The sequence below is a fragment of the Frondihabitans sp. GW821-FHT04F02 genome (assembly GCF_059420045.1).
This window is the reverse complement of record NZ_JBWKSZ010000003.1, coordinates 282,196-339,349: the sequence shown is the minus strand read 5'-3', so window position 1 is coordinate 339,349 and position 57,154 is coordinate 282,196. Positions and strand designations below refer to the sequence as shown.

At 70.6% G+C, this 57,154-nt stretch carries 51 protein-coding genes and 1 tRNA gene (2 of these 52 running past the window's edge); 29 read left to right on the top strand and 23 right to left on the bottom strand.

From position 1 onward, the window contains the following. A protein-coding gene (gene hrpA, locus AC07TY_RS10220; protein ID WP_494785249.1) for an ATP-dependent RNA helicase HrpA crosses the window boundary here: on the bottom strand, positions 1-1,562 show its beginning. The gene continues 2,251 nt to the left of window position 1, outside the view; 1,562 of the gene's 3,813 nt are visible here — the first part of the coding sequence; its start codon is at positions 1,560-1,562; the stop codon falls past the left edge of the window. Positions 1,563-1,646: 84 nt separating this feature from the next. Here hrpA and AC07TY_RS10215 point away from each other — a divergent pair, with 84 nt between their 5' ends. The 6 genes from AC07TY_RS10215 to AC07TY_RS10190 all read left to right on the top strand — a co-directional run bounded on the left by AC07TY_RS10215 (position 1,647) and on the right by AC07TY_RS10190 (position 9,564). Further along, on the top strand, positions 1,647-2,330 hold the full coding sequence (locus AC07TY_RS10215; RefSeq protein WP_494785248.1) for a hypothetical protein: 684 nt from the start codon (positions 1,647-1,649) through the stop codon (positions 2,328-2,330). A gap of 178 nt (positions 2,331-2,508) precedes the next feature. Then, positions 2,509-4,095 (top strand): long-chain-fatty-acid--CoA ligase, encoded by a 1,587-nt coding sequence (locus AC07TY_RS10210; RefSeq protein WP_494785247.1) that lies wholly within the window; start codon positions 2,509-2,511, stop codon positions 4,093-4,095. Next, positions 4,092-5,630, top strand: a complete 1,539-nt coding sequence (locus tag AC07TY_RS10205; protein ID WP_494785246.1) for an MmgE/PrpD family protein — start codon at positions 4,092-4,094, stop codon at positions 5,628-5,630. Before AC07TY_RS10210 ends, AC07TY_RS10205 begins: the two co-directional genes overlap by 4 nt. Then, positions 5,630-6,532 (top strand): methylisocitrate lyase, encoded by a 903-nt coding sequence (prpB, locus tag AC07TY_RS10200; protein WP_494785245.1) that lies wholly within the window; start codon positions 5,630-5,632, stop codon positions 6,530-6,532. Before AC07TY_RS10205 ends, prpB begins: the two co-directional genes overlap by 1 nt. 2 nt (positions 6,533-6,534) lie before the next feature. Then, entirely contained in the window at positions 6,535-7,674 is a 1,140-nt protein-coding gene (locus AC07TY_RS10195) for a bifunctional 2-methylcitrate synthase/citrate synthase (RefSeq protein WP_494785244.1), read from the top strand. A 27-nt stretch (positions 7,675-7,701) separates the two neighbouring features. Further along, a complete protein-coding gene (locus AC07TY_RS10190) occupies positions 7,702-9,564 on the top strand; it encodes a thioredoxin domain-containing protein (RefSeq protein WP_494785243.1) in 1,863 nt (620 codons plus the stop codon). Here AC07TY_RS10190 and AC07TY_RS10185 read toward each other — a convergent pair. Beyond that, positions 9,527-11,191, bottom strand: a complete 1,665-nt coding sequence (locus AC07TY_RS10185; RefSeq protein ID WP_494785242.1) for a dolichyl-phosphate-mannose--protein mannosyltransferase — start codon at positions 11,189-11,191, stop codon at positions 9,527-9,529. The two genes, AC07TY_RS10190 and AC07TY_RS10185, sit on opposite strands and share 38 nt — an antisense overlap. 39 nt (positions 11,192-11,230) lie before the next feature. On the opposite strand from AC07TY_RS10185, the gene rsmI reads away from it, so the two are divergent. Beyond that, positions 11,231-12,046, top strand: coding sequence for a 16S rRNA (cytidine(1402)-2'-O)-methyltransferase (gene rsmI, locus AC07TY_RS10180; RefSeq protein ID WP_488625636.1), 816 nt, complete (start codon positions 11,231-11,233; stop codon positions 12,044-12,046). A 126-nt stretch (positions 12,047-12,172) separates the two neighbouring features. Here the strand turns inward: rsmI and AC07TY_RS10175 are convergent, their stop codons facing one another. Further along, positions 12,173-13,084, bottom strand: a complete 912-nt coding sequence (locus tag AC07TY_RS10175; protein ID WP_494785241.1) for a hypothetical protein — start codon at positions 13,082-13,084, stop codon at positions 12,173-12,175. Positions 13,085-13,282: 198 nt separating this feature from the next. Here AC07TY_RS10175 and metG point away from each other — a divergent pair, with 198 nt between their 5' ends. Genes metG through AC07TY_RS10155 form a run of 4 tightly spaced genes read left to right on the top strand, consistent with a single transcriptional unit; the run spans position 13,283 to position 17,229 of the window. Further along, positions 13,283-14,854, top strand: coding sequence for a methionine--tRNA ligase (gene metG, locus AC07TY_RS10170; protein WP_494785240.1), 1,572 nt, complete (start codon positions 13,283-13,285; stop codon positions 14,852-14,854). Further along, on the top strand, positions 14,851-15,780 hold the full coding sequence (locus AC07TY_RS10165; RefSeq protein ID WP_488625639.1) for a TatD family hydrolase: 930 nt from the start codon (positions 14,851-14,853) through the stop codon (positions 15,778-15,780). Before metG ends, AC07TY_RS10165 begins: the two co-directional genes overlap by 4 nt. 1 nt (position 15,781) lies before the next feature. Next, positions 15,782-16,633 (top strand): 16S rRNA (adenine(1518)-N(6)/adenine(1519)-N(6))-dimethyltransferase RsmA, encoded by an 852-nt coding sequence (rsmA, locus tag AC07TY_RS10160; protein WP_494785239.1) that lies wholly within the window; start codon positions 15,782-15,784, stop codon positions 16,631-16,633. 2 nt (positions 16,634-16,635) lie between these two features. After that, complete coding sequence (locus tag AC07TY_RS10155; RefSeq protein ID WP_123506314.1) at positions 16,636-17,229, top strand: hypothetical protein; 594 nt, start codon at positions 16,636-16,638, stop codon at positions 17,227-17,229. Between the two features lie 73 nt (positions 17,230-17,302). On the opposite strand, the gene AC07TY_RS10150 is transcribed toward AC07TY_RS10155, so the two are convergent. The 5 genes from AC07TY_RS10150 to AC07TY_RS10130 form a co-directional block, all read right to left on the bottom strand. Then, the gene (locus AC07TY_RS10150; RefSeq protein WP_494785238.1) at positions 17,303-20,545 is read right to left on the bottom strand and encodes a LamG-like jellyroll fold domain-containing protein; all 3,243 of its coding nucleotides are present in this window, start codon (positions 20,543-20,545) and stop codon (positions 17,303-17,305) included. A 178-nt stretch (positions 20,546-20,723) separates the two neighbouring features. After that, positions 20,724-23,030 (bottom strand): LamG domain-containing protein, encoded by a 2,307-nt coding sequence (locus AC07TY_RS10145; protein WP_494785237.1) that lies wholly within the window; start codon positions 23,028-23,030, stop codon positions 20,724-20,726. 246 nt (positions 23,031-23,276) lie between these two features. Then, entirely contained in the window at positions 23,277-24,611 is a 1,335-nt protein-coding gene (locus AC07TY_RS10140) for an LLM class flavin-dependent oxidoreductase (protein ID WP_494785236.1), read from the bottom strand. Positions 24,612-24,674: 63 nt separating this feature from the next. Then, positions 24,675-24,959: a hypothetical protein gene (locus AC07TY_RS10135; RefSeq protein ID WP_494785235.1), complete on the bottom strand. Its 285-nt coding sequence runs from the start codon at positions 24,957-24,959 to the stop codon at positions 24,675-24,677. Positions 24,960-25,029: 70 nt separating this feature from the next. Next, positions 25,030-25,836, bottom strand: a complete 807-nt coding sequence (locus AC07TY_RS10130) for a cutinase family protein (RefSeq protein ID WP_494785233.1) — start codon at positions 25,834-25,836, stop codon at positions 25,030-25,032. A gap of 108 nt (positions 25,837-25,944) precedes the next feature. On the opposite strand from AC07TY_RS10130, the gene AC07TY_RS10125 reads away from it, so the two are divergent. The 3 genes from AC07TY_RS10125 to AC07TY_RS10115 are packed head-to-tail and all read left to right on the top strand — an operon-like array spanning position 25,945 to position 28,922. Continuing rightward, positions 25,945-26,913, top strand: coding sequence for an ATP-grasp domain-containing protein (locus AC07TY_RS10125; protein WP_494785232.1), 969 nt, complete (start codon positions 25,945-25,947; stop codon positions 26,911-26,913). Then, positions 26,910-27,968 (top strand): LLM class flavin-dependent oxidoreductase, encoded by a 1,059-nt coding sequence (locus tag AC07TY_RS10120; protein WP_494785230.1) that lies wholly within the window; start codon positions 26,910-26,912, stop codon positions 27,966-27,968. Before AC07TY_RS10125 ends, AC07TY_RS10120 begins: the two co-directional genes overlap by 4 nt. Before the next feature lie 9 nt (positions 27,969-27,977). Then, a complete protein-coding gene (locus tag AC07TY_RS10115) occupies positions 27,978-28,922 on the top strand; it encodes a 4-(cytidine 5'-diphospho)-2-C-methyl-D-erythritol kinase (RefSeq protein ID WP_123506308.1) in 945 nt (314 codons plus the stop codon). A 62-nt stretch (positions 28,923-28,984) separates the two neighbouring features. Here the strand turns inward: AC07TY_RS10115 and AC07TY_RS10110 are convergent, their stop codons facing one another. Next, positions 28,985-30,562, bottom strand: coding sequence for a glycosyltransferase family 39 protein (locus AC07TY_RS10110; protein ID WP_494785229.1), 1,578 nt, complete (start codon positions 30,560-30,562; stop codon positions 28,985-28,987). A gap of 91 nt (positions 30,563-30,653) precedes the next feature. Between AC07TY_RS10110 and AC07TY_RS10105 the strand changes: the two genes are divergently transcribed. Beyond that, positions 30,654-31,856, top strand: coding sequence for a ThiF family adenylyltransferase (locus tag AC07TY_RS10105; RefSeq protein WP_494785435.1), 1,203 nt, complete (start codon positions 30,654-30,656; stop codon positions 31,854-31,856). Positions 31,857-31,915: 59 nt separating this feature from the next. Here AC07TY_RS10105 and AC07TY_RS10100 read toward each other — a convergent pair whose 3' ends face one another. From AC07TY_RS10100 to AC07TY_RS10085, 4 genes are all read right to left on the bottom strand, one after another. After that, positions 31,916-32,176, bottom strand: a complete 261-nt coding sequence (locus tag AC07TY_RS10100; protein ID WP_494785228.1) for a MoaD/ThiS family protein — start codon at positions 32,174-32,176, stop codon at positions 31,916-31,918. A gap of 8 nt (positions 32,177-32,184) precedes the next feature. Next, positions 32,185-33,261 (bottom strand): GTP 3',8-cyclase MoaA, encoded by a 1,077-nt coding sequence (gene moaA / locus AC07TY_RS10095; protein WP_494785227.1) that lies wholly within the window; start codon positions 33,259-33,261, stop codon positions 32,185-32,187. 319 nt (positions 33,262-33,580) lie between these two features. Continuing rightward, positions 33,581-33,985, bottom strand: coding sequence for a TOBE domain-containing protein (locus tag AC07TY_RS10090; RefSeq protein ID WP_123506303.1), 405 nt, complete (start codon positions 33,983-33,985; stop codon positions 33,581-33,583). A 9-nt stretch (positions 33,986-33,994) separates the two neighbouring features. Then, positions 33,995-35,407, bottom strand: a complete 1,413-nt coding sequence (locus tag AC07TY_RS10085) for a glycosyltransferase 87 family protein (protein WP_494785226.1) — start codon at positions 35,405-35,407, stop codon at positions 33,995-33,997. Between the two features lie 95 nt (positions 35,408-35,502). On the opposite strand from AC07TY_RS10085, the gene AC07TY_RS10080 reads away from it, so the two are divergent. After that, the gene (locus tag AC07TY_RS10080; protein ID WP_494785225.1) at positions 35,503-36,864 is read left to right on the top strand and encodes a molybdopterin-dependent oxidoreductase; all 1,362 of its coding nucleotides are present in this window, start codon (positions 35,503-35,505) and stop codon (positions 36,862-36,864) included. Continuing rightward, positions 36,861-37,370 carry a hypothetical protein gene (locus AC07TY_RS10075; RefSeq protein WP_494785224.1) on the top strand — a complete coding sequence of 170 codons (510 nt, stop codon included), beginning with the start codon at positions 36,861-36,863 and terminating at the stop codon, positions 37,368-37,370. The genes AC07TY_RS10080 and AC07TY_RS10075 overlap by 4 nt, the downstream gene beginning before the upstream one ends. Before the next feature lie 238 nt (positions 37,371-37,608). Here the strand turns inward: AC07TY_RS10075 and AC07TY_RS10070 are convergent, their stop codons facing one another. Genes AC07TY_RS10070 through AC07TY_RS10060 form a run of 3 tightly spaced genes read right to left on the bottom strand, consistent with a single transcriptional unit; the run spans position 37,609 to position 39,688 of the window. Beyond that, on the bottom strand, positions 37,609-38,286 hold the full coding sequence (locus tag AC07TY_RS10070; protein WP_488625651.1) for a methyltransferase domain-containing protein: 678 nt from the start codon (positions 38,284-38,286) through the stop codon (positions 37,609-37,611). Further along, positions 38,283-38,975, bottom strand: coding sequence for a TIGR04282 family arsenosugar biosynthesis glycosyltransferase (locus AC07TY_RS10065; protein WP_494785223.1), 693 nt, complete (start codon positions 38,973-38,975; stop codon positions 38,283-38,285). The genes AC07TY_RS10070 and AC07TY_RS10065 overlap by 4 nt, the downstream gene beginning before the upstream one ends. After that, on the bottom strand, positions 38,972-39,688 hold the full coding sequence (locus AC07TY_RS10060; RefSeq protein ID WP_494785222.1) for a glycosyltransferase family 2 protein: 717 nt from the start codon (positions 39,686-39,688) through the stop codon (positions 38,972-38,974). Before AC07TY_RS10060 ends, AC07TY_RS10065 begins: the two co-directional genes overlap by 4 nt. 194 nt (positions 39,689-39,882) lie before the next feature. Between AC07TY_RS10060 and AC07TY_RS10055 the strand changes: the two genes are divergently transcribed. Beyond that, on the top strand, positions 39,883-40,623 hold the full coding sequence (locus AC07TY_RS10055) for a response regulator transcription factor (protein WP_488625654.1): 741 nt from the start codon (positions 39,883-39,885) through the stop codon (positions 40,621-40,623). Then, positions 40,620-41,753, top strand: a complete 1,134-nt coding sequence (locus AC07TY_RS10050) for a sensor histidine kinase (RefSeq protein WP_494785221.1) — start codon at positions 40,620-40,622, stop codon at positions 41,751-41,753. The genes AC07TY_RS10055 and AC07TY_RS10050 overlap by 4 nt, the downstream gene beginning before the upstream one ends. Before the next feature lie 74 nt (positions 41,754-41,827). On the opposite strand, the gene AC07TY_RS10045 is transcribed toward AC07TY_RS10050, so the two are convergent. Continuing rightward, a complete protein-coding gene (locus tag AC07TY_RS10045) occupies positions 41,828-42,868 on the bottom strand; it encodes an NAD-dependent epimerase/dehydratase family protein (protein ID WP_494785220.1) in 1,041 nt (346 codons plus the stop codon). Further along, a complete protein-coding gene (locus tag AC07TY_RS10040) occupies positions 42,868-43,752 on the bottom strand; it encodes an MTAP family purine nucleoside phosphorylase (protein WP_494785219.1) in 885 nt (294 codons plus the stop codon). Before AC07TY_RS10040 ends, AC07TY_RS10045 begins: the two co-directional genes overlap by 1 nt. A gap of 51 nt (positions 43,753-43,803) precedes the next feature. Between AC07TY_RS10040 and AC07TY_RS10035 the strand changes: the two genes are divergently transcribed. The 5 genes from AC07TY_RS10035 (at position 43,804) to AC07TY_RS10015 (ending at position 48,553) form a co-directional block, all read left to right on the top strand. Further along, the gene (locus AC07TY_RS10035; protein ID WP_494785218.1) at positions 43,804-45,111 is read left to right on the top strand and encodes a molybdopterin molybdotransferase MoeA; all 1,308 of its coding nucleotides are present in this window, start codon (positions 43,804-43,806) and stop codon (positions 45,109-45,111) included. Then, positions 45,104-45,604: a cyclic pyranopterin monophosphate synthase MoaC gene (gene moaC / locus AC07TY_RS10030; RefSeq protein WP_123506292.1), complete on the top strand. Its 501-nt coding sequence runs from the start codon at positions 45,104-45,106 to the stop codon at positions 45,602-45,604. The genes AC07TY_RS10035 and moaC overlap by 8 nt, the downstream gene beginning before the upstream one ends. Next, positions 45,601-46,125, top strand: a complete 525-nt coding sequence (locus tag AC07TY_RS10025; RefSeq protein WP_494785217.1) for a MogA/MoaB family molybdenum cofactor biosynthesis protein — start codon at positions 45,601-45,603, stop codon at positions 46,123-46,125. Before moaC ends, AC07TY_RS10025 begins: the two co-directional genes overlap by 4 nt. Beyond that, on the top strand, positions 46,118-46,549 hold the full coding sequence (locus AC07TY_RS10020; RefSeq protein ID WP_494785216.1) for a molybdenum cofactor biosynthesis protein MoaE: 432 nt from the start codon (positions 46,118-46,120) through the stop codon (positions 46,547-46,549). Before AC07TY_RS10025 ends, AC07TY_RS10020 begins: the two co-directional genes overlap by 8 nt. 186 nt (positions 46,550-46,735) lie before the next feature. Continuing rightward, on the top strand, positions 46,736-48,553 hold the full coding sequence (locus AC07TY_RS10015; RefSeq protein ID WP_494785215.1) for an ABC-F family ATP-binding cassette domain-containing protein: 1,818 nt from the start codon (positions 46,736-46,738) through the stop codon (positions 48,551-48,553). Positions 48,554-48,599: 46 nt separating this feature from the next. On the opposite strand, the gene AC07TY_RS10010 is transcribed toward AC07TY_RS10015, so the two are convergent. Next, positions 48,600-49,112, bottom strand: coding sequence for a MarR family winged helix-turn-helix transcriptional regulator (locus tag AC07TY_RS10010; RefSeq protein ID WP_123506288.1), 513 nt, complete (start codon positions 49,110-49,112; stop codon positions 48,600-48,602). 177 nt (positions 49,113-49,289) lie between these two features. On the opposite strand from AC07TY_RS10010, the gene AC07TY_RS10005 reads away from it, so the two are divergent. Further along, a tRNA-Gln gene (locus tag AC07TY_RS10005) sits at positions 49,290-49,361 on the top strand. A gap of 12 nt (positions 49,362-49,373) precedes the next feature. Here AC07TY_RS10005 and AC07TY_RS10000 read toward each other — a convergent pair. Further along, complete coding sequence (locus AC07TY_RS10000) at positions 49,374-49,547, bottom strand: hypothetical protein (protein ID WP_494785214.1); 174 nt, start codon at positions 49,545-49,547, stop codon at positions 49,374-49,376. A gap of 32 nt (positions 49,548-49,579) precedes the next feature. Further along, positions 49,580-50,467 (bottom strand): SDR family oxidoreductase, encoded by an 888-nt coding sequence (locus tag AC07TY_RS09995; protein ID WP_494785213.1) that lies wholly within the window; start codon positions 50,465-50,467, stop codon positions 49,580-49,582. 199 nt (positions 50,468-50,666) lie between these two features. Here AC07TY_RS09995 and glmU point away from each other — a divergent pair, with 199 nt between their 5' ends. Genes glmU through AC07TY_RS09980 form a run of 3 tightly spaced genes read left to right on the top strand, consistent with a single transcriptional unit; the run spans position 50,667 to position 53,889 of the window. Further along, a complete protein-coding gene (gene glmU / locus AC07TY_RS09990) occupies positions 50,667-52,145 on the top strand; it encodes a bifunctional UDP-N-acetylglucosamine diphosphorylase/glucosamine-1-phosphate N-acetyltransferase GlmU (protein ID WP_494785212.1) in 1,479 nt (492 codons plus the stop codon). A gap of 1 nt (position 52,146) precedes the next feature. Further along, entirely contained in the window at positions 52,147-53,124 is a 978-nt protein-coding gene (locus tag AC07TY_RS09985; protein WP_123506286.1) for a ribose-phosphate diphosphokinase, read from the top strand. Between the two features lie 3 nt (positions 53,125-53,127). Beyond that, positions 53,128-53,889, top strand: a complete 762-nt coding sequence (locus tag AC07TY_RS09980; RefSeq protein ID WP_494785211.1) for an HAD family hydrolase — start codon at positions 53,128-53,130, stop codon at positions 53,887-53,889. Positions 53,890-53,965: 76 nt separating this feature from the next. Here the strand turns inward: AC07TY_RS09980 and AC07TY_RS09975 are convergent, their stop codons facing one another. Next, positions 53,966-55,372 carry an NtaA/DmoA family FMN-dependent monooxygenase gene (locus AC07TY_RS09975; RefSeq protein ID WP_123506284.1) on the bottom strand — a complete coding sequence of 469 codons (1,407 nt, stop codon included), beginning with the start codon at positions 55,370-55,372 and terminating at the stop codon, positions 53,966-53,968. Between the two features lie 67 nt (positions 55,373-55,439). Next, on the bottom strand, positions 55,440-56,036 hold the full coding sequence (locus tag AC07TY_RS09970; protein ID WP_494785210.1) for a TetR/AcrR family transcriptional regulator: 597 nt from the start codon (positions 56,034-56,036) through the stop codon (positions 55,440-55,442). Positions 56,037-56,213: 177 nt separating this feature from the next. Between AC07TY_RS09970 and AC07TY_RS09965 the strand changes: the two genes are divergently transcribed. After that, a protein-coding gene (locus tag AC07TY_RS09965; RefSeq protein ID WP_123506282.1) for an ABC transporter substrate-binding protein crosses the window boundary here: on the top strand, positions 56,214-57,154 show its 5' portion. The gene runs 187 nt beyond the window's last position; the window shows 941 of its 1,128 coding nt (coding positions 1-941); its start codon is at positions 56,214-56,216; its stop codon lies beyond the right edge, outside the window.

Here is a 57,154-nt window from a genome sequence, read left to right as displayed (position 1 = left end):
AGGTTCAGGAAGGTCAGGAAGTCGCCGCTCGGGTCGGCGAACCGCGCATGCTGCTGATCGGCCTGCGCGCGGCGCTCGAGGGGGCGCTCTCGCGGGTCCTGGATGCTGAGCGCGGCGACGATGGCCATGACCTCGCGGGTCGTCGCGTGCTGCTTCGACTCGAGCACCATGCGGGCGAGCCGCGGGTCGATCGGCAGCCGCGTGATCTGGCGGCCGATGCGGGTGATGTCGCCCTTTTCGTTCACCGCGCTCAGCTCGCGGAGCAGGTCGAGGCCGTCTTTGATGCCGCGCGAGTCGGGCGGCTGCAAGAACGGGAAGCCGGCGATGTCGCCCAGTCCGAGCGAGATCATCTGGAGGATCACGGCCGCCAGATTCGTGCGCAGGATCTCGGGCTCGGTGAATTCAGGACGCTTGGCGAAGTCGTCCTCGCTGTAGAGGCGGATCGCGATGCCGTCGCTGGTGCGGCCGGAGCGGCCCGAGCGCTGGTTGGCGCTCGCCTGCGAGATGGCCTCGATCGGCAAGCGCTGCACCTTGGCCCGCGTCGAGTAGCGGCTGATGCGCGCCGTGCCGGCGTCGATGACGTAGCGGATGCCGGGGACCGTGAGGCTGGTCTCGGCGACGTTGGTGGCCAGGACGATCCTTCTGCGGGTGCCCGGCGTGCGGCTCGTCTCGAACACCCGGTGCTGGTCGGCGGCGCTCAGGCGGCCGTAGAGGGGAAGCACCTCGGTGTGCGGGAGGTTGCGGCCGCGGATCGACTCCTCGGCGTCGCGGATCTCGTTCTCGCCCGATAAGAAGACGAGCACGTCGCCGGACGACTCGCGCGCCAGCTCGTCGAGGGCGTCGTTGATGCCTTGGAGCACGTCTCGATCGCCGCCAGGCGGTCGAGGCGTCATGGGCACAGCGTCCCGGTCGTCGAGAAGGCCATCGGCGACGAAGTCGTCGTCCTCGCCTTGGTCGTTCGCACCCGCGTCGTCGGCGACCAGCGGGCGGTAGCGGACCTCGACCGGGAACGTGCGGCCCGAGACCTCGATGATCGGGGCGCCGTCGAAGTGCTTCGAGAACGACTCGGGGTCGATCGTCGCGCTCGTGATGATGAGCTTGAGCTCCGGGCGCCGCGGCAGGAGCTGCTTGAGGTAGCCGATCAGGAAGTCGATGGTGAGGCTGCGCTCGTGCGCCTCGTCGATGATGATCGTGTCGTACTTCGTCAGGTCGCGGTCGAAGTGGATCTCGTTGAGCAGGATGCCGTCGGTCATCAGCTTGACGCGCGTGTCGTCGCTCACATGGTCGGTGAATCGCACCTGGTAGCCGACGAGGCCGCCCATCTCGACGCCGAGCTCGTCGGCGATCCGCTCGGCGACCGTGCGGGCGGCGATGCGGCGGGGCTGGGTGTGGCCGATCATCTCGCGCCCGAGCTCGAGGCAGATCTTCGGAAGCTGCGTCGTCTTGCCCGAGCCGGTGGCACCCGCCACGATGACGACCTGGTTGTCGCGGATGGCCGCGGCGATGTCGTCGCGGCGCTGCGAGACGGGCAGCTCCGGGGGGAAGGTGATGGCGGGGATCATGAGCCTCTCATCCTACGTCGGCTGCTGGCATCCCGGAGGCGACGGGGACTTCCGGGAATGTGAAATGCATGGCATTCTCGATGGATGAGCACCAAGCTGCGCGACACCGACGTCGACCACATCACCGCGGGTCTCGGGGGAGGCGCGATCGCCCTGTCGGCCCTCCTCCAGCTGACTCCGACGCTCGGTCCGCCAGCGGTCGTGCTGCACCTGCTCGCCGCCCTCCTGCTGGCCGGCGGCCTCGTGGCCCTCGCTCTCGGCATCCCTGCCGTCGGTGGCCACGCGCGTCGGCCCGGCGTGCTGGGATCGTCGATCGCCGTGCGGTACCTCGTCGTGGTCTCTGCCGGCTTCGCCCTGCTGCTGTATCTGGTCTCGGCACTGCCGTACTCGTGGGGCATCGTGTTTCCGGGGCCGGGCTACACGACGTACCTGCCGCTGGTGCTGCTGGTAGTCGCGGCGGTGCTCCTGGTGCGGGACGCCCGTTCGACGCGGTACCCGGTCGTCGGCATCGGCGTCCTGGCTGCGCTCGGGCTCCTGCACGTCGTCCTCGACGTCGTGATCGTGGCATTCGCAGGCGTGCTGTCCGCGCTCGCGGTCGACGGCCTGCAGGTCGTCGCGACGCCGCTGTACCTCTTCAGCCGCGTGAGCACCCTCGCCACGGTCGCCGTCGGCGTCTGGTTCGCGTGGCCGTGGCTGGCGCCCCACGTCGACGCGGCCACCGCCGCTGCCCGCCGTGCGCGCCAGAGCCACGTCGACTCCACCCCCTGAGGTCCCGGTCCGAGCGAATAACGCGGTGCTGACCGACAGAGCGGTCGGCGGTGCGGGCGGGCGAGCGGGTGGGCGGCGGGCGAGGCTGAAGTACACCTGTGGTCTGCGACGGGGCTCGGACGTATGATTCCCTCACCGCTCGAACCCGAGTCGTCAACGAAGACGAAGAGGACCACCGATGAGTACTCAGCACCATGATCAGGCCGCCGCTCCCATCACCCGCGCCAGCGCATCCGTCGCCGCCATCCTGAAGGAGTCCGCCGACCGGTATGCCGACGCGGTGGCCGTCACGGTCGGTCCGCAGAAGACGACGTACGCCGAGCTGTGGGCCCAGACGAGGGCCTATGCCGGAGCGCTCCGGGCCAAGGGAGTCGGGGAAGGCGACAAGGTGGCCATGCTGGTGCCCAACGTCGCCGACTTCCCGCGGGTCTACTACGCGGTCCTGTCGCTCGGAGCGGTCGCCGTTCCCATCCACGCGCTCCTGAAGCAGCACGAGATCGAGTACGTCCTGCGCGACAGCGGCTCGACGATGCTCGTGTGCGCGGCGCCGCTGCTCGGCGAGGGCGGGCCGGGCGCCGGCCTGGCCGGAGTGGACGTCGTGACGGTCCTGGCGCCCGCCGACCTGCAGACCGGGTTCGACCGGCTGGAGGCGCTCGCGGAGGCGGCCGAGCCGATCGACACCTACGTGCCGCGCGACCCGTTCGACACCGCGACGATCCTCTACACGAGCGGCACGACGGGCAAGCCGAAGGGCGCCGAGGGGTCGCACTTCGCTCTTCTGGAGCAGACGAGCACGCTGCTGCTGAGCACGTTCAAGATCACGACGGGCGACCGCCTGCTGGGGGCGCTCCCGCTGTTCCACACGTTCGGGCAGACGTGCACGATGAACGTGGCATTCCGCGCGGGAGCGACGGTCGTGATGGTCCCGAAGTTCGACGGCGACACGGCGCTGAAGGTCATGGTCGACGAGGGCTGCGACATCTTCATGGGCGTCCCGACGATGTACATGGCGCTGCTCGACGCCGCGACGCGCACCGAGGCTCGGCCGAAGCTCAAATACGCGATCTCCGGCGGCGCAGCGTTGCCGGTGGCGATCATCGACCGGTTCCGTGACGTCTACGGTGCCGACATCCTCGAGGGCTACGGCCTGACCGAGACGTCGCCGGTGGCGACCTTCAACCACGTCGGGGTGCCGCCCCGGCCGGGAACGATCGGCACGGCGATCTGGGGCGTCGACGTCGAGATCGCCGACTCGGCGGTCGAGGACTCCATCGTTCTCATGCCGAACGGCTCGATCGGCGAGATCGTCATCCGCGGCCACAACATCATGAACGGATACCTGAACCGTCCGGACGACACCGCGAAGGCGATCGTCGACGGCTGGTTCCGCACCGGCGATCTGGGTACGAAGGACGACGACGGCTACCTCACGATCGTCGACCGCACCAAGGACATGATCATCCGCAACGGCTACAACGTGTACCCGCGTCAGGTGGAGGAGGTGCTGGCGGCGCACCCCGACGTCACCATGGCGGCGGTGTTCGGCGTGCCGCACGAGACCCACGGCCAGGAGATCGAGGCCGCTGTGGTGCTGCGGCCGGGAAGCACCGCGACGCCCGAGGAGCTCGTCGCCTTCGTCTCGGACGAGATCGCGGCCTACAAGTACCCGCGCATCGTCCACGTCCTCGACGCCCTGCCGCTCGGCCCGAGCGGCAAGGTCCTCAAGCGCGAGCTGGTCACGCGGTTCGCCCCGCAGCACGCATGACGGAAACCGTCGAGGTCCGGGTCCACGCGAGCGGCGACGGTCTGCCCCGCGAGGAGGAGCTCGCCTGGCACCTCGCCCGGGTGGCGGCCGACCCGGTGCCGGTCGACGACGACGTCACCGAGATGGTGATCAACCGGATCATCGACAACGCCGCCGTCGCGACCGCATCCCTGCGGCGCGCCCCGGTCGCCGCCGCTCGCTCGCAGGCCGAGGCGCACCCGATCGACGGACGCCGTGACGACCGGCACCGCGGCTCGACCGTGTTCGGCACGGCGCAGCACCTCCGATTCACCCCGGAGTGGGCGGCGTGGGCCAACGGAGTCGCCGTGCGCGAGCTCGACTTCCACGACACGTTCCTGGCGGCGGAGTACTCGCACCCGGGCGACAACATCCCGCCGATCCTCGCGGTGGCCCAGCACGCCGGCCGCTCGGGCGCCGAGCTGATCCGCGGCATCGCCACGGGCTACGAGATCCAGGTCGACCTGGCGCGGGCGATCAGCCTGCATCGGCACACGATCGACCACGTCGCCCACCTGGGTCCGAGCGCCGCGGCGGGCATCGGCACGCTGCTCTCGCTCGATCCCGAGGTGATCTACCAGGCGATCGGGCAGGCGCTCCACACGACCACCGCCACCCGGCAGTCGCGCAAGGGCCTGATCTCGACGTGGAAGGCGTACGCGCCCGCGTTCGCCGGCAAGCAGGCCGTCGAGGCGATCGACCGGGCGATGCGCGGCCAGACCAGCCCGTCGCCGATCTACGAGGGTGAAGACGGAGTCATCGCCACGCTGCTCGACGGCCCGGAGGCGTCGTACTCCGTTCCGCTGCCGCGGCCCGGCGAGCCGAAGCGGGCGATCCTCGACACGTTCACGAAGGAGCACTCGGCCGAGTACCAGGCGCAGGCCTGGATCGACCTCGCCCGGCGGCTCGGCCGCAAACGCCCCGAGCTCCGCGATCCGGACGCCGTCGAGAGCATCGTCCTGCACACGAGCCACCACACGCACCGGGTGATCGGCTCGGGAGCGAACGACCCGCAGAAGTACGACCCGACCGCCAGCCGCGAGACGCTCGACCACTCGATCCCGTACATCGTGGCCGTCGCGCTCCAAGACGGCGAGTGGCACCACGAGCGCAGCTACCTCCCGGAGCGCGCCGGCCGCCCTGACACGGTGAGGCTCTGGCGCTCCATCTCGACCGTCGAGGATCCCGAGTGGACCCGCCGCTACCACTCCCTCGATCCGGCCGAGCAGGCGTTCGGCGGGCGAATCGAGATCCGGCTCAGGAACTCCGAGACCGTCGTCGACGAGATCGCCGTCGCGGACGCCCACCCGCTCGGGGCCCGCCCCTTCGGGAGGGCGGACTACGTCGCGAAGTTCCGGTCCCTGGCCGACGGGGTGCTCGAGCCGGCGACGGTCGACGCGTTCCTCGACCTGGCCCAGCGGCTCCCCGAGCTGACCGCCGACGACCTGTCCGGGCTCAGCGTCACGCCCCCGCCCGCGCATCTGGCGCAGGTCGCCCCGACCGAAGGGCTGCTCTAGTGCTGTACTCCACCGTCGTCGCGGCCGACAAACGGCTCGGCCTCAGGCGCGCTCTCGACGGTCCGGGCCTCCTCCGGCTGCCGGGTGCCTTCAATCCGCTCAGCGCCCGCCTGATCCAGCGTCACGGGTTCGACGGGGTCTACGTCTCGGGAGCCGTGATCAGCGCCGACCTGGGCCTGCCCGACATCGGCCTCACCACCCTGACCGAGGTCGCGACCCGGGCCGGGCAGATCGCCCGCATGACCGACCTGCCCGCTCTGGTCGATGCCGACACCGGCTTCGGCGAGCCGATGAACGTCGCCCGGTCGGTGCAGACGCTCGAGGACGCCGGGGTCGCCGGCCTCCATATCGAGGACCAGGTCAATCCGAAGCGCTGCGGACACCTCGACGGCAAGAGCGTCGTCGATACCGAGACCGCGGTGAAGCGGATCCGTGCGGCGGTCGATGCGCGGCGCGACCCGAACCTCCTCATCATGGCCCGGACCGACGTCCGGTCGGTCGACGGGATGGCGGCGGCGGTCGACCGTGCGAAGGCGCTGGTCGACGCGGGCGCCGACGCGGTCTTCCCGGAGGCGCTGGACGGCCTCGCCGAGTTCGAGGCGATGGCCGACGCGCTCGACGTGCCGATCCTCGCCAACATGACCGAGTTCGGCAAGGGCCGCCTGCACACCGCCGACGAGCTCGAGGGTGCCGGCGTCAAGATCGTCATCTACCCGGTGACCCTGCTGCGCCTGGCGATGGGCGAGGCCGACCGCGGACTCGCCGAGATCGCGGCGGCGGGCACGCAGGAGTCGCTCCTGCACCGCATGCAGCACCGAGCCGACCTCTACGACCTGATCGACTACGAGGGCTACTCGCAGTTCGACGATCAGGTCTTCACGTTCACCGTCACGAAGGAGTGATCATGTCCGACACCGAGATCCACAAGGGACTCAACGGAGTCGTCGTCGACGAGACCACCGTCTCGAAGGTCGACGCCGCCTCGAACTCCCTGCTGTATCGCGGCTACCCCGTCCAGCAGCTGGCGGGGCACGTCCCGTTCGAGGACGTCGTGCAGCTGCTCTGGCGCGGAGAGCTTCCCTCTGACGGCGAGAGGGCCGAGTTCCTGCGCTCGGAGCGAGGCGCCAGGGCGCTCGACCCGCACGTGCGCGCGGCGATCGATTCGCTGCCCCGGTCGGCGCACCCGATGGACGTGCTGCGCACCGCCATCAGCGCGATCGGCGCCCACGACTCGGAGCCGGCGTCGCCCACTCCCGACCAGACGTACGAGCGGGCGCTGCGGGTTCTGGCGCAGACTCCGGCGGTCATCGCGTACGACCAGCGCCGGCGTCGGGGCCAGGAGCCGCTGAAGTCGCGCGACGACCTCGGCTACTCGGCGAACTTCCTCTGGCTGGTGTTCGGCGAGGAGCCCGACCCGGCCGACGTGCATGCGTTCGACGTGTCGATGACGCTCTACGCCGAGCACTCGTTCAACGCGTCGACCTTTACGGCGCGGGTGATCGCGTCCACCCTGTCCGACCTGCACAGCGCTCTCGTCGGGGCCGTAGGAGCCTTGCGAGGGCCGCTGCACGGCGGCGCGAACGAGATGGCGCTGGCGCTGCTCGACGAGATCCACGATGCCGACCGGGTCGACGCCTGGCTCGACGAGGCCCTCGCGCAGAAGCGAACGCTGATGGGGTTCGGGCACCGCGTCTACAAGAACGGCGACAGCCGCGTTCCGACGATGGAGGAGGCGCTCGGGCGCCTGCTCGAGGCGCGGCCCGGGTCGGAGAGCGACCGGCTCGGCGAGCTGTACGAGGCGCTGCAGCGCGGCGTGCTCGAGCGGAAGAACCTCAAGCCGAACGTCGACTACCCGTCGGGGCTCGCGTACCACCTGCTCGGCTTCGACACCCCGGTGTTCACGCCGCTGTTCGTGGCAGCGCGCATCGCCGGCTGGACGGCCCACGTCGTCGAGCAGCGGTCGGCCAACGCGCTGATCCGGCCGCTGAGCGAGTACGTCGGCGAGCCGTACCGCGAGGTGGAGGTGTCGACAGTCGACGCCTGAGCGCGCCGACGCGCGTAGCGTGAGCGCGTGCCGAACCGCCTCGCGAACGCCATCAGCCCCTACCTCCGCAGCCACGCCGACAACCCCGTCGACTGGCGCGAGTGGGGTGCCGACGCGTTCGACGAGGCAGCGCGGCGCGATGTTCCGGTGCTGGTCTCGATCGGGTTCTCGACCTGCCACTGGTGCCACGTCATGGCGCGCGAGACCTTCTCCGACGAGGTCGTCGCCGCGTTCGTGAACGAGCGCTTCGTCGCCGTCAAGGTCGACCGCGAGGAGCACCCCGACGTCGACGCGGCCTACCTCGCGGCCGCCGGCGCTTTCACCGAGAGCCTCGGCTGGCCGCTCACGGTCTTCGTGACGCCGACCGGCCGCGCCTTCTACGCGGGCACCTACTACCCGCCTGTCCCGGTGCAGGGGCACCCGTCGTTCCGGCAGGTACTCGACGCCGTGCTCGACGCCTGGACCGACCGCCGCGACGAGGTCGACCGGAATGCGGCCGACATCGCCGCCGCGCTCCGAGCCGCTTCAGCGCCCCAGGGTGCAGGAACTCCGCCCGCCCCCGCCGACCTCGACCGGGTCGTGGCGCAGCTGGCCGCCGTCGAGGACCCCGTCAGCGGGGGGTTCGGGCGTGCTCCGAAGTTCCCCATCGCCCCGGTGCAGCTGCTGCTGCTCGATCTCGCCGCCGCAGGCAGCGCCGAGGCAGGCGCCCTCGTGTCGCGGACCCTCGGGGCGATGGCGGCGTCGCCGCTCCGAGACGCCGTCGAGGGCGGCTTCTTCCGGTACGCGGTGCGGCACGACTGGCACGAGCCCCACTACGAGCGGATGCTCTACGACAACGCGCTGCTGCTCGACGCTTACTCGCGGCTCGGTGACGTGGCAACGGCGGCGGGAGTCGCCCAGTTCCTGCGCGCCGTGCTCCAGCGGGAGGAGGGCGGCTTCGGCTCGGCCCAGGACAGCGAGAGCCCGCTGGGGGAGGGCGGCTACTACGCGCTGTCGGCCGCTGAGCGAGCGAAGGAGGTGGCCCCGAAGGTCGACGAGAAGGTGCTCGCCGGCTGGAACGGTCTCGCGATCGGCGCGCTCGCCGAGGCGGGGGCTCTGCACGGGCGGACGGACTGGGTCGAGCTGGCGAGGCGAGCCGCCGACCGCGTGCTGCGGACGCACCGGCGGGCCGACGGGACGCTCCGCCGGGTCGCGACCGAGCGGGGTTCATCTGACGCCGTGGCGACCCTGGAGGACTACGGGATGCTCGCCGACGGGCTGCTGCGGCTCGCGCTGGCCACGGGGGAGGAATCGTACGCGGTAGTGGGGCGCGGCCTCGTCGAGGCGTGCCTGGTCGACGACGACCGGGTGTTCGCGGCTCCCGGGGAGGGCGACCCCGTGCTGGCCGCCCAGGGGCTCGGGCTGCGGGCCGATCCGTCGGAGGGCGCCTACCCGTCGGGCCTCAGCGCCGCGGCGTCGGCGGCCCTGACCCTGTCTCAGCTGTCGCACTCGCCGCGGCTGCGCGAGGCTGCCGCTCGAGCGATCGGCTCGATCGCCGCGCAGGCGGTGCAGAATCCGGCCGCGTTCGGTGCGTCGCTCTCGGTCGCGGCAGCTCTCGCAGCGCCTGCCGAGCAGCTCGTCGTCGTGGCGGACGCCCCCGGCGAGGTCGCGGCCGTCGCGCTCGCCGCTCGCCGCCCGGGCCGTGTCGTCGGTGTCGTCACTCCCGCGCAGTCCGCCAGGTGGGCCGCCGCCGGGTTCGCCCTGTTCGAGAGCCGTGACGCGCGGCCGGGTGCCGACGAGACCGCGTACCTCTGCCGCGACTTCGTGTGCGCCCTCCCCGTCACCACGGCTGCGGCTCTTGCGGCCGACCTCGCTACTTCCAGCTCGGGATCCAGTAGTGCAGTGAGATGAACGACCAGTTCTCCTGGATCGCGGTCCACATCGGGTAGTAGAAGACGCTGAGCACGATCGACAGGATCACCACGATCCCCACGACCCGGATGCCGCTGAGCCGCCGGTCGATGTCGTCGGTCCGCCGGCCGAGGATCACCCCGAGCGCGGCGGCCAGCCCCATGATCAGGTAGGGCTCGAAGGCGATCGTGTAGAACTGGAAGACCGTCCGGTCGAGGTACATCAGCCACGGCAGGAAGCCCGCGCCCACCCCGATCAGGATCGCCCCGACGTGCGACTCGCGGTAGCGCACCAGGCGGTAGCAGAGGTAGAGGCACGCGGCGACGGCGGCGTACCAGATGAGAGGGTTCGCGATGCCGGTGATCGCCTGGCCGCAGCGGTCCGACGCGCAGCCGTCCTGGCCGGCCGAGAGCCCCAGGTAGTACATGCTCGTCGGGCGCTGCATCAGCAGCCACAGCAGCGGGTTCGCCTGGTACGGGTGCGGCGTCGAGAGCCCGACGTTGAACGCGTAGATGCCGGCCTGGTAGTGCCAGAAGTTCTGCACGACGTCGGGCACCCACGCGAGCGCGCCCTTCCAGCGATCGCCTCCGTCCTCCACCCAGGTGCGGTAGTAGCCGCCCTTCGTGACGAACCAGCCGGTCCAGCTCGCGATGTACGTGGCGGCGGCGATCGGCACCATCAGCAGGAACGACACCGGACCCTGCCGGAAGATGGTGCCCGTGCCCCAGAACTCGACGCCGATGCGTCGGCGGGCGGCCATGTCGATGGCGATCGTGTAGACGGCGAAGATGGCGAGGAAGAACGCGCCGTTCCACTTCACGCCCGTCGCGGCTCCGAGCATCAGCCCCGCGACGACCAGCCACGGCCGGTTCCAGAGCGCCGGGCCCCACGCGAGATCGCGCCCCTGCGAGTCCCGCTTCGCGACCCACGCGTCGAGCCGCCGCTGGGTTCGATGCCGGTCGAGCAGGATCGCGCCGAACGCCAGCAGCGCGAAGAACATCACGAAGTTGTCGAGCAGCGACACCCGCGACAGAACGATGGCCTGGCCGTCGATCGCCATGAAGAAGCCGGCCAGCACGCCGAGCACCGTCGACTTGAGCAGGTGGGTCGTGATCAGCGTGACGAGAAGCACCGCGATGATGCCGACCACCGCCGTGCTGAGGCGCCAGCCCGCCGGGTTGTCCGGCCCCGTGACGGCCATGCCCAGCGAGATGATCCACTTGCCGAGCGGCGGGTGCGCGATGAACTCCGCCGACCGCAAGAAGACGTCGGTCTGACCGGCCGCGAACTTGGCGTCGACGTCGCCCGGCCATGATGCCTCGTAGCCGAGGTTGTGGAGGGTCCAGGCGTCCTTGACGTAGTAGGTCTCGTCGAACACCAGCGAGTCGGGGTGGCCGAGATGCCACAGGCGCAGGAACGCGGCGACCAGCGTGACGACGAACGGCCCGCCCCACCGCCAGGCCCGCTGCCGCGCGGGCGTCGCGAGCACGCGACCCCACCACGCATCCAGGGGCGCGAGCCGGGCCACCCGCACCGGAGAGTGCTGCGGCGCGCGCGCAGGCGCCTCGACCGGAGCCGTCGCGTGACCGACGAGCTCGTCGAAGTCGTTCACGGGCCGATCGGTCATCCGGGCAGTCTAAATGGCCGAGCCATGGAGAATGGGCAGGTGATCGTTCTCGCGGCAACACCCATCGGCAACCTCGGCGACGCCTCCACGCGCCTCGTGCAGGCGCTCGAGAACGCCGAGGTGATCGCCGCCGAAGACACCCGCACCGCGATCCACCTCATGCGCGCCCTCGGCGTCGAGAACCGGCCCCGCCTCATCGCCCTGCACGAGCACAACGAGCGCGAGAAGGCGCACGAGGTCGTCGAGCTCGCGCGCGCCGGCGACGTGCTGGTACTCACCGACGCCGGCATGCCCGCGATCAGCGACCCCGGGTTCCCGCTCGTCGAGGCGGCGTCGGCGGCCGGGGTGACGGTGACGGCGATCCCCGGGCCGAGCGCGGTGCTGACGGCGCTCGCCGTGTCGGGACTGCCGACGGACCGGTTCACGTTCGAGGGCTTTCTGCCGCGCAAGGGGGGCGACCGGAGGAAGTTCCTGCGATCGATCTCAACGGAGCGCCGCACGATGGTCTTCTTCGAGTCGCCGCACCGGCTCGCCGATTCGCTCGTCGATCTGGCCGCGGAGTTCGGGGCCGAGCGCCGCGTCGTGGTCTGCCGCGAGCTCACGAAGCTGCACGAGGAGGTCAAGCGCGGCACGGCCGCCGAGCTCGCCGCCTGGGCCGCCGACGGGGTGCGCGGCGAGATCTGCGTCGTCGCGGAGGGTGCCGAAGAGACCGAGGTCGACCTGGCCGCCGGCGTCGCGCTCGTGCTCGCCGCCGTCGCGTCGGGCGATCGGCTCAAGGACGCCGCCGCCGACGTGGCCAGCGCCACCGGGCTGTCGAAGCGCGACCTGTACGAGGGCGCGCTCGCCGCGCGCTGACCGGGCGCGCCCCGCGCCCCGCGCTGGCCTCGTGCTCGGTTCGGCGGGAGTTCGTCGGAACCGGCGGGTCTCCGGGGAGGCGCTCATTGCGACCAGACCCCGCCGAAGCGAACGAGCCGGTCCACGCTAGGCAAGCGGTACACCCGCCCCGAGCAACAGGTGGCGGAGGGGTGCGCCGGAGTCTCTGTACGCCTCGTCCCAGATCCAGCGCGTCACGCCGTGGCCGAGCGACCGCAGCGCGTCTTCGCGACGCTTCTCCTTCCACACGGCGTCGGCATCTCCTGATCCGTCGGCGCGCGCGTACTTGAGGAAGCCGTCGAACTCGCCGATGAGGTCGACCTCCTCCCAGTAGAAGTCGACGAATGCGTTGGTGCCGTCGGGCAATTGGAATTCGCGCTGCAGATCGGGCGCCGCAAGGCCTGCCTCGAGGATCACGGCCCGGCTCAGGGACTCGCCGGCGTTCGCCGCTCGGCCGTCCGCCCATTCGATCGCGCGACGCACACGGGCGTGGGCCCGGATCGGCGGGCCGTCTTCGAGGAGGGCGATCAGGTCGGCTGCGGTCACCCACTCCCGGCGGATCGCCTGGTCGAGCATCGGCAGCGATCGACCGAGACGGGATGTCGCAGCGACGTCCACGAGCGTCTGCGCGACAGACGTGACGACGAGGCCGTCAGCGTCTGCCAGATCGGGCGCGACCGCCCGCCGGTGAGCGAGCAGCCCCGGCTCGGAGCGGCCTCCCGACGCACCGACCATCAGCACGTCGACGCGCGAAGGCAGCGGGCCCACGAGCGGAAGCCCGAGCAGGACCGCGGCCGTCACGTGGCTGAATATGAGGGGCTTCCGGCGGTTGAGAGCGGTCGCCCGGGCGAGCGCAGCGAATCGGTCACGGGCTGGTCGCGCGGCCCAGGCGGCGCCATCGGCGTAGACGCCGCGGCGGACGCGGTGAAGGTGAGCGCGGTCGACGGCTCGCGACTGCTGCCAGCGGGCGACGCCGGCGCCCGCGAGGTTCGCGCTCGTGCGAAGGGGGATGGGCTCCATGCCCGCAATCGTGGTCGGCGTACCGCGCGCGAATCCTGCGCCTCGAGCATCTGTGGAGAGTGCGCACCCTGTGGACAGCCGGATGGGCGGGTGCTCGTCGGGTAGGGCGGGTCTCCGGCGCCCCGCCCGAGCCGACCAGCACCCGCCGACACCACGGGCGGGCGCCACAGGGGGAGCGGGCGCTTTAGGATGGACGACATGCCCGCCGGCGAGTCTTTCTACATCACCACTCCCATCTTCTACGTCAACGATGTCCCGCACATCGGTCACGCCTACACGGAGGTGGCCTCCGACGTACTCGCACGCTGGCACCGTCAGCGCGGCGACGACACCTGGCTGCTCACGGGCACCGACGAGCACGGGCAGAAGATCCTGCGCACGGCCACCAGCCACGACGTCACTCCCAAGGAGTGGGCCGACAAGCTCGTCGAGGAGTCGTGGATCCCGCTGCTCGAGACGGTCAACATCCGCAACGACGACTTCATCCGCACCACCGACGCGCGCCATGAGACCGGCGTGCAGCTCTTCCTGCAGAAGCTCTACGACGACGGCCTGATCTACCAGGGCGAGTTCGAGGGCTTCTACTGCGTGGGCTGCGAAGAGTACAAGCAGGCGTCCGATCTCGTCGACGGCACCGGTCCGTTCGAGGGGCAGCAGGTCTGCGCGATCCACTCGAAGCCCGTCGAGCTGCTCAAGGAGAGCAACTACTTCTTCCGCATGAGCGACTTCGAGCAGCCGCTCCTCGACCTGTACGAGTCGCAGCCCGACTTCATCCAGCCCGAGAGCGTGCGCAACGAGATCGTCCAGTTCGTCAAGCAGGGCCTCCGCGACCTCTCGATCTCGCGCGCCTCGTTCGACTGGGGCATCAAGGTCCCGTGGGACGACAAGCACGTCGTCTACGTCTGGTTCGACGCCCTCCTCAACTACGTCACCGCCGTGGGCTACGGCGTCGACGACGAGAACTTCGACCGGCGCTGGCCCGCGACCCACATCGTCGGCAAAGACATCGCGCGCTTCCACGCCGTCATCTGGCCCGCCATGCTCATGGCGGCCGGACTACCCGTGCCGAAGCACGTCTTCGGCCACGGCTGGCTGCTCGTCGGCGGCGAGAAGATGTCGAAGTCGAAGCTGACCGGCATCGCACCGCAGCAGATCACCGAGACGTTCGGCGTCGACGCGTTCCGCTACTACTTCATGCGCGCCATCACCTTCGGCCAAGACGGCAACTTCTCGTGGGAAGACATCTCGGCCCGCTACCAGGCCGAGCTCGCCAACGGCTTCGGCAACCTCGCATCTCGCATCATCGCGATGATCACGCGCTATTTCGACGGCACCGTGCCGGTGATCGGCGACCTCACCGAGGCCGACCTCGCCATCCGCGAGACCGAGCTCCGCGTCACGGCCGGCGCCGATGCCGCGATCGACCGATTCGCCATCAACGAGGCCGTCAGCACGGTCTGGGAGCTCGTCGACGCGCTCAACGGCTACATCACCGAGCAGGAGCCCTGGGTCCTCGCCAAAAACGAAGCGACCCGCGACCGTCTGGCGACCGTGCTCGGCACGGCCCTCCGAGGTCTCGGCACGCTGACGGTGCTGCTCAGCCCGTTCATCCCGGACGCCGCCCACAAGCTCTGGGAGTCCATCGGCCAGGGCGAGCTGACGAGCCAGAACATCGACCGCGCGGCCGAGTGGTCGGCGGCGCCCGCCGTCGTGCCGCTGCCGTCGACGCTCTTCCCGCGCATCGAGCAGCCTGAGGTCGCGACCGCGTGAGCGACGACGGCACCTTCATCCGGAGGCGGACGGACGAATCGGGTGGCCAGAAGCGCGATCTGACCTATCCGCCGCTGCCCCAGGCTCTGACCGTGCCGGTGTACGACAACCACACGCACCTCGAGATCGAAGACGGAGAGGGGCTCGACTACCGCGAGCACCTCGACCGGGCTTCGAGCGTCGGCATCCGCGGCGTGGTGCAGGTCGGCAACGACGTCGCCACCTCCGTCTGGTCGGCCGAGATCGCCGCACGGGAGCCGCGTGTGCTCGCCGCCGTGGCTCTGCACCCCAACGAGGCGCCGCGTCTGGCAGCTCGCGGCGAGCTGCACGATGCCCTGGCCGTCATCGACGAGCTCGCGGGTCGGCCGCGGGTGCGGGCTGTCGGCGAGACCGGGCTCGACTGGTTCCGCCTCGGCGAGAGTGGGATTCCCGTCGAGCAGGGCCGGGCGGCCCAGATCGAGTCGTTCGAGGCGCACATCGAGATCGCGAAGAAGCACGGCCTCGCGCTGCAGATCCACGACCGCGACGCGCACGACGACGTCGTCGCGACGCTCAAGCGCGTCGGCGCCCCTGAGCGCACCGTGTTCCACTGCTTCTCGGGCGGGCCCGAGCTCGCCGCGGTGTGCACCGAGAACGGCTGGTACATGTCGTTCGCCGGGACCGTGACGTTCAAGAACGCGCAGCCGCTGCGCGACGCACTGGTGGCCGCGCCCCGCAACCTGATCATGGTCGAGACCGATGCGCCGTTCCTGACCCCGTCGCCCTTCAGAGGCCGACCCAACTCGCCGTACCTGATACCGCACACGCTCCGCTCGATGGCCGAGACGCTCGGCACCGACGTCGGGCTGCTCGCCGCCCAGATCACCTCCACCACCGAGCTGGTGTACGGCACGTGGGAGTCCGAGCCCATCACGATCGAGGCCTGACGTGGCGTCCACCCTCCTCGGGCCGGCGGAGATCCGCGACCTCGCCGACCTGCTCGGCATCCAGCCGACCAAGAAGCTCGGCCAGAACTTCGTGCACGACGGCAACACCGTGCGCCGAATCGTCCAGGCGGCCACGGTGCCGAGCGGCACGGCCGTCGTCGAGATCGGCCCGGGACTCGGGTCGCTGACGCTCGGCCTGCTCGAGGCAGGGGCGGTCGTGACAGCCGTCGAGATCGACAAGCGCCTCGCCGAGCAGCTGCCCGAGACGGTCCGGCTGCTCCAGCCCGACGCCGACCTGACGGTGGTCGTCGCCGACGCCATGAAGGTCACGGAGCTCCCGTCGTCGCCCACCCACCTCGTGGCCAACCTGCCCTACAACATCTCGGTGCCGGTGCTGCTGCACTTCCTCGAGCACTTCCCGTCACTCGAGCGCGGGCTCGTCATGGTCCAGGCCGAGGTCGGCCTGCGGCTCGCGGCGACCCCCGGTTCGAAGGTCTACGGCTCGCCCAGCATCAAGGCCGCCTGGTACGGAGCGTGGTCGACCGCCGGGCAGGTGAGCCGCCAGGTGTTCTGGCCGGTGCCGAACGTCGACAGCATCCTCGTCGCCTACGACCGGCGCGAGCCGAAGGGCACGGAGGCGGAGCGCGCGGTCACGTTCGAGCTCGTCGACGCCGCGTTCCAGCAGCGCCGCAAGATGCTGCGTCAGTCGCTCTCGGTCGTGTTCGGGTCGTCGGCCGAGGCGTCCGACGCGATCGAGCGCGCAGGGCTCCCGGCGACCGGCCGGGGCGAAGAGCTGACCGTCGACGACTTCCTGGCCATCGCCCGAGTGCGGCTGGCCGACGCGGGCGAGTAGCCGTGTCTCCCAAGCGCCGCCGTGAGTCCGGCGCGCCCCGAGCGGATCGTGCGGCCGAGTCGGCGCGGGCCGAGGGCGTCGCCGGCACGACCAGCGACGCCAAGCTGGCGGCGCGGAGCGGGCGCGGCGTCGCCGAGTGGTTCGAGATCCTCGACGCCGAGGCCGCCACCCGCCTCTCGCACGACCAGATCGTGGCGCTGCTCGTCGACGTCTACGAGGCGCCGGAGTGGGGCGCCGAGTCGGTCGCGGTCCGCTATCAGCGCGAGCGCGGCATCCGTCTTCCGGGCGAGCAGGATGACGGGACGTTCGCCGTGTCCGTGAGCCGCAGCGTGCGCGGCGCCCAGGTGGCCCTCCTCGATGAGGCGCTCGTGCGCGTGGCGGCGTTCGCGAAGTCGGAGCCCGTCGAGGTGCACCGCCTGCCGGAGCGCTGCCAGGCCGTCTGGGAGCTCGCCGCGGGCGACCGCCTCGAGCTGCGCGTCGGCGTTCCTCGCGATTCGCGGTGCGCCGTGACGATCGCGCAGAGCGGCATCCGCCTGCCGGAGCGCGTCGCCGACGTGCGGCGCGCACTCGAGCGGGTCGTCGTCGCCCTGTCCTGACCGGCCGCCTGCCCCGATCGGGGCGACGTGGCCGTCGAGTCGCCCCGATCGGGGAGTGTCGGGCGGCTCGCGACTAGGGGGTCGCGGCCTTCCACGCCGTGAACTTCAGCGTCTGGGCGCCGTTGGTCGCGGATCCTGACTCGTAGGCGACGATCCCCACCTCTCCCGGGGCCTGCAGGCCGGCCGCCGAGTTCGTCGCCGAGACCGTCCACGCCGTCGGCTCGGCCTGGCCGGTGAGCCAGACCTTGGCCCGGACGGTCGTCGGCGCGGTGCCGGTGACCTGCAGGCGGGCGCTGAGCCCGGTGCCGGCGGCGAGAGTGCCGGGCACCGTCACCGGCGCGGCGATCGTCGTCCCGGCGCCGACCAGCGAGACGGTTGCCGCACCGCCGGCTTTGAGCGCGATCGTGGCGCGGTAGTCGGTCGACGAGTCGATCCGGCGGCCCTGCAGCGTCACCTGGGTGCCTCCGCCCGTGGCGACCTTGTCGAGTGAGAACTGCGTCGTCAGGTCGACGTTCGTCTGCGCGACGGAGCCGAGGTAGACGCCCATCTGCTGGCCGGGTCCGGTGAGCAGGATCGAGCCCGCTCCGCCGCCGACGGACAGGTTGGAGTTGGTTCCGGCGCGCGTCCAGTCGCCACCGACGTCAGCCGTGCCCCAGCCGGCGGTGAGCGTCCGGGCGAACGTGTCCTGGGCGATCGGCTGGGTGCCGCCGCCGGTCGGCGCAGTCACCGCGATGCTCTTCGAGGTGGTGCCTGTGGCGCCCTGGTTGTCGGTGACCTTGAGGGTGACCGTGTAGGTGCCGGCGGCGGTGTACGTGTGCGAGGCCGAGGAGCCGGTCGCGGTGCCGCCGTCCCCGAATGTCCAGGCGAAGGATGCGATCGATCCGTCGGGGTCGGACGACCCGGTCCCGTTGACCGAGGTCGTCAGTGCCGACGAGGTGCTCGTGAACGACGCCGTCGGCGAGACGTTGGCAGGGGTTCCGCCGGCCCCGGTCTTGGCGGCCGCGTACTGCGCCGAGACCTGCGCGCCCGTCAGCGCGCTCGGATACACCGAGACGTCGTCGATGGAGCCCGTGAAGAACTGCGACCCCGACCACGTCGAGTCGCCGCCCACCCGCCAGAAGCCGTCATAGGACTGAGCGGTGCCGATGCCGGTCTTCGTGCCGATGAGGGCGCCGTCGACGTAGAGCGCCATGCTCCCCGAGCCGAAGGTGCCCACGGCCTGATGCCACGCGCCGTCGGTGACGGTCCCGCCCGTCGAGATGGTCCGGCTGCTTCCGTCGTAGACGCCGAAGGTCAGCTGGCTCGACGAGTTCACGTAGAGCTGCCGGTCGTAGTTGAGCGACGTGCCGACGTTGAGGTCGCCGAACCCCACGATCCTGCCTGACTTGGTCGTCTTGAACCAGGCTTCGAGCGAGAACGTCTGCGGCGCGGCCACCTTGGCCTGAGTCGCCGAGTAGCCGGTGGAGCTGCCGTCGAACGTGGCCGCGGTGTCGCTGTCGATCGTCGCGCCGGCGGTGCCCTTCGTCACGCCGGACTGAGCCACCTGGTCGGAGTAGCCGATGAAGTCGCGGACCTTCGCGCCCGACTCGTCGAAGCGCCAGTAGTTCGAAGCGCCGTCCGAGACCACGCGGGCCTGGTACCCCGTGGGCGAGCTCGACGCGACGGTCACGGAGACGCTGTCGCCGAGGACCGTGTTGCCGAAGGGGTCGGTGGCGCGCAGGCGATAGCTGTGCGTCGAGCCGGCGGCGAGGCCGTTGTCGGTGAAGCCCATCTGCGGCCTGGACCACGTCGTCGAGTACTGCGTCGTCGTGAAGACCGGGGTGGCTCCGCCGTCGCGGTAGAGGCTGTAGGTCAGCGTGCCGTTGTCGCGGTCGGAGTTCGCGAGCCACGAGGCCTTGACCTTGCCGGGCGCTGTCGAGATGAGGTTCGGCGTGAAGCTCGATCCGGTGGCCAGCGGGCCGGCCTTGTTCGGAGCGATCGACGGAACGGCGAACCGCACGAGCCCCTGCTGGGCGACGCCGTTGACCGTGGGGAACTCACCGCCGTAGAGCACGTACCTGCTGTTCGCCGCGACGCTCCAGGCCGCCTGCGTCTGGCCCGTGAACGAGCCGGCGACGAGGTCGGGGTTCCAGTTCAGGAGCGACGGGGCGGGCTTGCCGGCGAAGTTGGCGTAGCCGCCGATCGGGTTGGCAGCGAGGGTCTGCGTGGCGGCCTTGCTGAAGGCGGTGCCGCGGTGGAAGACCCACGTCGACGAGGGGTTGTTCTGCGGGAAGCCGCCGAGGTCGCCGCAGAAGTGCTCGTGGCTGGCCACGTACACGGCATTGTCGGTCGGAGCGACCGAGTAGGTGTCGCCGTGGCAGTCCTCAAGCCAGATGAGGTTGCCGTTCCAGTCGGTGCGGAAGGCTCCCTCGACGTTGCCGCCGGCTCCGAAGACGTAGCCGCTGCCGTACACGCCGTCGGCGTCGGACGTGATGCTGGTGATGCCGGACTGGGTGCCGCCGTCGCGGACGACCGAGTTGACGGCCCAGGGCAGGAGGGAGCCGCTGACGGCGTCGACGGCGCCGAGCCCGTAGCCGGGGTTGCTGGAGCCGTTGAGCGTCGTGAACGCGCCGCCGACGACGACCTTGCCGCCGTCGGGCGAGACGGCGAGCCCGGTGACCTGGCCGCCGGATGCCGACGGCGCCCACGACTTCACGGCACCGGTCGTGGCGTCCACGGCGGCGAGGTCGGAGCGGGTCTGGCCGCCGACGGCGGTGAAGCCGCCGCCGAGGTAGAGGGTGTTGCCCGAGAGCGCGAGCGCGTTCACCGTGTACGCGGCGTTCGGGTTGAACGCCGTGACGACGGCCCCGGTCGCGGCGTCGAGCTTGGCGATGCGGTTGCGCGTCACGCCGTTGATGCTGGTGAACGATCCGCCCACGTAGACGTACTTGCCGTCGGCGGAGGCGATGACCGACTTGACCTGGCCGTTGGCGGAGGGCGCGAAGCCGGTGCCCAGGACCCCGGTCGTGATGTCGTACGACAGCAGGTAGTTCCTGCTCACCGTGTTGACTCCCGCCGCGGAGCCGGCGGGTCGGGCGTTCGTGAAGTTGCCGCCGACGAAGACCGTGCTGCCCGAGATGACCTGCGTCCAGACGACGCCGTTGATCTGAGGCGTCGCGAGCACGTCGGCGGTGACGGTGGTCGGCGTCGTCGGATCGGTCGGCGACACCGGCGCCGAGTCGGCGAGGGCCGGTGACGCCACGGCGAGGCCGGCGAAGACGAGAGCGGCGGTCGCGATGACGGCGGACGCGGGGGCAGGACGAAGCAGACGGCGCATGGGTGGCCTCGGGTGTGATCGAGTGGTGTGGTGCCTGTGCGGTGGTGCTGGCGGGTTTCGGGCCCCGGACGCTGTGCTCAGCGTTCGTCGTGACACGCTCCTCAGTGAGCGTGGTCTGGTGGTTGCCGCGATCCTAGGCTCTGAACCGCGTCGAGCGCGACCCTTAGCCGAAGAAATCTCAGGAATTCACGTCCGCTGCGGCGTAGTGAGCGGCGACGCGATCGGCGGAGAGCGTCGAGGAGTACACCGACACGTCGCGGATGCTCCCGACGAAGAACCGCGGCCCCGGCCATGCCGAGTCTCCGCCGACCCGCCAGTAGCCCCACGCCTTCGACATGGCGAACGTGCCGCTCTTGCCGGTCACCTGCGTGCCGTCGACGTAGAGGCGCATCGACGTCGTCGACACGGTGACCACCGCCTGGTGCCACTTGCCGTCGGCGTACGACTTCGAGGTCGCGACGGCGACGCGGCCCGGGTTGCGGACGCCGAACGTCAGCGTGCCGTTGGACTGCAGCACCAGGCTGCGGTCGACGACGCTCGACAGGAACGTCGCGTTGTTGCCGAAGTCCACGATCGTGCCGGAGCCGCCCTTGGCGGCCTTGAACCAGGCCTCGATGGTCAGCGATTTCATGGCGGGAGTCGATTCGTCGCGCGAGTGCCCGTAGCTCGAACCGGTGCCGATGACCGGGGGAGTCGCCGTCTCGACGGAGCGCCCGCTGGACGAGACCGCCGACACGACCAGCGGAGACCTGCTCGTCGAGTCGGTCGCCTCTGCGGTCGCGCCCTCGCCGAGGCGCCAGAAATCGACCGGGGCGTCTTGCAAGACCGCCCCCTCGTACCCGGTCGTCGTCGCGCTCGCCACCGTCACGCTGATGGCGTCGCCGAGCACGCTGTTGCCGAATGGATCGGTCGCCCGGACGCGGTACGAGTACGTCTGCCCGGCGGTGACCCCGGTGTCGACGAACTGCAGCGAGGGCCGGTAGTAGAAGGTCGAGTTCGACGTCATCGACGTGACCGGGTGGTCGTAGTCGCTGTCGCGGTAGAGCGTGTACGTGAGAGTCGGGTTGTCGGGGTCGGAGTTGCTGGGCCAGCTGACGGTGACCTGGCCGGCGCGCGACGAGACCGCGGAGGGCACGAACGTCGCCCCCGACGCCTGGGGGCCTGCGGAGTTCGATGCGAGCGATGACACCGCGAACCGGGCCAGGCCCTCCTGGGCGACGCCGTTGACGGTCGGGAACTCTCCGCCGTAGACGACGTACTTCGAGTTGCCGGTCACGCTCCAGGCCGCCTGGCTCTGACCGGTGTAGGTGCCGATCGACATGGTCGGGAACCAGTCGAGCAGCGTCGGGGCGGGCTTGCCCGAGAAGTCGGCGTAGTTCTTCGAGCCGTTGTTCGTGAGCTTCTGCGTCGCGGCCATCGTGAAGGCCAGGGCGGGGTAGTGCATGGTCGGAGTGCTCTCGCGGAACCCGCCGAGATTGCCGCAGTAGTGCGCGTGGCCTGCCGTGTAGACGATGCTCCCGACGATCACCGACGAGTAGGTGTCGCCGTGGCAGTCCTCGAGCCAGACGAGGTTGCCGTTCCAGTCGGCGCGGAAGGCGCCCTCGAGGTTCCCGCCGACGCCGAACACGTAGCCGCTTCCGACCACTCCCGCCGACGACGAGCTCAAGCTGGTGATGGCGGCGTTCAGGCCGCCGTCCTGCACGAGCTTGCTCACCGGCCACGGCATCGACTTGCCGGTGGAGCGCGAGACGGCCGACATGCCGTAGCCGCTGTAGGAGCTCTTGATGCTGCGTCCGTAGCCGTTCGTCGACGTGAACTTGCCGCCGAGCACGACCTTCTTGCCGTCGGGCGAGATCGCGATCGACGTGACCTGGCCGCCGGCCAGCTTCGGCGCCCACGACGACGGCGACCCCGACTTCGGGCTCACCGCGGCGATCTGCGTGCGGACCTTGCCCTTGATCTTCGCGAACGAGCCGCCGAGGTAGAGGTAGCTGCCGCGCAGCACGATCGAGCGGACGGTCCCGCTCGCCGCCGGGTCGAACCCGCCGACGAGGTTTCCGGTGGTGCCGCCGATCTCGGCGACGCGGCTCCGCTTCGCCGTGCCGATCTTCGTGAAGTCGCCGCCGATGTAGAGGTGCTTCTTGTCGGCCGTTGCCGCGATGGCCAGGACCTGGCCGTTGACCTTGGGCGCGAACGCCGGAAGCAGCACGCCGGTGCGCACGTCGTAGGCCAGCATGTTCGAGCGCGCGACCTCGTTCACGCCCGCGGGTGATCCGGAGGGGCGGGCCTTGGTGAAGGAGCCGCCGACGTACACGGTGTTGCCCACGATCAGCTGCGTCCAGACGACGCCGTTGATCTGCGGCGCTGTCAGAGAGTCCGCGGTGACGGTGGCGGGGGTCGTGGAACTCGGGGTGGTGGGAGCGGAGTCCGCATGCGCGGCACCCGCAGAGAGGAGGCTGCCGGCGACGAGCGCTACGGCGGCCACGACTGCGGGCAATCTCCTGTTTCGGGACAGGAAAGACAAGTGTGCCTCAGAGATGTGTATTCGGTTGACTCGTTCGCCCCGCCGGGCACGCCTGGGTAAGGGGCGGTCCGTCGGGAAGCGGGTCGAAGCGAGGGCGGCTCGGGTAGCCGTTTCTGCGACAGTACTTCGCTTTCGGGCGGAATGCGACCCTCGAACAGGGGTGATCTGTCCCCCGGAGGTGGGTCGAAGGGCGGACAGGGCCCGGAGCTAGAAGTCGAGCAGGTTCGAGCGCAGCCCGCCTCCGCCGAACTCGCGCCGCAGGATCCCGCGCTGCCGCAGCTCCGGAACGAGCGCATCGAGGGTCCGGTGCACCGTCGCCGGGTGAAGGTCGCCGTTGAAGATGAAGCCGTCGTTGTCGGCGTCGTCTCCGAGCTCCTCGATGAAGTCGGCGATCTCGCCGACCGTCCCGACGAAGCCCGTGCCGTCGCTGATGCGCCCCTTGCGGTACTTCGCGGTGAACAGCTCGCGCAGCGGAGTCGCCGGGTCTGCGTTGCCCACGAGCCCGCCGATGCTGCCCTTCGACACGTGCTGCCCGAACACGGCCAGGTCGAGCGGCCTGTCGAGGTCGAGGCCGGTCAGGTCGGTCTCGGTGATGATCGACTGCCGCTCGATCACCTCGTGCAGGTCGGAGTCGCTCGGGTGCGCGCTCGCCGCGACCAGTCGATCGGCTTCCTCCGTCGAGGCGACGATCTCGGGCGTCAGCACGAAGAGAATTCGAAGGGACGCAGGAACTCGGCCCTGCGCCCGCGCGGCCTCATGGATCCGGGCCCGGTAGGCCCGAACCGTCTCCACGTCGAGCCGTGCGAGTGCGAGTTGCACGTCGCTGTTGCGCCCGGCGAACTCCAGCCCGCGCCCCGAGCCGCCGGGCGACACGATGACGGGGTCGCCATCGGCCTTGCCGCCCTCGTTCCCGTCGAAGGGCGGGGCGTTGAGCGGGCCGTCGAGCGAGAAGTACTCGCCGCGGTGCTCGAACGCGTCGAGCTTCGCGCCGTCGGCGTAGCGCCACGTCTCGGTGTCCTCCACCACGGCGCCGTCGGCCCAGCTGTGCCAGAGGCGGCGCACGACATGCATCCACTCCTCGGCGCGGTCGTACGAGGCGTCGTGGTCGAGCTCGGGGATGCCGAAGTGGCGGCTGCCCTTAACGTCGGTGACGACGTTGATGCCGACGCGGTAGTCGCTCAGGTGCTGGAGGGTCGCGAAGCTGCGGGCGGCGAGGTACGGCGGGAGCACCCCGGCGTTCACCGTGGGGGCCACGCCGAGGTGCTCCGTCGCTGCGAACAGCCACGGTGTCAGCTGCAGCGGGTCGAGCTTCGGGGCGCCGAGGGCCCCGCGCACGCGGAGGTCGAGCTGCTCCTTCGGGCCGGGGGAGAGGCTGTCCTCGATGATCAGCAGGTCGAGGCCGGCGCGCTCGAGCTCCTTGGCCGACTGCTGGTAGAGCCCCGGGCGGTCCCACCGCAGGTTCCAGTGCCAGTCCGGCCGGAGCCATCCCTGCGGCCCGAAGCCGCGGCCGAAGAACCATCCGAAGTGCTGGAGACGTGCCATGCCGTCAGTCTGCCCGGTTCTGGCGTGGTGGAGCCTGGGTCGCCGTAACCGGACGTTGCCAGATCAAGCGAGCACAACGAGTGCGACGAGTGCGCTGGCCGCTGTGACCACCCCGCCGACGACGGGGAGCCACCAGATCGGGCGGCAGTTCCTGCGTCGAATGAACCCGGAGACGACGGCGCCGAGGAATGCAGTGCCTGCGATCAGGGACACGGCCACCCACGCAGCCCAGTGCGGGTCGAGACCGTCGTCGGCGGCTCCGGGGCCGACGATCCACGGGCTGATGAAGACGAGGAAGACGCTCGCGGCTGACACGATGAGCTGGCCGCCGAGCAGCCCCGCGAACACGAGGAGAGACGGTCGACTACAACGCGCGGCAGGGCTCTTATGCCAGTCCGCGCTGAACGGAAACACGTGGTCAGCCTCGTACGACCGGGATCGCCGAGCGACGTGTCGACGTGTTCCAGTCCCGAATGAACTCATACGCGGCATAGGTTGAGCGTGATGCATAGCTCTCGTGGATCTTCTTCGCGTCAGATCCTGTGCCCTTCTGGCAAAACAGGTCGCCCGTGTAGCAGTAAGACCGGATGATCGGCATCTGAACCGGCTTGGTCGCTGACGGAGAGGGGTAGGCAAGGCGGGTCCACGACGCAAACGCATTCGCCGGGCGGGCGAATAGTCCGTTTCCTTTTCCGGAGGCCGATGAGTTCCACTTCGCACCCGCGCGGTAGGTCGGGTCACCGAAGAAGACCACGCTCGTGATGTGCTTCTTCTGCGTAGCAGTCAGAGGTGTCACGCCGCTCCCGGTCAGGACGTCTCCGATCACATCGGCCCCTTGCGAGTAGCCGGCCAAGTTGATAGACGAGTAGGGACACTCGTTTACGATCGTGTGAATCAGGTTGCGAAGGTTCGTGGCGCCGGTTTTCACACTCGTCATGTATGTCTGGCCGACACCGATGGCGATGGCGGGATAGGTGACGGATTGGCTCCACGTCGGAATGTCTTTGTCGCTGTCGAATAGTCCCTTGACGATGCCGACCGTCGTCCCCATTCCTGGTTTTTCGCCGGTGCCTCGAACGCCGACGAGGATGATTCCGGCCCCGCAGCGATTGGCCATCACCTTCGCCTCCGCGGTCTCGGGTTGCGAGACGCTGACGAAGCCGGCCGCGGCGAGGACAAAAGCAGCCGTAACACGAGAGCGTAATCCAAAATTGAAATTCTTCATGCAGTTTAACTACCAGGCGCGAGAGCCTAGAGCAAGCTGAGCGACGGGCGACGCGTAGCGCGGCGAAACACTTCTGCGGTTCTCGGGGGGAGTGCCTAGGCTGAGCGGGTGACCGATCAGCCCACCGTGTACGTGATCCACGAGAACCCCGAGTGGTTCCCGCCGCTGGCCCGAGCCTTCGAGCTCGAGGGAGTCCCCGTCGAGCAGCTGCTGCTCACCGACGGCGCCATCGACCTCACCGCCGAGCCCGCCCCCGGCATCTACTGGTCGCGCATGTCGGCCAGCGCCCACACGCGCGGCAACGAGTTCTCGAAGGAGTACACGCGGGCCACCCTGTCGTGGCTCGAGGCCGCCGGTCGCCGCGTCGTCAACGGGCGGAAGGTCATCGACATCGAGGTCAGCAAGGTGCAGCAGCACCTCGCCCTCCAGCGTCTCGGCTTCGATGTGCCGAAGACCAAGGCCGTCTTCGGCACCCGCGACCTCGCGGCCACCGCCGAGACGTTCGCCACCCCCTTCATCTCGAAGCACAACCAGGGCGGCAAGGGCCTGGGCGTGCGGCGCTGGGACGACCAGGCCGAGTTCGCCGCCTGGGTCGAGTCCGACGACTTCGAGTCGTCTCCCGACGGCATCACTCTCATTCAGGAACTCCTGGTCGGCGCCGAGTCCTTCGTCACGAGGGCTGAATTCGTCGACTCGCAGTTCGTCTACGCCGTCCGCGTCGACACCTCCGGCGGCACCTTCGAGTTCTGCCCCGCCGACGCGTGCGCGCTGCCCGGACAGGCGCCGCTCTTCGCGCTGCGGGAGAGGACCGCCGGCGGCGAGCCGATCGCCGAGCACCCGCTGGTCCGGCGGCTTCCCGAGTTCCTGCGCGATCAGGGCATCGAGATCGCCGGCATCGAGTTCATCGAGACGACCGACGGCCGCACGGTGGTCTACGACGTCAACACGAACACGAACTACAACCCGGAGGTCGAGGCCGCGGCGACGCTGTCCGGGCCGCGCGAGATCGCGCGCTTCCTCGGGCGCGAGCTGGCGGCCGCCTACCCGGAGACGGCCCCCGTCGAGGTCCTCGCGTGAGGTTCGGCTTCTGGACCCCGATCTTCGGCGGCTGGCTCCGCAACGTCGATGACGAGCAGATGCCCGTCACCTTCGACTACGTCAAGAAGGTCGTGCAGACGGCTGAGCGAGTCGGGTTCGACCTGACACTCATCCCCGAGCTCAACCTCAACGACATCAAGGGCGTCGCCGCGCCGTCGCTCGAGGCGTGGGCGCTGACGGCGTCGATCGCCGCCGTGACCGAGAAGCTCGAGCTGATGGTCGCGGTGCGCCCCGGCTACCATCTTCCGGCCGTCACCGCCAAGCAAGCGGCGACCGTCGACGAGGTGTCGAACGGCCGCTTCACGCTGAACGTCGTCTCGGCGTGGTGGGCCGAGGAGGCCCGACAGTACGGCGGCATCTTCTCGGAGCACGACGATCGCTACGCTCGCACGTCGGAGTTCGTCTCGATCCTGAAGGGCCTGTGGAACGAGACGCCCTTCGACTTCCACGGCGACTACTACGACCTCGAGCGCTCCCACCTCGAGCCGAAGCCCCACGTTCAGCCGCGTATCTACGCCGGCGGCGAGAGCCCAGCCGGCAAGGCCGCGATCGTCGGGTTCGCCGACGCCTATCTGACGCACGGCGGAACCGTCGACGAGCTCCGCGCCAAGGTCGACGACATGAAGGCCAAGCGCGCCGAGGCCGGCGCGACGCCGTTCGAGGCGTTCGGCATGGCGGCGTACGCGATCGTCCGCGACACGGAGGCGGAGGCGGAGCAGGAGCTCGCGCGCATCACCGACGTGAGTCACGGCGCCGCCTACGAGTCCTACCAGGACTTCGTCGCCCAGTCGCACCTCGAGCACGAGCCCGACCTGCGCGACTACTCGGTGTCGAATCGCGGACTCCGCCCCGGCTTCATCGGCACGCCGCGTCAGGTCGCCGACCGGATCCTCGAGTTCGAGGCCGCTGGCGTCGACACGCTGCTGCTGCAGTTCTCGCCCCAGGTCGAGGAGATGGAGCGGTTCGCCCGCGACGTCATCCCGCTGGTGCGCGCGGAGTCGCCGTCGGCACGAGAGGCCTCCGTCTCCCGGTAGGTTGGACGTATGACGTCCGTGGGGAGCCCGACTGTGGTCCACACTCGTGCGCCAGGCAAGATCAACGTCTACCTGCGCGTCGGCGACCTGCAAGACGACGGGTATCACGAGCTGGCGACGGCCTACCAGGCCGTCTCGCTGTACGAAGACGTGCGCGCCGCCGAGGCCGACGCCTTCACGGTGCGGTTCACGTCGGTGCACGCCGGCATCGACCTGTCAGGCGTGCCGGTCGACGACACCAACCTGGCGATCCGCGCGGCCAAGCTGCTGGCGAAGGCGACCGGCCATCGCGGCGGCGTCGAGCTCGTCATCGACAAGAACGTCCCCGTCGCCGGAGGCATGGGCGGAGGGTCCGCCGACGCGGCCGCGACGCTGCTCGCCTGCGACACCCTGTGGGGCACGGGGCTCTCGCGCGACGAGCTCCTCCGTCTCGGCGCCCAGCTCGGAGCCGATGTCCCTTTCGCCCTGATGGGCGGCACTGCCATCGGAACCGGGCGCGGCGACGAGCTCAGCCCGGCGCTGGCACAGGGCAGCTTCCAGTGGGTGCTCGCCCTGGCCGACTTCGGCCTCTCGACGCCCGCCGTCTACCGCGAGCTCGACGAGCACCGCAACCGACACCGCGCCGACATCAGCCCGGTCGTGCGCACGCCGCGGGTGGAGTCGGGCGTGCTCCAGGCCCTCCGCGCCGGCGACCCCGCGCTTCTGGCCGACGTCCTGCACAACGACCTCCAGGCGCCCGCGCTGCACCTCGAGCCCGGTCTCGCCGACGTGCTCGAGCTCGGCGAGCAGAACGGCGCCCTCGCCGGCGTCGTCTCGGGGTCCGGGCCGACCGTCGCCTTCCTGGCGCCCGATCTCGACGGAGCCCTCGAGCTGCAGATCGCGCTCAGCGCCTCCGGGCTCGACGTCGTGCGGGCGACGGGGCCGGTGCACGGCGCACGGGTCGTGGCCGACTAGCTCGGCTCGGCGTCCCACAGCCGCGGGCGGCACGAACACCCGTGATCGGCACCGACACCCGATCAGCCGAGCTTGTACCGCACGATGTTGACGTAGGTCAGGTGCCACTGCTTCTCGACGCGGAACCCCTCATCGGCCAGGGCCTGCGTCACGGCCGGCCGGATGTCGCGCTTGTCGCTGGTGACGAGCCACACGTACTCGTGGCCGTCGACCCGCTCGATCGTATCGGCGAGCGCGTACCGGTCTTCCCAGAGCTTGCCCGTCTCGGCGGCGGGCTTCTTCAGGGTGACGTCGGTGAGGCCGGCGAACGCGTCGGGGTAGGTGTACGCGATGTTGCGCGCCGACGCGGCGGCATGGCGTCGCAGGTGGCCGTAGATGATGGCGTCGTCGCCGCCCGAGGGCTCGAGCGACCGCTCATGCGCGATGAGGTCGGCCACCTCGGCCCATGACGAGTTGTCTTTCGCCTCGGGCTGGCGCTGGCTCACGTAGCTCGGGGCGGTCAGGGCGATCAGCACGACGAGGCCGGCCGCGATGAAGCGGCGGCGGCTGAGGGCCGTGAGCCCGACGGCGATCAGGATCGCGACGGCCGGAGCGCCGAACGTCACGTAACGCGGCGAGTACACCGGGTTCGAGACCATCGAGACGGCGATGAGCCCCACCGTCGGCACAGCCATCCACGGCACGACGACCTGGAGCACGTTGGGCGCGTTATGACGCGCACCCCGGCGCAGCACCGAGACGACTCCGACCACGACGAGCGCCCAGGCGACGGCGGTGAGCTGCCAGTTGGCCATGAACCACTGCCAGCCGAGCACGTTCGGGAAGACGTTCCAGCCGGGCCGCAGGATCCAGTTGATCTGGCGCGACTGCGAGCTGGCGAGGTGAGCGAGAGGGATCAGCGCGAGCGCCGCGGCCGCCGAGGCGATCACCCAGCCGCCGAGGGCCTGGCGCCACGGTGTCTCCCGGTCGTGCAGACGGCTGCGGAGAGCCCAGAGCGCGAGGGTGAGACCGTGCGCGACGACGACGAGCGCGACGTAGAGGAAGACCATGCCGGCCGCCAGGGCGAGAACGCCGTAGAGCACCCAGAGCCGCTTCGACGGCCGCGGCCTCGTCGTGGCGTGCATCAGCACCAGCGACAGCGCGACGGCGAGCAGGGTCGCGGTCGCGTACGAACGACCTTCGGCGCCCATCCACGTCACGCGGGGGAGCACGGCGAACACGAGGCCCGCGACGAGGCCCGTGCGCTTGTCGGTCAACCGCGCGGCGAGCAGCACCACCAGCGCCGCGGCGAGTCCCGTGGCGACAGCACTCGGAAACCTCAGCGTGAACGGCGTGTAGCCGACGAGGTCGAACCACCCGTGCATCAGCCCGTAGTACGTGGCGTGCACAGCGTCGACCGTCTGCACCTCGGCCCAGAGATGCTTGTACGAACGCGTCGCCGACACGACCGTGGCCGATTCGTCGAACCACACCGACGGCACCCACGAGAAGGCCACCGAGAGCAGGAACGCGAACGCCCCCGCGATCCCGGCGTCTCCGAACCGGCGCGCTCGCACGTCGCGGTACCACCCAGCAGGACGCAACAACCGGCGTCGTACAGTGGGTGTCGCAGCGGTCCGCGAGTCGAGGAGGTCGGTCATGGTGCGGCTTCCTCCCCTGGTGGGTGCTGGCGGTGATGGCGCGAGCGCTGATGATGGACGTTCGGAGCAGACGAGCCCCTCGGCGGGCGGCCTGCCAGAGGTCGAACGCTACACACGCACATCACGACTGGCTGAGATCGGCCTCGACGGCCAGCAGCGCATCGGCCGGGCGCGTGTCCTGGTCGTGGGCGCAGGCGGCCTCGGCTCTCCGGTCATCCAGTATCTCGCGATGTCAGGTGTCAGAACTCTGGGAATCGTCGACCACGACGTCGTCGACGTCTCGAACCTGCAGCGGCAGGTGCTGTACCGGCCCGACCAGGTGGGGCTCCCGAAGGCGAGGGCGGCGGCCGACTGGGTGCGTGCCGCAAACGCCTCGGTCGACGTGCGCGTGCACGCGTTCCTGCTCGAGAAGAGAACTGCGAGCATCTTCGACGACTACGACATCGTCGTCGACGGGAGCGACTCGTTCGACACCTGCTACGTCGTCGCCGATGCCGCCGCCGAGCGCGGGCTCCCGGTCGTCTGGGCCAGCGTCTCGCGGTTCGACGGCCAGGTCGGCGTCTTCTGGGACGCCGCCCCCGACGGCCGCGGCGTCGACTACCGCGACCTGCACCCCGAGCCCCCGGCGGACGGGTTCGACGAGTCGTGCTCCGACGTCGGGGTCCTCGGCCCCCTCTGCGGCACCGTGGGGTCTGTGATGGCGTCCGAGGTGCTCAAGCTCGTGACCGGAGCGGGTGAACCGCTGCTGGGCCGGATCGCGACGATCGACGCGCTCACCGGCACCTGGCGCGAGAGCCGCCTCGTGCGCTCGCCCGAGCGACAGGCGACCAGGGCGCAGGAACTCGGCACCCCGCGTCACGCCGCCCCGCAGCCCGAGGCGCAGGTGCGCGTGATCGCCGCCGACGCCCTCGAGGCTCGCCTGGCCGCCCGAGCGGCCGGTACCGACGCCTTCGCGCTCGTCGACGTGCGCGAGCGGCAGGAGCACGACGTCGAGGCGATCCCGGGCTCGGTGCTCGCCGCCGGCTTCGGCTCGACCACGCCGGTGCGGCCCGAGCTCGATCCGGCTGTTCCCGTCGTCGTGTACTGCGCGCGCGAGCCGCGCTCGCGCGCCGCCGCCCGGCTCCTCGCTCAGGAGGGGTACGACGTCACTGTGCTCACCCGCGGCATGCTCGGCTGGACCCTGCGGCCGTCCGCCCTCGCCGGTGCCGCCTCGCCCACCGCCGGGACGGGCCGCGTGCCGTTGCCGCTCGGCGACATCGACCCCGACGGGTTCAGGCCCAACCTGCGCGGCTGAGGGGCCGGTGCCGGTCTGGTGTTCGTCTGTTTCAGCCTCCGGCACTGTGTTCGGCTGCTTCAGCCTCCGGCGAAGGGCGGCATGACATCGACGACGGCACCGCCGGGGACGCGCTGCGCCCGATCTCGCGTCGTCACACCGTCGACCAGGAACGAGCAGCGCGTGAAGATGCGCTCCAGGTCATCGGGGTCGGTACCGGCCGCGGGCAGGATCGCGTCGACGAGCTCGCCCAGCGTCGGGACCTCCGCCGACACGCACTCGATCTCGTCGAGCCCGGTCGCTCCCTTGGCCGCGGCGAAGAACCGCAGGGTCACCGTCACGGCCACGCTCAGCCGCCGATCGCGCTCATCGAGCGGGCCGGCTGCACGAACGAGGGGTCGTCCAACCCGTGCCCGGCCGGCTTCTGCCACATCGCGCCGCGCCACAGCTCGGCGATCGCCGCGTCGTCGGCGCCGGAGCGCAGCGACTCGCGGAGGTCGGTCTCGGTGTGCGAGAACAGGCAGCTGCGGACGCTGCCCTCGGCCGTGAGCCGCGTGCGGCGGCAGTCGACGCAGAAGGGCTCGGTCACCGAGGCGATGATGCCGACGGTGCCGGTCAGGCCCGAGCCGTCGGTCGCCGTCGCGGTGAAGCGCTCGGCGGGTGCGCCGTCGCGCGGCGCTTCGACGGGGGCGAGGCCGAAGTGCGGTGCCAGCAGCGCGCGGACGTCGGCCGCCGTCACCATGCTGGAGCGTTTCCAGGTGTGGTCGGCGTCGAGGGGCATCTGCTCGATGTAGCGCAGCTCGTGGCCCTGCTCGAGCGCCCAGCGCAGCAGCGCCGGCGCCTCGTGGTCGTTGACGCCCGGCAGCAGGACGGCGTTGATCTTGATGGGGCCGAGGCCTGCGGCGGCAGCGGCGTCGACGCCCTCGAGGACGCGCTCGAGGAACGGCCTCCTCGTCACCTTCATGAACGTCTCGGCGTGGAGCGAGTCGAGCGACACGTTGATCCGGTCGAGACCGGCGGCCGCCAGCGACTCCGCACGCGACGCGAGGCCGATCGCGTTGGTGGTCAGCGAGAGCTCGGGGCGGGGATCGAGGGCGGCGCACCGGGCGATGATGTCGACGAGGTCGGCGCGGAGCAGCGGCTCGCCGCCGGTGAACCGCACCTGGCGCACACCGAGGTCGCGCACGCCGATCTCGACGAGGCGGACGATCTCGTCGGCGCTGAGCGCCTGCTCGCGATCGAGCCAGGGCAGGCCGTCAGCGGGCATGCAGTAGGTGCAGCGCAGATTGCAGCGATCGGTCAGGGAGACGCGGAGATCCGTCGCTGTGCGGCCGAAGCGGTCGACGAGGCCGGGAGTCGCGGGGCGCCCGTCGGTCGCGCCGTGCACCCGCCCGGGGAGGGTGGGGATTCCGAGAGAGACGACCATTGGATGAGCCTAAACGAGGCGGGTCGAAGTTCCTGCGCCCTGGGGATCTTTGTCACGAGGTCGTAAGAGACGGCACCCCGTCGACGAGCAACGCCCGGGGACCGCAACGCGAGTTGTTCGCTGCGGGCCGCCGGGCGTTCACCGATCCGGTGTGGTGCTGGTGGAGGGGTCTTGCTGGTGATTCCGTGATGCTGGTGGTTCCGTACTGCTGGGATGGTCAGCCGGCTTCGGGTCTCTCGCCGGCAGAGAGGGGTGCGATCTGATCAGTGATTCGCAGTGATGAGTTCGACACCCGCCCGAGAACGGTTTGGTCGCCCGGCTAGTTTTTCTGCGGCGGGGTCTCGACGATGACCGTCGTCGCCTTCACCACGGCTATCGCGACGGAGCCGAGCTCGAGCCCGAGCTCGCGGACGGCCTCACTGCTCATCAGCGAGACGACGCGGAACGGCCCGCACTGCAGCTCGACCTGAGCCATGACGGTGTCCATGACGATGTTCGTCACCAGGCCCATGAAGCGGTTGCGCGCGGAGCGGCCGATGTCGGAGGTGTCTTCGGGCAGGACGGCGTTCTTCTGAGCAAGCTTCGCCAGCGCGAGGCCGTCGACGACGGTGCGGCCGTTCGGGCCCTTCTCGGCGTCGAGCGTGCCGTTGTCGATCCAGCGGCGGACGGTGTCGTCGCTCACGCCGAGATAGCGGGCGGCCTCGGAGATCCTGATCTGTGGCATGGCCCGACCTTATCGGCGCTGGAGTCGCGCGGGCAGGAGCAGGTGCCACTCGTCGCGCGCACGATCGCGGATACGGCCCCGCCAGCCCGGGCCGGATCGCCAGATCGCCATCGCCACGATGATGACGAGAGCTGCGCCGAGAGTCCACGCGCGCACGTACGCGTACGGCCAGAACTGCCGGATCGAGATCGCCAGCGCGATGCCGAGCCACTCGAAGCGGCCCGTCATCGCGACGAACGGCACGAGCAGCAGGGCGTACCAGGGGTAGCGCGGGCTCAGCACCAGCAGGAACGCGCCGATCATGACGAGCTGGCCGAGCCACGGGTTGTCGGGGTCGGTCGTGCGCCAGACGATCAGCGCCACCACGAGGAGGATCAGCACGGCCGCGACGGTCGTCGCCTTGCCGTGGACGAAGAGGAACACGAGGGCGAAGCGGGAGCCGTCGTCGACGCCCTCCTCCATGAGGTAGCCGGGCAGGAAGCCGATGACCTTCGGGCCGGTCGAGATGACGTAGGGCACGTAGAGGAGTGCGAAAGCGGCGATCGCGCCGACGACGACGCCGACCGGCCTGCGCCGCAGCAGGGCCGGCGCGGCCACGACGGGGAACAGCTTGACCGCGATCGCCACCCCGAGGACGGCTCCGCCGCGCCATCGCCTGTTGCTCGCGACGAGCGCGGTCGCCCCCAGCCCCGCCACGGCCGCCAGCAGGTCGACGTGCGAGTTGGTCACAGCCTCGGACGCGACCAAGGGGCACCAGGCCCAGAGGGCGGCCCAGCGCGGGTCGAGGCCCCGGCGGCGCAGGAGCGCCAGGAGCAGGACGGTGACGCCGAGGCTCAGGATCAGGCCCGCGAGCTGGAACGGCCAGTACTCCGCGGTCACCGGGACGACGGCCCGGACGGCGGCGAAGTACAGCTCGGCCGCTGCCGGGTAGATGGTGAACACGCGGGGTCGGTTGATCGTCGTGCAGAGGAGGTAGTGCGTGCCCTTCTCGTACGTCGTGAAGACACGGGTGCCGGTGCACTCCTGCGTCCCGTCGGCGGCCGTCGTCGGGGCGGGGAAGAGCCAGTCGGGCTTGAGGTCGCGCGTCACCGCCGAGTTGGGAGCGTGCGCGAAGGGGGAGATGCCGTGGCCCTGAACGATTCCGTCCCACGCGTAGCGGGCGGAGTCGGTGCTCGTGTTCGGCGGGCCGGCGATCGCCGCACCGCCGATCAGGGCGGCGCCGACGAGGACGACCGCGGTGGCGGCCCGGGCCGGAACGCGTCGCAGGAGGAGGAGGGCCGCGGCGAAGAGCGCCCAGCACGCCAGCGTCCAGACCTGGAAGGTATGGCCGACGCCGGCGACGTAGAAGCCGAGGTGGGTGACGCCCCAGCCGACGGTCGCCGCGAGGACCGCAGAGGCCAGGACGGCGAGGAAGGTGCGCACGGCGACAACTCTGCCCTACCGAGTCCGACCGCGGGTCCGAACTCCTTACGCGACGGTGACGTTTCGAGCAGATCGGCTCGACGAAAGGACCGTTCGTGGTGAGATACAGCATGCGCGAATTGATGTACGGCCTCCGGCGGTCGATGACCTCGCCGAACCGCAACGCGCGGACGGCCGTGGCTGTCGGTCGACTCCTGGGCCTCGCCTTCCTGATCTGCCTGCTGACGGGGCTGTACAGCCACTTCCTGCAAGAGCCGGCGTCGTGGATGCGCTTCCCGACGCGTCCCGTCTCGCTCTACCGCTGGACCCAGGGCATCCACATCACCGCCGGCATCGCCTGCTTCCCCCTGCTCTTCGCCAAGCTCTACGCCGTCTTCCCTCAGCTGTTCCAGTGGCCGCCGATCAAGACGCCCCTGCAGGTGCTCGAGCGCGCGTCGATCGCTCTGTTCGTCGCCGCCTCGCTCGTGCAGATCTTCACCGGCCTGCTCAACACCTTCCAGTACTACCCGTGGCCGTTCCCGTTCAAGCAGGTGCACTACGCGCTCGCCTACGTGATCATCGGCTCGCTGGCCGTCCACATCGGCGTCAAGCTGCCGGTCATCCAGCGCTACTGGCGGGCCCGCGACAGCTACGACGAGAACGGCGACTTCATCCCGCTCGCCGACGACATCGTGCCGCCGTCGCGCGAGCACGTCGCCCGCGAGCGCCTCGCCGCCCTCGACTACGACGCCGACGCGCTTCGCGACCCCGATGTCGTGTTCCCGGCCGAGATCTCGAGCGCCGTCGTCGGGTCCCGGCCCCCGCGCGGCTTCGTCGGGCGCATCTTCGACTGGATCGACCGCACCCCGGAGGTCGAGAAGAAGACTTCCCGGCGTGGCTTCATCGCCGCCGTCGGCGGCACGACCGTGGGTCTCGTCGCTCTGACGGGCGGCCAGTCCATCACCGCCCTCGGCCCGATCAACGTCTTCGCGCCCCGCAAGAACGGCATCGGTCCGAACGACCTGCCCGTGAATCGCACCGCCAAGGCGGCGCAGGTGCTCGAGACGGCGACCGACCCGAGCTGGGTGCTCACGCTCATGCGCAACGGCGAGGCCACGACGTTCTCTCTCGACGACCTCGAGGCCATGCCGCAGTCCGCCGAGTCGCTTCCGATCTCCTGCGTCGAGGGCTGGAGTCAGATGGGCCACTGGACGGGCGTCCGCCTCCGCGACCTGGTCGCTGCGGTCGGGGCGACCGAGACCGAGAGCCTGCGCATCACCAGCCTCGAGAAGAAGGGCGGCTACCGCGTGACGCTGATGGGTCGCGAATACGTCAACGACCCCACGACGCTCGTGGCGCTCCAGCTCAACGGCAAGCGGCTCGACATCGACCACGGGTATCCCGCACGCATGATCGCGCCCGGCCGCCCGGGCGTCCTGCAGACCAAATGGCTGAGCTCGATCGAGGTGATCGCATGACCGCCGCACCGTCCGATGGCGTCGAGATGAGGGTGGGGCGCGGCACCCGCGTCGTGCGCACGGTGCTCATCATCGCCGGAGCCCTGGCGATCCTGCTGGGGGCGTGGGTCATGGTCGACACCGTGAAGCCCAAGAGCATCTGGGGGCTGCTGACCTGGTTGATCGGCGCCGTGATCATCCACGACGGCATCATCTCTCCGGCGGTCGTCGCGATCAGCGTGGCCATGAGGCGAGCCGGGCGCAAGGTCCCGGGCGGAGTCCTCGCGATCATCCAGGCGGGCGTGGTGGTCGGATCGATCTTCACCCTCGTCGTCGTACCGGAGATCATCCGCAAGGCCAAGATCCCGAAGAACCCAACCGTGCTGCCCTTCGACTATGCGCCTCGGCTGGCGCTGCTCTGGGCCGCCATCGCCGTCATCGTCGGGCTGAGCGTCATCGTGTACCTGCGGGTGCGCGCGCGGCGCGCGAGCAAGCTGGCCTGGCGTCGTTCCCGCCGCCGGCGGTGAGGAGTCGCTCGTTGCCCGACGCGAAGGTGGCTTGAGCAAGTAGCGACCTCTCACCGGCCTACGGTCGCGCGCGGGCCGTTGCGCGCCGCAGGGAGGTCACGTTGGGGTGTCGTCCGCTTTCCCCTCGCGCTCGGTGGGTGACGGTGAGGGGTCGCTCGTTGTCGGCGAGCACCGCCTTGAGAGCAAGCAGCGACCCCTCACCAGCCCGGGCGGGGCAGGCGCGCCTGCCGCGCCTGCGTCAGCGGCGGGTCGGCGTGAGGCGGCAGAAGACGCGGCCGTCGGCACGCCACACGTCGTCGAGCTCGAGGCCGGCGCGGTGGGCGTGGCGGGTGAGCGCCTCGGAGCCGACCTCGGCCCACGGGAACGTCGAGCTCGTGCGGCCCTCGTCGTCTCGGACCGACGCGGTGAACACGTCGTCGACGGAGTCGACGGGCTGCGCCTCGACCACGACTGCGCCTCGACGGTCGAGCAGTTCGGCGCAGCGTGCCAGGAGGGCGGCGGGGTCGCCGCCGATGCCGATGTTGCCGTCGATCAGAAGGGCCGTCTTCCAGTGGCCCTCGCGGGGCAGGCGGTCGAAGACGCTCCGGGCCAGGACGGGAAGCCCCGCGCGGCGTGCGACCTTGACGGCTGCACGCGACACGTCGACGCCGAGGGCGACGAAGCCGAGGTCGACGGCCGCGGCGACCATGCGCCCGGGGCCGCAGCCGATGTCGAGCACGGGCCCGGCCTCGGCGGCCAGCAGTGCGCGGTCCACGGCATCGGCGTCGGCCATCCAGCGGCCGAGGTCGTACGAGTCGATGACGGCGCCGGCGTCGCGCACCAGCTGAAGCCGGCCCTCGCGGCGTAGGGCGTGCGCGTAGGGCTCGGAGCCACCTGCCCCGAAGGTGGCCTCGCGGCCGATCTCGGCGATGCTCATGGGGTGGCTCGACCGTCGGTCGAGGCGTCGGCGAAGGCGAGGGGCGCAGGAACTGCGGTGGTCGCCAGATCGCGGAAGGTGCCTGCGAAGCGGGTGGTGGGCGCCGCCGCGGACACGGCCCGGGCGTCATCGATCGTGTCGACGTCCGTGAGTTCCTGCAGGAAGCCCACTCCGAGGCCGGACTCGGCGAGTCGGTCCAGCTGGTGGCGGCCGGTGTCGTCTTGCGACATGGGCACGCCGCGGACGAGGTCACCGGTCGGCTCGAGCAGGGCGATGCCCCAGAAGCCGCCGTCGTTGGCGGGGCCGAACCACGCGTCGACTCCGTCGGGCCACGGCTCGAACACGGGCGCGAGCATCGACGGGGTGAGCTGCGGGGTGTCCATGCCGACCAGCAGCAGGGGGCCGTCGACGAGGTCGAAGACCGCGGCGAGGCGCTCGTCGAGACCGCCGGAAGCCTGCGGGACGACGTCGAAGCCGTGGGCGTCGGGCGGGGGAGTGACGCCGTCGAAGAGGAGGATGCGTCGGGCCGCCGGCAGCGCGGCCACCGTCTGGAGCGTGTCGGAGAGGCTGGCCGAGGCGAGGACGGCTGCCTCCTCCAGGCTGAGCGGCGGGTGCAGGCGGGTCTTGACGCGGCCGGGCAGGCATTCCTTGGCGATCACGACGACCGTGATGAGTGGGGCCGCGCTCATCGGAGGGCTCCTTCGCGGGACTCGGCACGGACCGGCGCCGTGGCGACGGGGCGCTGCTCGCGCAGGAGCGCAGACATGTCGTGGACGGCCCGGATCGTTCCGCGCAGTGTGCCGGTCACCTTGCTGCGGCCCACGCGCGGCGAGTAGGGGGCGTCGAGCTCCAGAACGGTCAGGCCGGACTCGGTCGCCCGCAGCACCATCTCGAGCGGGTAGCCGCTGCGGCGGTCGCGGAGGTCGAGGGCGAGGAGGTCGTCGCGGCGGGCGGCCCGCATCGGGCCGAGGTCGTGCAGGCGGAGCCCGGAGGCGCGGCGCATGAGCCGGGCGAGGACGAAGTTGGCGAGGCGGGCGTGGACGGGCCAGGCACCGCGCCGGGTCGGGCGCCGGCGGCCCAGAGTGAGGTCTGCGGCACCGGTGACGACGGGCGCGACGAGCGCGGGCAGGTCGACGGGGTCCATGGAGGCGTCGGCGTCGCAGAAGGCGACGTAGGGCGCGGTCGCGGCAGTCAGCCCGGCGTGCGCGGCGGCGCCAAAGCCGCGGCGGGGCTCATGGACGACGGTGGCGCCGAGTTCCTGCGCCACAGCCGCTGAGCGGTCGGTCGACCCGTTGTCGACGACGATCGCGCGGTAGCCCTCGGGCAGCCGCGACAGCACCCATGGCAGCGCCGCTTCTTCGTCGAGACAGGGCAGGATCACGTCGACCTGGATGGTGCTCATGGGAACTCCGGTTCTTCTCGGCCCCCCAGTGGCGCCGTGGTGGTAGTTCGGAGCCGACCCGCTTCCGGTGGGAATGGTGGACATTCCCTGACAGTAGGTGTCTTGTCGAGCCGAAGGCCGCCGGAATCATTACAGAACCTGGACATCTGCGGAAATCGGCTTTGCTCTCGGGAAGCGGACGTAAAATATCAGACGTGTCCTTCTCTGCTCCGAGTCCCGTCGTGGCCGTCACCCCTGCTCCGGGCCGGAGTGTGCTCGTCGTCGAAGACGATCCGATCGTCGCGGAGGTCGTCGTCTCGTACCTCCGGTCGCGCGGACACGCTGCCGCCCTTGTCGCCGACGGGTTGTCCGCCGTGGCCCGGGTCCGCGACAACCGGCCCGATCTGATCCTGCTCGACCGCATGCTGCCCGGCGTCGACGGGCTCGAGGTGTGCCGTCGCATCCGCGCGTTCACCGACGTGCCGGTGATCATCCTCACCGCTCTCGGCGAAGAGGCCGACCGCATCGACGGGCTCGAGGCCGGGGCCGACGACTACCTCGTGAAGCCGTTCTCGCCACGCGAGCTGATGCTCCGGGTCGATGCCGTGCTGCGCCGCACGACTGCGCCCTTCGAGCCTCAGGCCGTGGTCGTGGAGGGCGTCTTCCGGCTCGACGTGTCGCAGCGCGAGATCTCGGTCGAGGGGCGGCGGCTCGTGCTCACCGTGCGGGAGTTCGACCTGCTGGCGTTCTTGATTCGACACCCCGACCAGGTGTTCCGCCGCGAGGAGCTGCTCAAGGCGGTGTGGGAGTGGGAGGTCGGCGACCTGTCCACCGTCACCGTCCACGTGCGGCGCCTGCGCGAGAAGGTCGAGGCCGACCCTGCTGCACCCGTGCACCTGCTTACTGTGTGGGGCGTCGGCTACCGCTTCGTGCCCGACGCGGCGGTCGCGGCGTGACCGCTCTCGACTTCGTCCACCTCGCCGCCTGGGCTCTGGGCGCCGCCCTCGTCGTCGGCATCGTCGCGCTCCTCGTGCTGCGGCTGCTCCGACGCGTCTCGCTCGTGGCGCAGATCGCGATCGTCGCGGTGGCCGCCATCGGATCCCTCGTCGGCGGGATGGTCGTCGCCGCCGACCAGATGTACCTCTCGGCGCATGATTTCCACCTCTTCCTGTGGGTGGCGGCCGTGGCGGGCGTCGTCTCGGTGGGGCTGGCCCTGGTGCTCGGGTTCACGCTGGTCCGCAACAGCCGCGAGCTGATCGCGCAGGCGAAGCGAGTCGGGTCCGGCTCGGCCGACTCCCTCGAGCCGGCGTCCGCTCCGGTGGCCAACGAGTTCGCGGCCCTCGCTCGCGAGCTCGCCGCCTCCGACTCCCGACTCCGCGAGTCGCGCGATCGCGAGGCCCGCGCCGAGTCCGCGCGGCGCGAGCTCGTCGCGTGGATCTCGCACGACCTCCGCACCCCGCTCGCCGGGCTCCGCGCCATGGCCGAGGCCCTCCAGGACGGAATCGTCGCCGACCCGGCGCGATACCACCAGCAGATGCTCGCCCAGGTCGACAAGCTGGGCGGCATGGTCGACGACCTCTTCCAGCTGTCGACCATCCACGCCGGCGCTCTCAAGCTCACGGTGCAGAAGGTGCGGACGACCGAGCTGCTCGACGACATCGTGACCGAGCTCGAACCCGTGTCCAGCGCGCGCGGCGTCGTGCTCGTGGCGCGCGACGTCGCCGACGTCACCCTCGACGCCGACCCCGACGAGCTCACCCGGGCGATGGCCAACCTGATCATGAACAGCGTGCGGCTATCGCCCGTCGGCGCTGAGATCGAGCTGGCGGTCGCGGTCGACGGCGACGACGTCGTGCTGTCGGTCAGCGACGCCGCCGGCGGCATCAACGAGGCCGACCTCGGGAGGGTCTTCGAGCCCGGCTGGCAGGCCGGCAAGGCTCGGACGCCCGGGGCCTCCGGCGGTGCCGGGCTCGGCCTCGCGATCGTCGAGGGAATCATCACCGCGCATCGCGGTCGTGTGCGGGTGCAGAACACGGGCGCCGGCTGTCGCTTCGACCTCATCGTGCCGCGGCGGGTCGTCGGCTAGCTCGCTGCTGTGGGAAAACTCGTCGGCAGCGTCGGCGGCCGACTCCGCGGCGAAGCCGCCACGACGACTCCGGGCTAGGGGCGCAGGCTCGCGGACGCGAACTCGCGCATCCCCTCGTCGAAGCTGACCGCCGGTGCCCAGCCGAGCTCGCGACGGAGGCGAGCCGACGACGCCGTGATGTGGCGGACGTCGCCGGCGCGGTACTCACCTGTGGTGACCGGCGGGAGCCCTCCGCTGTGCCGCGACAGGGCGGCTGCCATCTCTCCGATCGTGTGGACGTCGCCTGATCCCACGTTGTAGGCACGGAAGGTCCGCGGCTCCTGGGCCTTCGTGGCGTCGAGCGCGGCGAGGTTGGCGGAGGCGACGTCGCGGACGTGCACGAAGTCGCGGCGCTGTGCTCCGTCTTCGAAGACGCGCGGTGCCTCGCCGCGCTCGATGGCGGAGCGGAAGAGGCTGGCCACGCCGGCATACGGCGTGTTCTGCGGCATGCCGGGCCCGTAGACGTTGTGGTAGCGGAGGGCGATGGCTCGCCCGCCGGTGGAGCGGGCCCAGGCGGTGGCGAGGTGCTCCTGCGCCAGCTTGGTCGTCGCGTAGACGTTGCGGGGGTCGAGAGGGGCGTCCTCGCTGATGAGCTCGGGCGTCAGGAGGTCTCCGGCCGCGTCTCGGGGGTCGAAGACGCCGGCGTCGAGGTCGCCGATACGGCGGGCTGCCGGTCGCACGATGCCGGACGGCCCGCGGTAGGCGCCCTCGCCGTAGACGACCATCGACGACGCGATGACGAGGCGGTCGATGCCGGCACGGTCCATGGCGGCGAGCACGACGGCCGTGCCGACGTCGTTCGAGGACACGTAGTCGGGGGCGTCCTGGAAGTCGACGCCGAGCCCGACCTTCGCGGCCTGGTGGCAGACGGCGTCGATGCCGTCGAGGGCGGCGTCGACCACGGCGTGGTCGCGGACGTCTCCCTCGACGAAGTCGACGCGCGGGTCGGGTTCGGGCTTCGCGCCGTGAACGTCGGAGCGCAGGCTGTCGAGCACGCGGACGCTGTGCCCCGCGGCGAGGGCCGCCTCGACGATGGTGCTGCCGATGAACCCGGCGCCGCCGGTGACGAGCAGCATCAGCGCGTGACCGGCCGAGCCAGCACCTCGGCGACAGCGGCCGGTGCGATCAGCTCGCGCGACGCGTAGTCGGCGGGGATCGACGAGACGATCCGCTCGATGGCGGCGACGATGCGTGGCTGCGCGTCGGCGAGGCGGGAGAAGACGAGGTCGGCGCTGACCGCATCGCCGTCGGTCTCGTCGTCGTCGGACGGCGCCAGACCCGCGTCGCTGTCCGTGACGAACGAGAGGTTGACGGTGCCGATGTTGAGCTCTGCCGCCAGCGGGACCTCCGGCGCCATCGTCATGTTGACGGTGTGGGCGCCGAGCTGCCGCCACATCACCGACTCGGCGCGCGTCGAGAACCGGGGTCCCTGGATCACGACGCAGGTGCCCGAGGGAGCGAACGAGCCCAGTTCGGCGGCGAGCGCGTCGACCGCGAGCGACCGGAGCATCGGGTCGAACGGGTCGGCCGCCGCGAGATGCTGCACCGACCCCTCGTCGTAGAAGGTGTCGGCGCGTCCCCAGGTGCGGTCGATGAACTGGTCGGTGACGACCAGCGTTCCCGGCGGGTAGTCGGGGTGGACGCCGCCGACGGCGGACGACGAGACGATGGCCCTGGCGCCGAGCGACGCGAGCGCCCAGATGTTGGCGCGGTAGCCGATGCGGTGCGGCGGCACCGAGTGGTCGCCGCCGTGCCGGGTCAGGAACGCGACGCGCCTGCCGCCGATCTCGCCGATCGTGACGGGGCTCGAGGTCGGCCCGTACGGGGTGTCGATCACGTGCGACTCGGCCTCGGGGAACAGCGAGTACAACCCCGATCCGCCGATCACGGCGATATCGACGCGCGGCGCGGAGCCGCTCGCCGGGGCGTCTGTGGATAACTCACGAGGCACCGATGTCATGGATGCGAGACTATCGGGAGCAGCCCGGCCGAAGATGAAAGAGAGGCGCGAGTGCGCACTATCGAAGAGCACGCCGAGGCCGTCGCCGGGCTGGTGGCGCGGGTGTTCGAGGGGCTTTCCGCCGAGACCCTGAGCGTCGACTCACGCCTGCTGGCCCGCGGCGACAGCTCCACCCGACGGCGGGTCCTCGCGGCAGACGTGGTCGCTCCGATCGACCTCCCTCCCTTCGACAACTCGCAGATGGACGGCTATGCCGTTCGCAGCGGCGAGATCGCCGACGGGCCGCGAGCCCTGACGATCGGGCGCAGGATCCCGGCCGGCGTCGCACCCCCACCCTTAGAGGCCGGCACCGCCGCCCCGATCATGACCGGCGCACCCATCCCCGATGGTGCCGACGCGGTCGTGCAGATCGAGGTCGCCGACCCGCCGCGGTTCCTTCCCGAGGGCGAGCACGGCGACGTCGTGCTCCCGCACGCGCCCGCCGGGCAGTTCGTGCGGACCGCAGGCTCCGACGTCCGCCGAAACGACCTGCTGTTCGCCGCGGGCACGGTGCTCGGCCCGGCTCACTGGGGCGTGCTCGCCTCGGCCGGGGTCGCCACCGTCGACGTCGTCGCCCAGCCGCGCGTCGCGGTCGTCTCGACGGGGTCGGAGCTGCGGGTCGAGGCCTCACCCGCATCGGCACCCGCACTGAGACCTGCGTCCGGGCCGGCACCTGCGTCCGCGCTCGCCGCCGCTGAGATCCACGACGCCAACGCGGCATCTCTCAGCGTCGCCCTCACCGATCTCGGGGCTCGAGTCGAGGTGTTCCAGGTGCCCGACGCCGTCGACGCCCTCCTGGCGCTGCTCGACGGGTTCGCCACCGCCGACGGCCCGGCGTTCGACCTCGTCGTCACCACCGGCGGCGTGAGCGCCGGTGCCTACGAGGTCGTCCGCGAGGCGCTGGAGCCCAGTGGCATCGAGTTCGGCTCGGTCGCCATGCAGCCCGGCGGCCCGCAGGGGTGGGGTACCCTCCCCGTCGGCGAGGCCTCGCTGCCGGTGGTGTGCTTCCCGGGGAATCCCGTCAGCGCACTGATCTCGTTCGAGGCTTTTCTGCGGGTGCCGCTCGCCGCCGGGGCCCGCCGAGCGCTCCCGCGACGCGACGCGACGGCGGTCCTCGCCGAGGGTGCCGACTCTCCTCCAGGCAAGCACCAGCTCCGTCGAGCCCGCCTCGATGCCGCCGGGCTCGTCCACTTCGTCGGCGGCCCGTCGTCGCACCTCCTCCACCAGCACGCGCAAGCCACCGTGCTCGCGCACATCCCCGTCGGCGTCGGCCGCGTCGAGGCCGGCGACGAGGTCGTAGTGTGGGCGCTCGATGACTGACACCACGCCTCCCGGAACGCCGCAGCCCGCCCTCTCGCACGTCCGCGCCGACGGCAGCGCCCACATGGTCGACGTGACGGCGAAGGCCGAGACGAAGCGGATCGCGACCGCGCAGGCCGTGCTCCGCACCCGCGTCGATGTCGTCGCCCGGATCGTCGACGGCAGCCTGCCGAAGGGCGAGGCGCTCAGCACGGCCCGCATCGCCGGGATCATGGCGGCGAAGCAGACGTCGACGCTGATACCTCTGTGCCACCCGCTGCCCATCGGATCGGTGACCGTCGACTTCACCTCCGAGGGCGACTCGGTCACCGTCATGGCGACCGTGTCGACGCGCGGGGTCACCGGCGTCGAGATGGAGGCGCTCACCGCCGCCAGCGTCGCGGCGCTCACCCTCTACGACATGATCAAGGCCGTCGACAAGCTCGCCGAGATCGGCGAGATCAAGGTGCTCGAGAAGTCGGGTGGCAAGAGCGGCGACTGGAGCCGGGCATGACGGCGGGCGACCCCGCCGAGTCGACCCCGGCGATCCCGCTCGGTCAGCCTCGAATGGCGCTCGTGGTGGTGGCGTCGACGCGGGCAGCGGCCGGGACGGCTGAGGATCGCACCGGCCCCGTGATCCTGCGCTGGCTTCGCGACCGCGGCTTCGCCGTCGACGAGCCGGCCATCGTGGCCGACGGCGAACCGGTCGGTCGGGCTCTGATCGCCGGCATCGCGCAGCCTGTCGACCTCGTCGTCACGACCGGCGGCACCGGCGTGACGCCCACCGACGCGACGCCCGAGATGACGCTGCCCCTGCTCGACAAGCGGCTGCCCGGGGTCGAGGAGGAGCTGCGGCGCCGTGGCCTGGCGGTCACGCCCACGGCGATGCTGAGCCGCGGCGTGGTCGGCGTCGCGGGGCGCACGCTGATCGTCAACCTCCCGGGATCGCCCGGCGGGGTGAAGGATGGCCTGGCGGTGCTCGACACCGTGCTCGACCACCTGCTCGACCAGATCACCGGGAGCGACCATGGCTGAATCGTTCGTCTTGCAGGCTCGCGTCACGTCCGACGTGCTGAGCGTCTCCGACTGCGCCGACCTCGTGCGGCGCGCGCACGCCGGTGCCGTGGTCACGTTCGAGGGCGTGGTCCGCGACCACGACGGCGGCCGGGAGGTGGCGGCGCTCGCGTACGAGTCGCATCCGACGGCGGGTGACGTGATGGCAGAGGTCGCGGCCGAGGTCGCGAAGGCCCACCCCGGCGTGCACATCGCCGTCGAGCACCGCGTCGGTGCGCTGATGATCGGCGACGTCGCGCTCGCCTCCGCCGTGTCGAGCGCGCACCGGGCCGAGGCGTTCGCGGCCTGCGGCGCCCTGGTCGACGAGATCAAGAAGCGCGTGCCGATCTGGAAGAAGCAGGACTTCGCCGACGGATCGAGCGAGTGGGTGGCGTCGCTGGGCTGAGAGGTCGGCGGGGGTCGGCGTCAGCCCGTGCCGCCGGGCGGAGCCCCGCCATTTCGGCTCGCGCCCGCCGTCGCGCGGCGGGATCCTGCCGATTCAGCGGGCCCAGCCCCCGCGGCCGCGAGCCCGTTCCGCCACCGCAGCGCCCAGCCGGTCGGACCGCCGGCCGATACCGCCTACCCTTGTCAGGTGGCACACCTCCTCGGCGCAGAAGCGCTTCACCTCGAGTTCCCGACCCGCGTCGTCTTCGAAGGCGTCACCCTCGGCATCGACGAAGGCTCGCGCATCGGCGTCGTCGGCCGCAACGGCGACGGCAAGTCGACGCTCCTCTCCATCCTCGCGGGGCGGCTCGAACCCGACTCCGGCCGGGTCACGACCCGCCGCGGCGTCACGATGGGCGTGCTCGACCAGCGCGACATCCTGCCCCTCGACGCCATCGTCAGCGAGGTCATCGTCGGCGACCGCGAGGAGCACGAGTGGGCCGGCGACTCGCGCATCCGCGACGTCATCTCCGGTCTCGCGACCGACATCCCGTGGGGCTCCACGATCAACGACCTCTCCGGCGGCCAGCGCCGCCGTGTCGCGCTCGCGGCCCTGCTCGTCGGCGACTGGGACATCCTGTTCTTGGACGAGCCCACCAACCACCTCGACGTCGAGGGCGTGGCGTGGCTGGCCGAGCACCTCAAGCGCCGCTGGTCGTCGAACCAGGGCGCGCTCGTCGTCGTGACGCACGACCGGTGGTTCCTCGACGAGGTGTCGACCGACACGTGGGAGGTGCACGACGGCATCGTCGAGCCCTTCGAGGGCGGCTACGCGGCGTACGTGCTGCAGCGCGTGGAGCGCGACCGCTCGGCCTCGGTCACGGAGGCCAAGCGCCAGAACCTCATGAAGAAGGAGCTGGCCTGGCTCCGCCGCGGTGCTCCGGCCCGCACGGCGAAGCCGAAGTTCCGGATCGAGGCCGCCGAGACGCTGATCGCCGACGAGCCGCCCGTCCGCGACAAGGTGGCCCTGAGCCAGATGGCGACGTCGCGCCTGGGCAAGCAGGTCGTCGACATCATCGAGGCCGACGTGTCGTACGGCGAGCGGCAGATCCTGAAGAACATCGAGTGGCGCATCGCACCGGGGGAGCGCACCGGCATCCTCGGCGTCAACGGCGCCGGCAAGTCGACTCTGCTCAAGCTCGTCACGGGCGAGGTCGAGGCCACGGCAGGCCGCGTCACGCGCGGCAAGACGGTCAAGTTCGCGATTCTCGACCAGCAGCTCTCCGACCTGGCCGAGTTCGCTGACGAGCGGGTCAACACCGTGGTCGGCCGCTACCGCACCTCGTACGTCTCGGGCGGCAAGGAGATGACGCCCGGCCAGCTCCTCGAGCGCCTCGGGTTCACCACGCCGCAGCTCCAGACCGCCGTCAAAGACCTGTCGGGTGGCCAGAAGCGCCGCCTGCAGCTCCTGCTGATCCTGCTCGACGAGCCGAACGTCCTGATTCTCGACGAGCCCACGAACGACCTCGACACCGACATGCTCGCCGCGATGGAAGACCTGCTCGACACCTGGCCGGGCACTCTCCTCGTCGTGTCGCACGACCGGTACCTGCTCGAGCGCGTCACCGACATGCAATACGCCGTCATCGGCGGACGCATGCAGCACCTCCCCGGCGGAGTCGACCAGTACCTGGCTATCCGCCGCGAAGCCGTCGACGGTCAGGGCGAGGCGACCGACCGGCCCACCGCCACCCAGGGGGCCAGTGCCTCGGTGGTCGCCGCCGCGAAGGCCTCCGGGCTGTCGGGCGCCGAGAAGCGCAACGCCGAGAAGGAGCTCGCCTCCCTCGACCGCCGCCTCAAGAAGGCCGGGCTCGAGCGCCAGACCCTCCTCGACACGTTCGCCGCGCACGACCCCAACGACTACGCCGGGCTCGGCGAGCTCCAGAAGCAGGTCGCCGCGGTCGAGTCCAAGGCCGAGGAGCTCGAGCTCGCCTGGCTGGCCGTCAGCGAGAAGCTCGAGGGCTAGCGGCTCGGCCCTGCACAGGGCTGAATCGACGCAGGAACGGCCGGCCTCAGTCCCCGAGGCTCAGCGACAGCGCCCGGAGCAACCCCGCCAGCGCCTGCCGCTCGTCGGGGGAGAGGTCGACGAGGAGTTCCTGCTCTGCCTCGACCAGCTTCTCGATGGCCGCGTCGACGACCCGCCCGCCCTCGCGCGTGAGCCGCACGAGGATTCCGCGCCCGTCGCTCGGGTCGGTGCGCCGATCGACGAGCCCGCGGGTCTTCAGGCGGTCGATGCGGTTCGTCATGGTGCCGCTCGACACCAGGGTCTGCGTCAGGAGCGCCTTGGGCGACAGCTCGTAGGGGGCGCCGGCGCGGCGAAGGGCGGAGAGCACGTCGAACTCCCATGACTCGAGCTCGCTCGCGGCGAAAGCGGAGCGGCGTGCCCGGTCGAGGTGCTTCGACATGCGGCCGACCCGCGACAGCACGTGGAGGGGCGCGAAGTCGAGGTCGGGGCGCTCGCGGTTCCACGCGGCGACGATGCGGTCCACCTCGTCGTGCGTGCCCTCGGCGTCGGGTTCGAGCATCCTGCCATTATGGCCGTGCCCGCCGTGTCGGCGGGGTGCTTCGGCGGGTGCCGGTCGGCTCGGGCGGGCCTCCGGGGGCGTGCCCGTACCGACCAGCACCCGCCTACACCGCGCGAGCCGCTCCGCGCCCCGGCACAGGCGCGATCTGGCAGACTGATTCGGCGCCTGAGCGCGCGATCCGCCTTGGTGTAATGGCAGCACGACAGCCTTTGGAGCTGTTAGGTCTAGGTTCGAGTCCTGGAGGCGGAGCCGGGCGAGCGGTCAGCTCTCGCCGGAAAAGCGCCGTGCCGCCGCCATGATGGTGGCGGCCACATCCTGCACGGGCTCGTTCCGATACAGGGCGGCAGACAGCTCACGCTGCAGGAGCTCGTTCTGCTCGGCATCGAGACCGGGGACGGAGATCGAGTCGGTCTCCGTGTCGTAGGTGATCCTCATCGCGTCGGCTTCCTTCTCTGCAGACCTGCTGCTCAGTAGGCGGGTGTGGCGCCGGCGATGGTGATCGTGGCCCCGGAGGTGTAGCTGGACTCGGGGCTGACGAGGTGGACGTACGCGGCGCCGAGCTCCGCCGGCTGTCCCGGACGACCGTACGGGGCCTGCTCGCCGAACGAGGAGACGGTCTCGGCGTCGTCGGATCCGGGCTGCAGCGGGGTCCAGACGGGGCCGGGCGCGACGGAGTTGACGCGGATGCCCTTGGGGGCGAGCTGCTGAGCGAGGGCGGCCGTGAAGACTCCGATGGCGCCCTTGGTGACCGCGTAGTCGATCTTGTCGGGAGACGGCTGCGCGCCTTGGACGGACCCCGTGGTGACGATGCTGGAGCCGGGCTCCAGGTGCGGGATCGCCGCCTGGCACAGCCAGAGGAGCGAGTACACGTTGGTCTTCATGGTCGCGTCGAACGCCTCGGTGGTCAGCGTGAGGATGTCGTCGTTGCTGTCCATGCGGCCGGCGACCATCACGAGGGTGTCGAGCCCGCCGAGCTCCGAGACGGCCTTCTCGACGAGGTCGTGGCAGTACTGCTCGTCCGAGATGTCGCCGGGGAACAGGATCGCCCGGCGCCCCTCGCCCTCGAGGAGATCGCGGACTTCCTCGGCATCGGTCTGCTCGTCGGGAAGGTAGCCGATGACGAGGTCGGCTCCCTCGCGGGAGAGGGCGATCGCCGCTGCTCGGCCGATGCCGGAGTCGCCGCCCGTGACCACGCCGCGGAATCCCTTCAGGCGTCCGAGCCCGACGTAGCTGCTCTCGCCGTGGTCCGGTCTCGGGTCCATCTTCCAGGCGCCGCCGGGAAGCGACTGCTCCTGCTTCGGGAACGGCGGGGCCGGGTAGAGGGAAACGGGGTCGACTTTGTCGTACTGGCTCATGGGTCCAGCATTCTCGTCGCCCTCGTCGTCGGGCCGAACTCGCCTACCCCTTGACAGGAGGTCCATCGGGCTCGGCCCGGTCGGAGAAGCTCAGGACACCCCGGGCCCGGATCTGCAGGTCGACGTCCCTGCGCGGCCCCACGGCCGCCGCGCCGTAAGCTGATCCGGCGTCCGGAACCCGACGACCTCAGGAGAAACCGTGCCCCCACTCGCCGTCATCGTCCTCGCCGCTGGGCAGGGCACGCGCATGAAGTCCTCCACCCCGAAGGTGCTGCACAGCCTCGCCGGCATGCCGATCGTGCACCACGTGCTCGAGACCGCCCGCGCGCTGGAGCCGGAGCACCTGCTCGTCGTGGTGCGTCACGACCGCGAGGTCGTCGCCGAGAGCGTCCGCGAGGCCGCGCCGCACGCCCGCTTCGTCGACCAGGACGAGATGCCCGGCACCGGCCGTGCCGTCGAGCAGGCCGTCGAGCAGCTCCCCGCCGACTTCGACGGCGACGTCGTCGTGGTCAGCGCCGACGTCCCCTTCCTCGACCTCGCCAGCGTCTCGGCCCTGCTCGAGCTGCACCGCGAGCAGGCGGCCGAGGTCACGCTGCTGAGCGCGATCGTCGCCGACCCGACGGGCTACGGCCGCGTGATCCGCCAGGGCCGCTCGGTGACGCGCATCGTCGAGCAGAAGGACGCATCGGCGGACGAGCTCGCGGTCACCGAGATCAACTCGGGCACGTACGCGTTCACCGTCGCCGCGCTCCGCCGGCACCTCCAGTTCGTCACGGCCGCGAACGCGCAGAACGAGAAGTACCTCACCGACATCGTCGGCCTGGTCGCGGTCAACGGCGGTGTCGTGGCCGCGCTCCCGGTCTCGGAGTCGTGGCGCGTCGAGGGCATCAACGACCGCGTGCAGCTCGCCGCGGCGGCCCGCCGCCTCAACGACCGGATCGTCGAGCACTGGCAGCGCGAGGGCGTCACGATCCTCGACCCCCAGACCACGTGGATCGACCGCGACGTGAGCCTCGCCGCCGATGTGGAGATCCAGCCGGGAACCCAGCTGAAGGGGGCGACCGTCGTCGAGACCGGCGCGATCATCGGCCCCGACACCACCCTGGTCGACACGGAGGTGGGCGAGGGCGCGACCGTGAAGCGCACGGACGCCACGCTCGCCGTGATCGGCGCCGGTGCCACGGTGGGTCCGTTCTCGTATCTGCGGGCCGGCACGATCCTCGGGGCCGACGGCAAGATCGGCGCATTCGTCGAGACGAAGAACGCCGACATCGGGCGCGGCTCGAAGGTGCCGCACCTCAGCTATGTCGGCGACGCCGAGGTCGGAGAGAGCGTGAACCTCGGTGCCGGGTCGATCACGGCGAACTACGACGGCGTGGACAAGCACCGCACCGTCATCGGCTCTCACGTGCACGGAGGCGCGCACACGGTCTACGTCGCGCCCGTTAGGATTGGCGACGGAGCGGCGACCGGGGCCGGAGCAGTCGTGCGCAAAGACGTGCCGGCGGGTTCGCTGGCCCTCACTGTCGCTCCGCAGCGCATCATCAGCGGATGGACCGAGGCCAAGCACCCCGGTTCGGCTGGGGCCCAGGCCGCAGCCGCCGCACGAGACGACGAATCGGCAGCCGCTCCCTCCGAGCGGGCCAGTGCCGAGGCCTCACGGCCAGAGAGCGAGTGACGTGTCCGGAATCAAGATCACCGGCGAGAACCGACTCGTGCTGGTGACAGGCCGCGCACACCCTCAGCTCGCGATCGACATCGCGGGAGAGCTCGGCACAGAGCTCACTCACACCGACGCTCGCACTTTCGCGTCGAGTGAGATCTACGCCCGCTACGACGACAGCGTCCGCGGCTCCGACGCGTTCGTGATCCAGTCGCACACCCGCCCGATCAACGAGTGGCTCATGGAGCAGCTCATCATGGTCGACGCCCTCAAGCGCGCCTCGGCCAAGCGGATCACGGTCGTCGCTCCCTATTACCCCTACGCGCGCCAAGACAAGAAGGGCCGCGGCCGCGAGCCGATCTCGGCCCGCCTGGTCGCCGACCTGTTCAAGGCCGCCGGCGCGCACCGCATCATGAGCGTCGACCTGCACGCCCCGCAGATCCAGGGCTTCTTCGACGGCCCCGTCGACCACCTCTTCGCGATGCCCGTGCTGCTCAAGCACTTCCAGGAGAAGCTCGACGCGAGCACGCTGACCGTCGTCTCGCCCGACATGGGGCGCGTCAAGGTGGCCGACATCTGGAGCGAGAAGCTCGGCGCCCCGCTCGCCATCATCCACAAGCGCCGCGACCCCCGCGTCATGAACGAGGTCTCGGTGCACGAGATCGTCGGCCAGGTCGAGGGGCGCGTGTGCCTGCTCGTCGACGACCTCATCGACACGGGCCGCACGATCGCGAAGGCCGCCGAGGCCCTCAAGAAGGCCGGCGCGCTCGGCGTCATCGTCGCCGCGACCCACGCCGTCTTCTCCGACCCGGCGCCCGAGATCCTGCACAACGAGTTCATCGACTCGGTCGTCGTCACCGACACCCTGCCGCTCACCGAGCACCAGAAGTTCCCGACGCTGACCGTGCTGCCGATCGCACCTCTCATCGCGCGGGCGATCCACGAGGTGTTCGACAACGGCTCGGTCACGTCCATGTTCGACGGAGCCGCCTAGCCCGTGGCCTCTGAAGCTGCGCTGCCGAAGCTCGTCGTGCTCGACTTCGACGGCACGGTGTGCCTCGGCGACGACCCCGTCCTCAGCTACGCGCGGCACCTCGACGAGGCGCTGCCCGCCCCGCGGCGGGTGGTCGAGGCGACGGTGGCGCAGTTCCTGCGCGGCCCAGATGAGCAGGTCGCAGGGCTGCGTTCGTCTGCAGGGCTGCATTCGTCGGCAGTAACTCGCGCCGCTCACCTCGACTCCGTGGTCGACGCCGCCGACGGCTACGCGGCCGCCGCCACGCTCGCGACGGAGCTCGGGGCGACCCCGGCGCAGCTCGGAGCCGCGTACGAGGCCAGCCGCGTCGAGCTGGCGGAGGGTCGCCTGGAGACGTGGGCCCCCGAGGGGGTGGGCGAGTTCCTGCGCGAGATCGACGCGATCACCGTGCTCGTCACGAACGCGACGGCGACCGGCGTGGAGGCGCAGCTCGTGCACCTCGGCCTCGACGGAGTGTTCGACGAGGTCGTCACCAGCGCTGGCAAGCCCGCGGGAATGGGCCCGATCCTGACGAGGCTCCGCGCCGCGCACGGCCTGGCCGAGGCTCCGGAGCGCCTGCTGAGCGTCGGCGACATCTGGCGCAACGATCTGGCTCCCGCCGCCGAGCAGGGGTCGGTGACGGCGCTCATCGAGCGGTTCGCCGCCGCCGAGGCCGCGCCGTCGTACCGGGCGCCGACGTTCGAGCAGCTGTACGCGCCCCTTCGGGCTTGGGCCGCCACCGCCTGACGCCCTCGGCGAGTTGCCCCGATCTGGGCGGCGTCGAGGTGCCCCGATCGGGGGAACTCGGCAGCGCCGTCGCCGACTACGCCCCGACGGGCGCCGGCGTCACCTTGAACCGGCGGCCCGGGTGGTCGGCCGACAGATGCGCTCCGGGGCGCCCGAGAACCTGCTCGCGCAGCGTCCCCTCCAGCGGCTCGGCGGGCATCCGACCGCGGCGACGGAGCTCGGGCACCACGAGCTCGGCGAAGTCGACGCAGTCGGCCGTGCCGAAGAGCGGCTCGATCATGAAGCCGTCGAGGTCGGTCTCGTCCATGATCTGCTCGAGCCGGTCGGCGACCTCGATCGGGTCTCCGACGAGCTGCAGCCCGCGGGTGCCCTTGCCCTTGAGGTCGTCGAGGATCTCGCGCACCGTCGGCGGCTTCGATCCGTCGGTGGGAAGGAACCTGTCGATGTTGCTCTGTGCGATCTGGCCGATCTGGCCGCCGTCGTCGCGGAGCTGCGTGAGGTCGCGCTCCGGGTCGAGGTCGAGCAGGTTGATCCCGGTGTTGCCGGCGTAGAGCACAGCCACCACCTCGTCGCTCTGCATGGCGTCGAACTCGGCGCGGAGGCGGTGGGCCTCCTCGCTCGTCGGGGCGACGGTGACCGAGAGGCCGATCATCGTGACGATCGACGCGGGGTCGCGTCCGTTCTCTGCCGCCTTGGCGCGGATGTCGGCGACGTTGGCCTTGGTCGCGGGCCCGGTCGTGTACTGCACGAACACGCCCTCGGCGTTGCGCGCAGCGTAGGCGCGCCCGCGGGCCGAGGTGCCGGCCTGGAACAGCACCGGGGTGCGCTGCGGCGACGGCGTCGAGGTGAAGTAGCCGTCGGAGCGGAAGTGCTTGCCCTCGAAGGTGATGCGGTGGATCTTCGACCGGTCGGCGAGCACCTGCGTCTCCTTGTCGCCGATGTAGGCGTCGTCCTCCCACGATCCCTCCCAGAGGGTCATGGCGAGGTCGAGGTACTCGTCGGCCTGGTCGTAGCGGTCGTCGTGCTTGACCATCTCGGTGTGGCCGAACAGCTCGGCGACCGTGTTGGCCGAGCCGCCCGTGACGATGTTCCAGCCGACGCGGCCGCCGGTGAGGTGGTCGAGCGTGGCGAAGCGGCGGGCGGTCTGCAGCGGGTGGTCGAGGCCGGTGGCGGCGGTGACGACGAAGCCGAGGCGCGAGGTCTCGCGGGCCAGTGTGGGGATCAGGAGCGCAGGATCGATGCCGGCGAAGTTGATGCCGCCGCGGGCCGCCATCTCGGGGAGGTCGCCGTCGATCGACGGATAGCCGAAGCCGTCGGCGAAGAACAGGAAGTCGAAGCCGGCGTCGTCGAGGACTTTCGCCATGCCGATCCAGAGGTCGAGCTCGCGGTAGCGGACGGAGTCGCTGCGGGGGTGGAACCAGCTGCGGGTACCGCCGACCTGGGGGGAGGCGACTTCGAACACGCCGAGGTGGATCTGCTTCATGGGATCAGTGAACCAAGTGGTTCAGGTCAAGTCCAGCCACGAAACAGAGACTTAACAAACCATCGGGTCAGGGCCGGGTCGCACGGGCCACGAGGCCCGCGTGAGCGTTCGCCGCGGCCCGGCGGACCACGGCCCCATCGCCCAGGCTCAGGAGCGAGGCCTGGAGTCCGCGCCACAGGGCGACCGTCTCGTGCCCGGCGTCGAGGGCCTCGTCGGCGGAGAGCCCCGCGTCTTCGAAGGCCGCGGCCGCGTGCTGCACCCACTCGGTGCCGATGAGACCGAGCAGCGCCTCGAACCTCTCGCGCTCGAAGCCGGCGAGGCCGAAGATCTCGAAGAAGAGCCGGTGAAACGGGAGGTTCTCGGGGAGCGCGATGACGTCCCAGGCGCTGCCGATCCGCTCGGCGAGCGAGAGCGACCGGTCGTCGAGCAGCTCGGCGACGCGGGCCATCGTCGGGAAGCGCGACTCGGCGCCGTGGAGGGCCGTGACGATGAGCTCCTCGCGGCTGCCGAAGTAGTAGAGCAGCATCCTGTTGTTCGAACCGACAGCTGTCGCCAAACTGCGTAAGGTGATCTGCGCGATGCCGTGGTCGATGACGTGGTCGACGATCTTCGCGAGGAGATCGTCGCGGCGCCCGGTCGGATCCGGCGTCGGGTGCTCGTTCATGGAAGCGACGCTAACGGTTCGCCGAGGATGCGACGACGGCAACACTCCCGAAATACGGGGGTAACAATCGCCGTCTAGCGTTCCGAGAATCACGGATTGATGCCAGGGCATGCAGCGGAAACAAACTCGCCCCGAACGATCCCCACTTCCCGAGACACCTAGCCCCTTGGAGTGCCCATGAGCGCCTTCTCTGCCCCGCCCGTGCTGAAGAAAGACCTCGACCGTCGCGCGTTCTTCCGCCTCGGCGGAACCGTCGGCCTCGTCGCCGGAACCACCGCTCTCCTCGCAGCGTGCTCTACCGACAGCCCCTCGTCGACCTCGTCGTCGGGTGGAGCCGCCGCCGCCGGAAGCCTCGGCACCATCGCCGTCCAGCTCTCGTGGATCAAGAACATCGAGTTCGCCGGCGAGTACTTCGCCACCGAGAAGGGCTACTACACCAAGGCCGGCTTCAAGGGCGTCACGCTCCTCGCCGGTGGTGGCCAGACCGGTGCCGAAGAGGCGCTCGTCGCCGGCCAGGCGCTCGTCGGCCTGTCGGGCCCGTCGATCACGGCTCCGGCGATCCTCAAGGGCGCACCCCTGAAGATCATCGGAACCACGTACCAGAAGAACCCCTTCTGCCTTCTGTCGCTCGAGGAGAAGACGCCGATCAAGACGGTCGCCGACCTCAAGGGCAAGAAGATCGGCGTGCAGTCCGGCGGCAACCAGACCACCTTCGAGGGCTTCCTCAAGGCCAACGGCCTGACGACCTCCGACGTGACGCTCGTCACCACGCAGTACGACATCGCCCCCCTCGAGGCCGGCAAGTACGACGCGCACATGTCGTACCTCACCAACGAGCCGCTTCTCGCCGAGGCCGACGGCTTCACGCCCGTCACCCTGGGCTTCGCCGACAACGGCCTCCCGTTCGTCGCCGAGACCTTCACGGTCACGCAGGACACCATCGACAACAAGCGCGACACCCTCAAGGCCTTCCTCAAGGCCGAGATCCAGGGCTGGACCGACGCGGTCAAGGACCCCGAGCAGAGCGCGAAGTACGCCGTCGAGAAGTACGGCAAGGACCAGGACCTCGACCAGGCCGAGCAGGTCAAGGAGATGACGGCGCAGAACAGCCTCGTCCT

Coding starts and splice junctions, on each gene's coding strand:
- AC07TY_RS10195 (WP_494785244.1), top strand. CDS start 6,535: ATGTCCGACACCGAGATCCACAAGGGACTCAACGGAGTCGTCGTCGAC.
- AC07TY_RS09995 (WP_494785213.1), bottom strand. CDS start 50,467: ATGAGCCAGTACGACAAAGTCGACCCCGTTTCCCTCTACCCGGCCCCG.
- AC07TY_RS10140 (WP_494785236.1), bottom strand. CDS start 24,611: ATGGCACGTCTCCAGCACTTCGGATGGTTCTTCGGCCGCGGCTTCGGG.
- moaC (WP_123506292.1), top strand. CDS start 45,104: ATGACTGACACCACGCCTCCCGGAACGCCGCAGCCCGCCCTCTCGCAC.
- AC07TY_RS10070 (WP_488625651.1), bottom strand. CDS start 38,286: ATGAGCATCGCCGAGATCGGCCGCGAGGCCACCTTCGGGGCAGGTGGC.
- AC07TY_RS10075 (WP_494785224.1), top strand. CDS start 36,861: ATGACCGCCGCACCGTCCGATGGCGTCGAGATGAGGGTGGGGCGCGGC.
- AC07TY_RS10000 (WP_494785214.1), bottom strand. CDS start 49,547: ATGAGGATCACCTACGACACGGAGACCGACTCGATCTCCGTCCCCGGT.
- AC07TY_RS10090 (WP_123506303.1), bottom strand. CDS start 33,985: ATGCCACAGATCAGGATCTCCGAGGCCGCCCGCTATCTCGGCGTGAGC.
- AC07TY_RS09970 (WP_494785210.1), bottom strand. CDS start 56,036: ATGAACGAGCACCCGACGCCGGATCCGACCGGGCGCCGCGACGATCTC.
- AC07TY_RS10215 (WP_494785248.1), top strand. CDS start 1,647: ATGAGCACCAAGCTGCGCGACACCGACGTCGACCACATCACCGCGGGT.
- AC07TY_RS10065 (WP_494785223.1), bottom strand. CDS start 38,975: ATGAGCGCGGCCCCACTCATCACGGTCGTCGTGATCGCCAAGGAATGC.
- AC07TY_RS10010 (WP_123506288.1), bottom strand. CDS start 49,112: ATGCTCGAACCCGACGCCGAGGGCACGCACGACGAGGTGGACCGCATC.
- AC07TY_RS10110 (WP_494785229.1), bottom strand. CDS start 30,562: ATGACCGACCTCCTCGACTCGCGGACCGCTGCGACACCCACTGTACGA.
- moaA (WP_494785227.1), bottom strand. CDS start 33,261: ATGGTCGTCTCTCTCGGAATCCCCACCCTCCCCGGGCGGGTGCACGGC.
- AC07TY_RS10175 (WP_494785241.1), bottom strand. CDS start 13,084: ATGGAGCCCATCCCCCTTCGCACGAGCGCGAACCTCGCGGGCGCCGGC.
- AC07TY_RS10060 (WP_494785222.1), bottom strand. CDS start 39,688: ATGAGCACCATCCAGGTCGACGTGATCCTGCCCTGTCTCGACGAAGAA.
- AC07TY_RS10115 (WP_123506308.1), top strand. CDS start 27,978: ATGACGTCCGTGGGGAGCCCGACTGTGGTCCACACTCGTGCGCCAGGC.
- AC07TY_RS10025 (WP_494785217.1), top strand. CDS start 45,601: ATGACGGCGGGCGACCCCGCCGAGTCGACCCCGGCGATCCCGCTCGGT.
- AC07TY_RS10045 (WP_494785220.1), bottom strand. CDS start 42,868: ATGCTGCTCGTCACCGGCGGCGCCGGGTTCATCGGCAGCACCATCGTC.
- AC07TY_RS10020 (WP_494785216.1), top strand. CDS start 46,118: ATGGCTGAATCGTTCGTCTTGCAGGCTCGCGTCACGTCCGACGTGCTG.
- AC07TY_RS10205 (WP_494785246.1), top strand. CDS start 4,092: ATGACGGAAACCGTCGAGGTCCGGGTCCACGCGAGCGGCGACGGTCTG.
- AC07TY_RS10150 (WP_494785238.1), bottom strand. CDS start 20,545: ATGCGCCGTCTGCTTCGTCCTGCCCCCGCGTCCGCCGTCATCGCGACC.
- AC07TY_RS10040 (WP_494785219.1), bottom strand. CDS start 43,752: ATGACATCGGTGCCTCGTGAGTTATCCACAGACGCCCCGGCGAGCGGC.
- AC07TY_RS10185 (WP_494785242.1), bottom strand. CDS start 11,191: ATGACCGATCGGCCCGTGAACGACTTCGACGAGCTCGTCGGTCACGCG.
- AC07TY_RS09975 (WP_123506284.1), bottom strand. CDS start 55,372: ATGAAGCAGATCCACCTCGGCGTGTTCGAAGTCGCCTCCCCCCAGGTC.
- AC07TY_RS10210 (WP_494785247.1), top strand. CDS start 2,509: ATGAGTACTCAGCACCATGATCAGGCCGCCGCTCCCATCACCCGCGCC.
- metG (WP_494785240.1), top strand. CDS start 13,283: ATGCCCGCCGGCGAGTCTTTCTACATCACCACTCCCATCTTCTACGTC.
- AC07TY_RS10130 (WP_494785233.1), bottom strand. CDS start 25,836: ATGAAGAATTTCAATTTTGGATTACGCTCTCGTGTTACGGCTGCTTTT.